We start from the raw sequence: 54,629 nt of genomic DNA on the forward strand, positions 1-54,629 counted from the left end.
CGCTGGGAGTCCGCGTGCGTGCCCAGCACCATGGCCACGCAGTGGTGGCGGGCGTCCCAGTGCTGCTTGCGGACCGCCGCGATCACGGCGTCGGCCTCGGTCTCGGACGCCACCGGCGCGAGGTGGGCGAGGAACCGCGACTTCTTGATCACCAGCTCGTGGTCGACGGGATCGGCGAGGGTGCGGGGCAGAGGGGCGGGCACACCCCCATCCTACACTTGCAAGAACTCTTTCGAAAGAATACTTTCGAGACATGGAGACGCCCTCGACGCCACCTTCGGTGCCCCCGCCCGGGAACGGGAAGCCCGTCCCGCCGTTCCCCGTGCGGAAGATCTCCGACCCCCGGGAGCTGCGCGCCCTCGCCCACCCGGTGCGGTTCGCCATCATCGACCTCCTCGCCGAGGGGCCGCTGACGGCCACGCAGTGCGCCGAACGGTTGGGGGAGACCCCGGCGAACTGCTCGTACCACCTGCGCCAGCTCGAGAAGTACGGGCACGTGTTCCGGGCGGACGGCGGGCACGGCCGCGAACGACCCTGGCGTGCGCGGGACGAGGGCATCACCTGGGACGAGGACGGTCCGGCGGGCGTGGCTGCCCGGGTCGCCCTGGACGAGGCCGTCGACGAGTTCCGGTTCGACGCGTGGCGACGGTTCCGGCGGCGGCGGGCCGCGGAACCCGAGCCGTGGCGGCGAGCGGCGTTGTCCACCGACGTGGTGGCGTGGCTGACCCCCGCGGAGCTGGAGCGGGTCACGCAGGGCCTCTACGACCTCTTCGCGCCGTACGAGGAGCGGGACGCCGACCCGGCCGCGCGTCCGGAGGGTGCCCGCGCCGTCCGTCTCTTCGCCTACGCCTACCCGGGTGGTCCCGGTGCCGGCGAGGCGCACCGGTGACCGCGCCCGGGGTGCGGCCCGGCGCCCTGGTGGCCGCGCGGCGGCGGTTCGTGGCGCTGGCCTTCCTGCGGTGGTTCCCCACCGGGCTGATCGTGCCCGTCATGGTCCTGCTGCTCCAGCAGCGCGGTCTCGACCTCGCCACCGTCGGTCTCCTCGTCGCGCTGTACAGCGTCACCACGCTGGTCCTCGAGCTGCCGACGGGCGGGATGGCGGACGTCGTCGGCCGGCGCCCCGTGCTCGTGGTCTCCTCGGTGCTGTCCGTGGTCGCCTCGGTGCTCTACGCGACGGGCACCTCCCTGCTCGTGCTGGGGACGGCCTCGGTGCTGCTCGGTGTCGCGCGCGCCCTCGACTCCGGACCGTTGCAGGCCTGGTACGTCGACCGCGCGCAGGAGCTCGACGCGCAGGCCGACCTGCGACCCGCGCTCGGACGGGCCGGCGCCGCCGAGTCGCTCGGGCTCGGCGGGGGCGCGCTGGTCGGGGGTGTCCTCGTGGCCGTCTCCCCGTGGCCCACCGCCGGGACGGTGGTGGTCGCCCTGTCGACGCCGTTCCTGGTCGCCGCGGCCGTCGGGCTCGTGCACCTGGTGCTGGTCGTGGCCTGGGTGCGCGAGGTCCGCCCGCCCGGCGCCTGCCGGCCACGCGACCTGGTCGCGGACGTCCCGCGGACGGTCGTCCGTGGGGTCGTGCTGGCTGCGTCCCGTGCACCCCTGCGCCGCATCGCCTCGTTCATGGTGGTGCTCGGGTTCGCGCTGGCGGGGATCGAGCTCCTCGCGCCGGCGGCCGCGGCCGCGCTGCTCGGCGGGGCCTCGAGCGCGGCCGCCCCCTACGCCGCCCTCGTCACGGCGGGGTTCTGCGCCTCCGCGGCGGGGGCGGCGCTGGCCCCCGCCGCGGCGCGCCTCGCGCGGTCGTCGCCCCGGGCGGTCGCGGTGTCGACGGTCCTCGCGGCGGGCGCCCTGGCCGCGGTCGGGATCCCGGTCGGGGGAGCGGCGGCCGCGGCGTTCGTCGCCTTCTACCTGCTGCTCGGCGTCGGCGGGCCGCTGCTCGACGACCTGACGCACCGCGCCGTGTCGTCCCGGGAGCGCGCCACGGCCCTGTCGGTGAACTCGATGGTCCTGCAGGCCGGCGGAGCCGGGGCGGCGCTCGCCCTCGGGGCGCTCGTCACGACGACCTCTCGCGGCCTCGCGTTCGCCGTGGCGGGCGGCGTGCTCGCGCTGGGAGTGCTGGCCCTGGTGCGCTGGCCGTCCGCGGATCGTGGACACGCCGAGACCAGCGGGGATGAAAAAGTGTGCCAAGCGGCAGACTGAACCCATGACTCCGGAGACCACCGACCATCGCTCCCCGACCCGGTACCCGCGGCCGACCGTCTCGCTCGAGGAGGCGGACTGGGTCTGGCGCGAGCTGGCCGTCGAGGCCCTGCGGCCGGAGGCCAAGCCCGAGACGGTGCGGCTCGCGGTCGTCGCGGGCCTGACGCGGAGCACCGGTGCGCGCTACGGCGACCTGCTGCGCGTGCGTGTCGAGGACCTCGACCTGGGGCCCGACGTGCTGGCCGGCCGAGGGCGTGTGGCCGGGACCCGCGTGCCGGGGGAGGGGCGCGTCGTCGTGCGCCACGGGAAGCACCGCACCCCCCGTCGTCACCGCGTGCCGGGCGAGGTCGTCGTGGTGCTCCGGCACTGGGCCGTCGTGCGGACCGAGCTGGCCGCCGAGCTGGAGGGCACCGTACCCCGCGCGCTGCTGCTGACCGTGCACCACACGCACGACAACGGCACCACGGTCTCGAGCGGACTGCCGATCACGAAGCAGGGTCTGGTGCTCTCGTGGAGGAGGTTCGTGCATCGGACGAACGCCCGCCTCGGGGCGACGCGGCCTCCGCTGCCGACCCGTTTCGAGCAGGTGCGGCGCGCCTGGGTGGACGCGGGGATCCCCGATCCCGGCGTCACGCTCCCAGAAAAATAGTGTGCCAAGCACCAACACCCAACGCACCGACCGCGGAAACGGTCACCCAGCCCGGAGGAGCGGGGTCAGCCCCGCCCCGTCGGGAGCCCCAAGACGGGCAGGTGCGGGGTCGAGGAGCTGAGCTCGACGAAGCCCAACCGGTCGTAGAACGCGCGGGCGCCGGTGTTGGCCGGGTCGTAGGAGAGGTGCACGCCGGGGACGCCGCGCGCCGCGAGGGCGTCGCACAGCGTGCGCACCAGCCGTCGGCCCAGGCCACGTCCCTGGGCCTCGGGGACCAGGTCGATGTGCAGGTGCGCCGGGTACGTGCGCAGGTCGGCCGGGTCGAGACCGCGGGTCATCCGCTCGGGGTCCGTGCCGTCCCGCCACAGGGCCTCCTCGGTGTACCCGGGTGCCGCAGCGGTGACGTCGCCGACCTCCGGATGGCGTGCCCGGAACGACGGCGTCCACTCCTGACGCCACCAGTCGACGAACGCCGTGGTGTCCGGTGTCCCGAGGACGTAGCCGATCAGCCGTCCGTCGTCCACGACCAGCGGGTCGGTGGTCCCGTCGGCGTCGCGGTCGACGACCACGAACGCGAGGTCCGGGGCGTGCTCGACGTAGGGGAGGGCGTAGACGTCGGGCATGAGCGAGTCGTCGGAGTAGACGCCCCGGGCGTCACCCCCGCCGGCAGCCGTCCGGACGCAGATCTCGGCCACGGCCGAGCGGTCGGACGATCGGTAGGGACGGATCTCGAGGCTGCTCACGGCGTCCATCGTGGCAGAGCCCACCAGGCCAGGACGACGAGCGCGAGGCCCCCCAGCACCAGCAGGGGCCCAGCGGTCCAGGCGGTGGCGGCCCACGCCACGGCGGCGACCACCGTCGACACGGCGACGATCAGCAGGTCACGACCGACCGTCCGGCGCAGCGCCGCGACCTCGACCAGGGTTCCCCCCGCGACGTGCTCGGCCCACCACCCCAGACGCACCGTCAGGAGGGCCGCCGGGAGGAGCCAGAGGACGGCGGGGTCGAAAGGCGCCGACCGCGAACCGAGCAGGAGGAGCGCGCTGACGACGACCGCGAGATGGGCCGGCACGCGGCCCGGGCGCACCAGCGACCACCCCCCGACCGACCCCGCGCCCACGAGCGCGAGCTCGACGATCACGTCGGTGCGGGCGGCGGCCAGGAGCAGGAGCCCCGTCGCGGCGCACGCCGCGGCGATCCGCAACCAGACGCCGCGCACGGCGGTGCCGTGCTCCACCTGCACGGTGGGCATCGGACGGTCGTGGCGCCGGTGCCGCCAGTCCTGGAGCTCCGCGCGCAGCGTCATACCGCACCCCCGGCGACCTGCGCCCGGTGGACGTGCGCGCTGTGGTGGCGCTCGGACGCCTTGACCAGGGCCTCGAACCTGGCCGCGGCGCGCGTCCGCTCCGTCGCCCGCCACGGCACCACGGGCGTGCCCTCGGCGACCAGCCGGCGGAGCCTGTCCTCCCGCTCCATCGAGGTCACGCGCCAGGCGATCTGCATGTGCGGCTCGGTGACCGGCCGCAGCGCCGGCAGCGTGTCGACCAGCACCACACGGTGCCCCTGCTCGCGCCAGGTGCGCGCCAGCACCACCGGCTCGTCGTCCAGCACGGTCGAGAAGAGGAAGACCACGGCGTCGGCCGGGAGCTGCGGGGGACGCAGACGTCGTGCGGGGCTCCCCAGCGGGCTGGTCATCGCCAGGCCGTGCAGGATCCTGCGCAGGTGCCGGCGTCCGGCCGCGGGCGGCAGCGGTCGACGACGACGTCCCAGGTCCTGCAGCCCCACCCGGTCCCCGGCGTCGACCACGGCGCGGGCGACGGACGCGGCGGCCTGCCGGGCCAGGTCCAACGACGTCGCCTCGTCGACCCGTTGCTCACCCTGGCCGCGCCAGGTGCGCAGGTCGGGACCGACGTCGTCCCGGGAGTCGACCACGAGCATCGTCGTGGCCTCCGCGGTCGCGTACGTGCGGCGTACGGACAGCTCGTCGAGGTCCGGTGACCGCCGGGCGGTCGTGCGCCAGTCGATGCGACGGAGCCGGTCACCCGGGGTGAAGGGGTGGACGTCGCGCAGCTCGTCCCCGGCGCCGAGCCGCCGGGACGTGTGCGGCCCGGTGAGCCCTCGCATCCGCGGGGGCAGCGGCACCCGCCCGAGCGGGACCGCCGTGGGCAGCACGAGACGGGTCGCGCCGGCCGCCCGCACCGGGTCCTCCGCCGTCGTCCCGCCGGGACCGTAGCCGCGCAGGTCCACGACGAACGTCGGCTGCGGCCCGGTGCGCACGGTCGCGGAGCGCAGCACGATCTCTGCCCGGTCTGCCGCGACCACGAGATCCGTCGACTCGTGCCCCGGGGCCGCGGCGCGCAGCACGACGAGCTCGGCGCCGGAGGGAGGGTCGAGACGGACCGTCGCCCGGATCTCACCGGGTGCGGTGGGCTCCTCGGGCGAGACCAACGTCGCCGCGGTGGGTCGATCGGGCGCGTCCCCCCGGGGCGCTCCGGGACGGCCGCTCCAGGTCCCGGACAGCAGCAGCGGCACACCGAGCGCGGCGACGTCGGCGCGCCCGGCGAGGAGCCCCGCACCGAGCACGACGACACCCGCCACGGTCCCGAGGACCGCCGTGGGCGTCCGGCGCCACACCGGCTCGGCCCCGGTCCGTGCCCCTCGTTCCAGCGCGCGGTCGCGGAGGGTCGCCCCGAAGGTCACCGCGCGGCTCCGACGGTCGCCGGACCGGGCACGGAGGCCAGCAGCTCGCGCACGACGTCCTCGGGGCGGGTCGCGGCAGCCCACGCCGTGGGGGTCAGCGTCAGCCGGTGCGCGAGGACCGGGACGGCGACCCGCTTCACGTCCTCCGGCACCGTGTAGTCACGGCCGTCCAGCACCGCCACGGCACGCGCCATGAGCAGCAGGTTCTGCGAACCGCGCGGGGAGGCGCCGACCTCCAGCGCCGGGTGGGCGCGGGTCGCGGCCGTCAGCGCCACGCAGTAGTCGACGACGTCCTCGTCGACAGCGACGGCCTCGACGCCGGCCTGCATGGCCCGGACGGTGTCCGCGTCGACGACGCGACCGACCTCGGCCGCCTCCTGCCGACGGGCCACGCGACGCAGCAGGACGTCGCGCTCCTGCGCGGCACCCGGGTAGCCGACGGCGAGCCGCACCATGAACCGGTCGAGCTGCGCCTCGGGCAGCGGATAGGTGCCCTCGTACTCGACCGGGTTGGACGTCGCCACGACGTGGAACGGCGCCCGCAGCGGCCGGGTCACGCCGTCCACCGACACCTGGCGCTCGGCCATCGCCTCCAGCAGCGCCGACTGCGTCTTGGGGGCCGTCCGGTTGATCTCGTCCGCGAGGAACAGGCCGGTGAAGACCGGGCCCGGCCGGAACACGAACTCGCGCGTCGCCGGGTCGAAGACGCTGGAGCCGGTCACGTCGCTGGGCAGCAGGTCGGGCGTGCACTGCAGACGCGCGAAGTCGAGACCGAGGGCGGTCGCGAGCGAACGCGCCGCGAGGGTCTTGCCGAGCCCGGGCACGTCCTCGAAGAGCACGTGCCCGCCCGCCAGCACCGCCGCGAGCGCCAGCTCGAGGGCGTCGCGCATGCCGACGACGGCGGTACCGATCTCGTCGAGGACGGCGTCGGCGTGGGCGGCGACGGCCGGGACGGGCAGGGCGGCGGGGGTGTCGGTCATCGGGTGGGCCTTCCGGATGGTGGTGCGTCGGTGGTAAGGCGGTCGAGGTCGTCGAGCCAGCGGTGCAGGGTGCGGGCGGTGGGCGGCTCGGGGGAGAGGAGGCCGGCGAGGGTGTCGGCGCCGAGCAGGGCAGCGGCGTCGTCGTACCGGTCGGGGTCGTGCGGGTCGATGCCGCGGGCGCGGAGCCGGTGCGCCGCGAGCTCGCGGACGCGACGCGTGACACGGGGGGAGACGCGGCCGTTGCGGGTGAAGGCGGCCCAGGCGAGGTCGGAGACGTCGCGGCGGGCGCCGTGGCGTTCCTCGGTGGGCGGGGGCGGCCAGTCGGCGTGGTCGCCGTCGTCGAGCGCGGCCCACGCCTGCCGCAGGGCGAGCAGCGCGGCGGGCAGCAGGACGGCGTGCACGGGGTCGAGGGTGTCGCTGAGGGCGAGGAGCAGCGCGGCGGCGACGGCGAGGGCGGTCGGCAGGTACCGGCGGGTCACGGGGTGCGGTCCGCGGTGGGGGCGGTGGCCAGTCGCCGGGCGATGCGGGTCAGGGCGGCGCGGGCGTCGCCGACCTGGGCGTCGGTGGTGGGGTGGTCGGCGAAGCGTGCCTGCTGGTACAGCCTGCGCAGGGTGGTGACCTCGGCGGGCGGTGCGGGGGTGCGCGCGAGGAGGTCCTGGGTGTACTCGGTGGGGGTCTGGGCGGGGTCGCGGGGAGTGCCGTGCTCGGCCGCGGCGTCCTCGAGGGCGACCCAGGCGGCGACGACGGCGTCGTGGGGCGTGCGGGCGTCGTCCAGGCGGCCGAGGGCGCGGGTGACGGCGTCGTCGAGCGCGGGCAGGGGGACGGAGGGCGCCTCGGTGCCGGCCAGCGCGGCGCCGGCCGCGGGCTGGTCGGGGTCCTGGGGGGCGGGCGGGGCGGCCTGGAGCATGGTGAGGACGCGACGGGCGACGAGGGCGAGCAGGAGGAACGCGACGGCGGCGCCGACCAGCAGCAGGACGGTGAGCAGGGAGTCGTCGGGTTCGGTGGTCTGCAGGTCCTCGACCGGCGAGGGCACGGCGCTGGGGGTGGGCCCGTCGGGCAGGTCGAGGCCGCCGAGCCCGGCCAGGGCCGTGGGCATCCGGACCTGCCAGGGGGTGGCGGTGGCGGCGCCGAGGACGACGAGGGTCGCGAGGCCGGTCAGCAGCAGGGGCCGGCCGCCCGGGTGCGGGCGGTTCATGCGACCTGCTGGGCGTGCCGGCCGGCGGCGGCCACGGCGACGAAGGCGGCGGGGTCGTCGTGCAGCCCGCGCCCCATCGTGGACAGCCGGGCCGGGGAGCGGTCGAGCGCGTCGAGCAGGTCGGTGTCCGCGTCGACGTCCACGAGGCGGTGGCGGTCCGCGAGGGTGCGGGCCTGGTCGTGGAGGCGGCGGGTGAGCCCGGCGCCCCAGCCGGGCCGGTCCTCGAGCGTGGCGGTGGGGTGCGGCACGACGACGTCGGCGGGGGCGAGCGCGACCCGGCCGTAGGCGGTCAGCGAGTGGTGCGAGACGCCCAGGTGCCGGTCGCGCGGGTCGGCGCCGGAGACGCGCAGCGAGGCGACGGGGGTGCCGCCCAGCGTGGCCACGGCGTTGAGGGCGTCCCCGGCGGCCACCCCGGAGAACCCCCACCGGGTGCCGGTGCCGAGGTTGCCGGGGCCCTGGGCGACGACGACGAGGTCGGCGCCGACGACGTGACGGGCGGCGAGCAGCCCGGTGTGCACGGTGACGGCCTCGTGGTCGCCGCCGAAGGCCTGTCCGACGGTGATGGTGGCGGCCAGCCATCCGGTGTCGCGCAGCGCGGCGACGGTGCGCGAGAAGGCGGCGGGCAGGGCGCCGCCGTCGGTCATCACGTAGGCGACGCGGGGGGCGGGGCGGCCGGCCTGCTCGGCGGCGTGGCGGGCCCCGGCCACGACCGCCGGCAGCGCGGAGTGCAGGTCGGCGACGACGACGGGTGTGCCGTCGAGGTCGTCGGCGTCGCGCAGCAGCTCGTGGTGGGCCGACTCCTGCTCGTCGACGCCCAGCACGAGGGCCTGCAGCGGGGTGTAGCGGGCCTTGACCAGGTGACCCGGCCCGGGGGCGGGGTCGCCCGGCAGCGCGGCGGCGGCGGTGGGGGCGACCACGAGGGCGTACCCGCCGGTGCCCAGGCCACGGGCCAGGGCCGAGACGTTCAGCGCGACCGGATCGCCGACGGCGGGCGTGCCGACGAGCGTGGTGTAGGCCAGCGCTCGCACCTCGCGCGGCGGCGTCCCGTCGTCGGGACCCGCGGGCAGCGGGTCGTCGAGCCGCACGCGCAGCTCCGCGGCACCGGGCCACGACCGTCCGGTGGCGGTCACGACGCCGGTGCGCCAGGTCACGTGGTCGGCTGCGGTTCGGTGCTGCGTCGGCCCTGTCGTCACCCGCCCGAGCGTACCGGGGGATAGCGTGGTGGCCGATGGCTGGTGAGATTCCGGCGGGCGGGCCGCCGACACGACCCGACGAGCGGCTGCTCAACCTCGTCATCGCGCTGGTGAACACCTCGGCGGCGATGACGAAGCAGCAGGTCCGCGCGGGCGTGCACGGCTACGACGCCGCGGCCTCGACCGAGGCGTTCGAGCGGATGTTCGAGCGGGACAAGGACACGCTGCGTGCGCTCGGGGTGCCGATCGTCACGGTCGAGGGCAGCGGGCACAGCGACGAGGTCGGCTACCGCATCGACAACGAGGCCTACGCCCTGGGCGCGGTCGACCTCACCCCGGCCGAGCTGGGGGTGGTCGCCCTGGCCGCCCAGCTGTGGTCCGACAAGACGCTGCGCACCGACATGTCGCGGGCGATGACCAAGCTCGCCGCCGCCGGCGCCGGCGACGCCGTCGGGGACGCGGTGGCCGGGCTGACACCCCGGGTGCGGGCCGCCGGCGACGCCTACGGCCCGCTGCTGGAGGCGATCTCCGAACGGCGGGTCGTCAGCTTCCGCTACCGCGCCGCCTCCACCGGGCAGGTGCGCACCCGGCAGGTCGAGCCGTGGCGCATCGCCGCCCGCGGCGGCGGCTGGTACCTGGTGGGCCACGACCGCGACCGGGACGCCGAACGCGTCTTCCGGCTCTCGCGCATCGAGGGCCGGGTCCGCCTCGGCGCGACGCCGCACGCCTACGAGCTGCCCGACCGGGTGGACGTCGACGCGGCCCTGGGCGCCCGCGTGCGCCACGACAGCACCGCGCTGCTCGCGGTGGTGCCAGAGCGCGCCACCGCGCTGCGCGCCCGGTCGGCGGACACCGTCCCGGCGGTCGCGCGTCCCGGCACCCCCGCGGCTCCTGCCGGCCGGGACCTGGTCACGGTGCCCTACGGCAGCCTGACGACCTTCGCCGACGAGGTCGCGGGCTACGGCGCGGCCGTGGTGGTCCTCGACCCGCCCGACCTGCGCGCCGAGGTGCTGCGCCGGCTGCGGGCCGCCGCCGCCCTGTCCACGCGCCCGCAGGAGGAGGCCGACCGTGGCTGAACGTGCCGACGACCGGCTGGTGCGCCTGCTGGGCATCGTCGCCTACCTCGACGGCGCCGGCCCGGTCGACGTGGAGGAGCTCGCCCACCGGTTCGGCGTCACCCCGGCCCGGCTGCGCGAGGACATCGACGCCCTGTGGGTCTCCGGAACGCCCGGCTACATGCCCGACGACCTCATCGACTTCGACGCGTTCTCCCTGGAGGAGGGGCTGGTCAGCCTCACCCAGTCCCGCGGCCTGACCCGCCCCCTGCGGCTGGGCACCCGGGAGGCCGTCGCGCTCGTGGCCGCCCTGCGCGCCATGAGCACCACCCCCGCCGTGCAGGCCGACCCGGCCCGGGCGGCCGTGGTCACCGGTGCGCTGGACAAGCTCACCGCCGCCACCGGCGAGGCCGCGAGCGCCGTGGACGTGCGCCTGGGCGGTCCGGAGGACGTGGCGACGCTGGGGGTGCTGTCGCAGGCGCTGGCGGCCGGGCGCCGGGTGCGGCTGCGGTACGTGGACGCGGCGGACGTCACCAGCGAGCGGGACGTGGACCCGTGGCGGCTGCTGACGCAGTCGGGGGCGACCTACCTGGTGGGCTGGTGCCACCGCGCCGGGGGACGGCGCACCTTCCGGGTGGACCGGGTGCTGGGCGCCGAGCTGCTGGACGTGCCGGTGGAGGCGCGCGGGACGGACGCCGACGTGGACGTGGCAGCCCAGGTGGTCGCGGACGCCGCCGGGCGGGCGCGCGAGGCGCGGGTGCGCTGGCGCTCGGCGGCGCGCTGGGTGGCCGAGGAGGTGCCGGTCGAGGAGGTCACGGACCTGGCCGACGGGTCGTTCGAGGTGCGGCTGCGGGTGACGAACCCGGCGTGGCTGCGCCGGCTGCTGCTCACGCACGCGGTGGACGTGCTGGCGGTGGAGCCGCCGCAGGTGGCCGCGGAGGTGGCCGCCGCGGCGCGGGAGGCGCTGGGCGCCTACGACGAGGGCTAGGGTGGCGGGCGTGTGGGGTTGGATCTGGACCGTGCTGGCGCTGGCCGCCGTGGTGTTCCTGGCGTGGCTGGCCTGGCGCGTGGTGCGCACCGGGCTCGCGCTGCTGCGCACCTTCGCGGAGGCGGGCAGCACGTGGGGCGAGGCAGCGGAGCGTGTCGGGGCGGCGGCCGCGGCCGCGCAGGCCGACCCGCCGCGGATCACGGCGACGATGTTCGAGGACCGTGCGGTGCTGCGGGCGCGGCGCGAGCAGCTGCGGCGCGACCGCTGGGAGCGGCGTGACCGGCGACGCGTGGACCAGGCCGCGGTGTGGCGCACCTGGTCCGAGAGCACCTGGCTGGAACGCCGGCAGGCCGAGCGCCGCGCTGACCGGCACCCCTGACCGGGCGCGGCGGGGCGTGCGTGTGTTCCGTCGCACACCGGTGTCGGCCTACACTGGGCTTGCGTGCCGGTCGCGGCACGTCCGAACGTCCTGGGAGTTGAAGTCCGTGGGTATCTTCCGCAACCCGGCTGTGATCATCGCGCTGATCCTGCTGGTCGTGCTGCTGTTCGGGGCCAACCGTCTGCCGGACGTGGCCCGCAGCGTCGGTTCGTCGCTGAAGATCTTCAAGAAGGAGATCAAGGACCTGGGCGAGGACGACGACGACAACGACACCACGACCTCGCGGTCCACCGCGTCGGGCACCACGACGCAGGGCACCGGTGCGCAGGACGGCGCCCCCTCGGCGTCGTCGGCGCAGCCGCCGCAGGGCGAGGCCCCGGCGCAGGGCTCGGGTCGTCCCGACCCGCACCAGTCCTGAGAGCGGGCTGATGGCTCGAACCCCCCGGGATCCCGAGGGGCGGATGCCGCTGCGCGAGCACCTGGTCGAGGCGCGGCGGCGGATCGTGCGCATCGCGATCGGCCTGCTGCTCGGCGCGATCGTCGGCTGGATCCTGTACGACCCGCTGCTGGACGCGCTGATGCGTCCCCTGGAGATGGCGGCGGACCGGCGCGGCGCGCTGATCGGGCTGAACTTCGACGGCGTGGCCACCGCGATCGACATGCGGGTCAAGGTCTCGCTGTTCCTGGCGGTGATCGTCTCCAGCCCCTGGTGGCTGTACCAGGTGTTCGCGTTCATCACCCCGGGCCTGACCCGCTCCGAGCGGCGCTACGTCTTCGGGTTCCTGACCGCGGCGGTGCCGATGTTCCTGGCCGGGGCGCTGCTGGCCTGGTCGGTGCTGCCGTTCGTGGTCGAGGTCCTCAACGACTTCGTGCCCGAGGGCGGGTCGAACCTCATCGGCGCCCAGCTCTACCTCAGCTTCGTGATGCGCCTGATCCTGGCGTGCGGCATCGCGTTCCTGGTGCCGGTGTTCATGGTGGTGCTCAACCTCATGGGCCTCGTGCGCGCGCGCACCTGGCTCGCGGGCTGGCGCTGGGCGATCCTCGTCTCGTTCCTCTTCGCCGCGATCGTCACCCCGACCATGGACGTGCTGAGCATGTTCGGCATCGCGCTGCCCATCGCCGCGCTGTACTTCGTGGCGACCGGGATCTGCTTCGTGCACGACCGCCGCGTCGACCGGCGCCGCGTCGCCCCCGTCGAGTGAGCGCCGCGGCACGCACCGGCGCCCACCACGTCGGGCTGGTGGTCAACCCCACCGCCGGGGCGGGCCGCGGCCGCGTGATCGCCACCGTGGCCACCGACCGGCTGCGGCGGGCGGGTCACCGGGTCAGCGACCTGTCCGGCCCCGACGGGGCGGCGACGGCCGCGCGCCTGGCCGCCCGGCACGACCTCGAGGCCCTGGTGGTGGTCGGCGGCGACGGCATGGTCCACCTGGGCGCGGGCGCGACCGCGGGCACCGGCACCCCGCTCGGGGTGGTGCCGGTGGGGACCGGCAACGACTTCGCCGCCGTGCTCGGGCTGCCCGAGGACCCGCTGGACGCCGTGGACCACGTCGTGGCGGCCCTGGCGCACGGCACCCGCCGCGCCGTGGACGCCGTCGAGGTCACCGGCCCGCACGACCCCCCGCGCTGGGTGGCCGGCGCGGTCTCGGCGGGGCTGGACGCCGCCGTCAGCGCCCGCGCGCTGCGGATGCGGCACCCGCGCGGTCCCGCCCGCTACACGGTGGCCACCCTGGCCGAGCTGGCGCGGTTCCGCGCCTGGGACTACCGCCTGGAGTTCACCGACGTCGTCGACGACGGCGGGCTGGCGCTGGCCGGCGAGCCGGCGCGCGCGACCTGGCAGGGGCGTGCCGCGATGGTCACCGCCGCCAACGTCGACCGCATCGGCGGCGGCATCCGCGTCACCCCGCACGCGCGGGTCGACGACGGGCTGCTCGACGTGCTCGTGGCGCCGATCACCTCCCGGGCGGCCGCGGCGAGCATCTTCCCGTTCATGTACGCCGGCACCCACGTCCGCCGGCGTGACGTGCACGTGCTGCGCGCCCGGGCGGTGACGATCAGCCCCGGCCCGGACGCCGCGCCCGGCACCCTCTGGCCGGTGGCCCACGGTGACGGGGAGGCGCTGTCCGCGCTGCCCCTGACCGCCCGCGCGGTGCCCGGGGCGCTGCAGGTGCTGACCTCGGCCTGAGCCGTAGGCTGACGGCATGACGGCAGTACCCAGCCCCGCCGAACGTTACGCCGCCGCCCGGGCCCGCTCGGCCCGCGCGCGGGCCGAGGCCGGGGAGCTCGGCCGGTTCCGCTCCCTGGTCGACTTCGAGCTCGACGACTTCCAGGCCGAGGCCTGCGCCGCCCTGGAGCGCGGCCGCGGCGTCCTGGTGGCGGCCCCCACCGGCGCCGGCAAGACCGTGGTCGGCGAGTTCGCCGTGCACCTGGCGCTCGCCCGCGGCGGCAAGACTTTCTACACCACGCCCATCAAGGCGCTGAGCAACCAGAAGTACCACGACCTCGTCGACCGGCACGGCGTCGACGCCGTCGGGCTGCTGACCGGCGACACCTCCATCAACGGCGACGCGCCGGTGGTGGTGATGACCACCGAGGTGCTGCGCAACATGCTCTACGCCGGCTCGACCACGCTGGAGGGGCTGGCCTACGTGGTGATGGACGAGGTGCACTACCTCGCCGACCGGTTCCGCGGCCCGGTGTGGGAGGAGGTCATCATCCACCTGCCCGACCACGTCCAGCTCGTCTCGCTGTCGGCGACGGTGTCCAACGCCGAGGAGTTCGGCGACTGGCTCGCCACCGTGCGCGGCGACACCGCCGTGGTGGTCAGCGAGCACCGCCCGGTGCCGCTGTGGCAGCACGTCATCACCGCCCCGGACGAGCCGCGCGGGCACCCGCGCCTGTTCGACCTGTACGCGGGGCACGTCGACCCCACCGACCCCGGCACCAACCCGCCGATCGACCCCGACCTGGCCCGGCTGTTCCGCACGCACGGCCGCGCCGGGTCCGCGCCGGGCGCCCGACGCCGTGGCCGCGGGGACCGCGGCTACCGCGGGCGCGGTGGGCGCGGCGGCGACCAGGGCGTGGTCCCGCAGCGCCGCGTGCCGCGCCGGTACGCCGTGGTCGAGGCCCTCGACGAGGACGCCCTGCTGCCGGCGATCTACTTCATCTTCTCCCGCGCCGGCTGCGAGGGCGCCGTCGAGCAGTGCCTGCGCGCCGGGCTGCGGCTGACCAACGCCGAGGAGGAGGCCGAGATCCGCCGGGTGATCGAGGAGCGCACGGTCACCGTGCCGCCCGAGGACCTGGAGGTGCTGGGCTTCTGGCAGTGGCAGCACGCGCTGGCACGGGGCGTGGCCGCCCACCACGCCGGGCTGCTGCCGGTGTTCAAGGAGACCGTCGAGGAGCTGTTCGCCCGCGGGCTGGTCAAGGTCGTGTTCGCCACCGAGACGCTCGCGCTCGGCATCAACATGCCCGCCCGGTCGGTGGTGCTGGAGAAGCTGGTCAAGTTCGACGGCACCGCGCACCAGCCCATCACGCCGGGGGAGTACACCCAGCTGACCGGACGCGCCGGACGGCGCGGCATCGACGTCGAGGGCCACGCCGTCGTCGTCGACCACGTGGGCCTGGACCCGGTGGCCTTGGCCGGGCTCGCCTCGCGCCGGCTGTACCCGCTGCGCTCCAGCTTCCGCCCGACCTACAACATGGCGGTCAACCTCGTCGGCCAGGTCGGCGCCGAGCGTGCCCGCGAGGTGCTGGAGACCAGCTTCGCGCAGTTCCAGGCCGACCGGGGCGTGGTCGACCTGGCCAAGCAGGCGCAGGCGCACGCCGAGGCGCTGGAGGGCTACCGCGGCGCCGCGCACTGCGAGCACGGCGACGTCGAGGGCTACCTCACGATCCGGCGGGCCATCACCGCCCGGGAGAAGGAGCTGTCCCGCGCCGCCAAGGGGGCGCGCCGCGCCGACGCGATCGACTCGCTGTCGCGGCTGCGGCGCGGCGACGTCGCCGAGGTGCCGTCGGGTCGGCGGCGCGGCTTCGTGGTCGTGCTGGACCCCGGCGGCGACGAGGGCGGCTTCGACGGGCCGCGCCCGACTGTGCTGACCCAGGAGCGGCAGGTCAAGAAGCTCACCGTCGCCGACACCCCCGACGGGGTACGCACCGTGACCCGTGTGCGCATCCCGAAGAGCTTCAACTCCCGCCGGCCCGCCGACCGGCGGGACCTGGCCTCCAGCCTGCGCAACGCGCTGGGGGAGCGGTCCGCCCCCGGTAACGACCCGGCCGGGCGCGAGGCGCGCGAGCGGGGCGGTGACGTCGCCTCCGACCGCGAGCTGCAGCGGCTGCGCGGCGACCTGCGCGCCCACCCGGTCCACGGCTGCCCGGAGCGGGAGGACCACGCCCGCTGGGCGCAGCGCGCCGAGAAGCTCGCCCGCGAGCAGGACGCGCTGGTCCGGCGCATCGAGGGCCGCACCGGGTCCATCGCCCGCACGTTCGACCGGATCTGCGACGTGCTGACCGAGCTGGACTACCTGCACCGCGGCGACGACGGGCTGCAGGTCACCGAGTCCGGACGCCGGCTGGGCCGGCTGTACGCCGAGGACGACCTGCTGCTGGCCGAGTGCTTGCGCCAGGGCGTGTGGGACGAGCTGCGACCCGCCGAGCTGGCCGCCGCCGTGTCGGTGGTGGTGTACGCCGGGCGGCGTGAGGAGGCCCAGACCGGTCTGGCGGGGGTGCCGGGGCGCCGGCTCGCCGACGCCGTGGACGCGACCGCCGCCGTGTGGGCCCGTGTCACCGAGCTGGAGGCCACCCATCGCCTGGAGGTGACCGGCACCCTGGACACCGCGCTGACCGCCCCCGTGCACCAGTGGGCCTCGGGCGCCAGCCTCGACACGGTGCTGCGCGGCACCGACATCGCCGCGGGTGACTTCGTGCGCTGGTGCAAGCAGGTCGTCGACGTGCTCGACCAGCTCGCCGCGGCCGCCGGGCCGCCGCTGCGGGGCCGGGCGCGTGCCGCCCAGGACGCGGTGCTGCGCGGTGTCGTGGCGCACTCCACGGTCTGATCCCGGGCCGCCGGTTCCCCGGGGCACCCCCGCGGTGCCCTAGGCTTTCGGCCGTGACCTCCACCCTGTACCGCAACGGTGTCGTCCACTCGGCCGCGGACCCGTTCGCCGAGGCCCTGCTCGTCGACGACGGGGTGGTGGCCTGGCTCGGCGCCGAGGACACCGCCGCCGGGCTGGCCGCCCGTGCCGACGAGGTCGTCGACCTCGACGGCGCGCTGGTCACGCCCGGGTTCGTCGACGCCCACGTGCACACCCTCGAGACGGGGCTGACCGCGGCGGGCGTCGACCTGTCCCCGGCCGCCGGCGGCCACAGCCTGGCCGCCGCCCTGGACCGGCTGGCGGCCGCCGCCCGCGACCTGGACGCCGCCGACCCCGGCGGGCAGCAGATCCTGCTCGCCCTCGGGTGGGACGAGGGCGCCTGGCCCGAGGGGCGCGCCCCCTGGCTGAGCGAGCTGGACGGCGCCACCGGGGGACGGCCCACGCTCGCGGTGCGCGTCGACGGCCACAGCGCGCTGGCCTCGTCCTCGCTCGCCGCCCGCACCGGCCTGGACCGCACCCCCGACTGGGACGGCACCGGGCTCGTCGGCGGGCAGGCGTACGCGAGCGCCCGCGCCGCCGTGCACGACCTGGACCCCGCGCGACGCGAGACGCTGTACCGCGAGGCGCTGTCGCAGGCCGCCGCGCGCGGCATCGTGGCCGTGCACGAGATGAGCACTCCGCACGTGGACACCCGCGAGGGCCTGACCGCGCTGATGTCGCTCGCCGCCGACCCCGACCAGCGGCTGCCGCACGTGACCGCCTATCGCGCCGAGCTGTGCACCGGTCCCGAGGACGCCCGGGCGCTGCTGGCCGAGCTGCCGTTCCTGACCGGCATCGGCGGGGACCTGACCGTGGACGGCACCCTCGGTTCGCGCACGGCGGCCCTGACCTCGCCCTACACCGACCTGCCGTCGGAGGCCCGCGAGCGCACCGGCCGGCTGTACCTGTCGGCCGACCAGATCGCCACCCACCTGCTGGCCTGCTCGGCCGCCGGGGTCCAGGGCGGCCTGCACGTCGTGGGCGACCGGGCCATGGACGAGCTCGTCGAGGGGCTGGAGGTCGCGGTGGGCCGCGCGGACGCCGCCACGCTGCGCGGCGGGCACCACCGCATCGAGCACGCCCTGTTCGTGGACGCCGCGGCCCTGGCCTCGCTGCTGCTGTACGGCATGGGGCTGTCGATCCAGCCGGCCTACGACTCGACCTGGGGCGGCCCGGACGGCATGTACACCACGCGGCTCGGCGGTCCGCGCGCGGCGAACCTGTCGCCGTTCGCGGACCTGGCCGGGGCGGGGGTGCCGATCGCGTTCGGGTCCGACAGCCCGGTGACGCCGCTGGACCCCTGGCAGGCGGTCCGCGCGGCGATCGGGCACGCGGACCCCTCCCAGCGGGTCAGCGCCCGCTCGGCGTTCCGCGCCCACTCCCGCGGCGGCTGGCGCCTGGCCGGGCTGGACCACACCGGTGCCGGCGAGCTGCGCGTCGGTGCACCGGCGCACCTGGCGGTGTGGCGCACCGGGTCGCTGGCCGTGCAGTCCGCGCCGGGCCGGCTGTCGCAGTGGAACCCCGAGGCGCGTGCCGGCCAGCCGCTGCTGCCGGACCTGTCCGAGGACGCGCCGGCCCCGGAGTGCCTGCGCACCGTGCGGGACGGCGTCGTGCTGCACGACGTGCTCGACGGCTGAGCGGATGAGTACCGTGACCGATCCCGCCCCGTCCCCCGCGTCCGCGAGCGCCTCCGCCGCGCCGGCGTCCTGGACGACGTCGCGGTCGGCGACGCTGCTGCTGGGCGTCGCCGCCGGGGTGGTGCTGTGGACCGCTTTCCCCGACGTGGGGGCCTGGCCGGCGGCGTTCGTGGCGGTGGGCCTGCTGTTCGCGGCCTGGCGCCGCACGGGCCGGCGCGCGGCCGCGTGGAACGCGCTGGTGGGGCTGGTGGCCGGCTGGTCGTTCTGGTTGCCGCACATCTGGTGGGCGAACTTCGCCACGGACACCGTGCCGTGGCTGGCGCTGGCCACCCTGCAGGCGGCGTTCTGGGCGCTGCTGGGGGCGGTGTGGACGTGGGCGCGCCGCTGGCCGGCGCTGGCCCTGCCGGACCCGGGCGCGTCCGCCGCGACCGCGGTGCTGCGCACGCTCGGGCACGCGGCGGCGTTCGCGGTGCTGTTCGTCGGGGTGGAGCAGGCCCGCTCGCAGGTGCCGTTCGGCGGCTTCCCGTGGGGCCGGCTGGCCTGGACGATGGTTGACGCCCCGACCGGACGGGCGGCCTGGCTGGGCGGAACGGTCGCGGTCTCGTTGCTGGTGGCGCTGGTCGGGGTGCTCGGTGCGGTGGCCGCGGGCCGGGTGCTGGCGGCGGTCCGTGCCCGGCGGGCGGGTCGTGCGGTGCGGCCGGCGCTGCTGGGTGCCGGGGCCGGCGTGCTCGGCGCGGTGGTCCTGGCGGTGGCGCCGGCGGCGCTGCCGCTGCCGGCCGGCCCCGTGCCGCCGGAGCCGGTGGCGACCGCGGACCTGGACACGGTCGTGGTGGACGCGGGCACGGCCACCCACGAGGGACCGGGCCCCGTGCTGCGGGCCGGCCCGGTGCAGGGCAACGTGGCCGAACCCGGCCTGGGGTCGTTCGCCAACCGGGCCGAGGTGCTGACCAACCACCTGGACGGCACCGACGCGCTGGCCGGCCGCGACCTCGACCTCGACGTGGTGCTGTGGCCGGAGAACGGATCGGACCTGGACCCGCAGGAGGCGGACGACGTCGCCGCGGCGCTCGACGCGGCCGCCGCGCGGGTGGGCGCCCCGATCCTGGTGGGCGCCCAGGAGTACCCCGAGACCGGCGGCCGGTACAACGTGTCCCTGCTGTGGCAGCCGGGGGCCGGGGTGATCGACCGGTACGCCAAGCAGCACCCGGCCCCGTTCGGGGAGTACATCCCGCTGCGCGGGTTCGTGCGGCTGTTCTCGGCCCAGGTGGACCGGGTCACCAACGACATGCTGGCGGGCACCGAGCCGGCCGTGGTCGACCTGCCGCGCGCGGACGGGCCCACGGTGCCGATGGCCACGGCGATCTGCTTCGAGGTCGCCTACGACGAGATCGTGCGGGACGCGGTGCGGCGCGGTGCGCAGGTGCTGGTGGTGCCGACGAACAACGCCTCGTTCGGGTACACCGCGGAGTCCACCCAGCAGCTGGCCATGACCCGCATGCAGGCGATGACCACGGGTCGCGCGGCGGTGCAGATCTCCACGGTGGGGGTCTCGGGCGTGGTGGCCCCGGACGGCACCCTGGTGGCCCGGACCGGGCTGTTCACCGCCGACCAGCTGGTGGCGGAGCTGCCGCTGCGCACCACCATGACCCCGGCGGTGCGCGCCGGGGAAGGGCCGGGGATCGTCGTGGAGGCCGCGGCCGTGCTGCTCGTGGCCGCCGGCGCGGTCTCGGCGTTCGTCAGCCGCCGTCGCGCGGGAGGAGAGTCGTGAGCACGCTGGTCATCATCCCCACCTACGACGAGCGCGAGTCGCTGCCGGGCACGCTGGAGCGGCTGCGCACCGCGGAGCCGGACGTGGACGTGCTGGTGGTCGACGACGCCTCGCCGGACGGCACCGGGCGGTGGGCCGAGGAGGTCGCGGCCCGGGACCCGCGGGTGCACGTGCTGCACCGCACCGGCAAGGGCGGGCTCGGCGCGGCCTACGTCGCCGGGTTCGGCTGGGGGCTCGAGCGCGGCTACGACGTGCTGTGCGAGATGGACGCCGACGGCTCCCACCGGCCCGAGGAGCTGTCACGGCTGCTGGACCGTGCGGCGGACCCCGACGCCCCCGCTCTGGTGCTCGGCTCGCGCTGGGTGCCCGGGGGCCGGGTGGTGAACTGGCCGTGGCACCGCCAGCTGCTCTCCCGCGGCGGCAACACCTACGTGCAGCTGCTGCTGGGCGTGGCCGTGCGGGACGCCACCGGGGGGTTCCGCGCCTTCCGGGCGGACACGCTGCGGGCGATCGACCTGGCCGCCGTGGAGTCGCACGGCTACTGCTTCCAGGTGGACATGACCTGGCGGGTGCTGCGCGGCGGCGGCACCGTCGCCGAGGTGCCGATCACGTTCGTCGAGCGCACGGTGGGGGAGTCGAAGATGTCGCGGGCGATCGTGGTCGAGGCGCTGACGAAGGTGACCGCGTGGGGGCTGGCGCACCGCGGCCGCCAGCTGCGCCGGCTGCTGCCCGGCGGGCGGCGCCGCCCCTGACCGCGCCCCGGCGCCCGCCCGACCGGCGGTGCCGGGCACGACGAAGGGCGGCCCTCCCGCGGGAGGGCCGCCCTTGATCGTGCGTGCCTGGCCGATCGCCGGGGCGCCGGCTCGGCTCGGGTCAGGCCGAGCGGCGCAGCTTGCCGGCGCGCAGCAGCTCGAGCCGCTCGTCGAGGAGCTCCTCGAGCTCGGAGACGGTGCGGCGCTCGAGCAGCATGTCCCAGTGGGTGCGCTGCGGCTTGGTCGGCTTGGCGTCGGGACGCTCCGCGTCCCGCAGCAGGGCCTCCCCACCGCACTGGCACTCCCAGATCGGGGGAACCTCGGCGTCGGTGGAGAACGGCAGGATGATGGTGTGGCCGTTGGGGCAGTCGTAGTGCGCCTGGAATCGCGGGGCGAAGTCCACGCCCTCGTCGGACTCCATGCTCTTGCTGCCGATGCTCATGCCACGCAGAGAGCGGTCGGGCATGTCGTCCTCCACAGGTCGGGTTTCAGGGGGCCGTGGGATCCAACGCGCCGCCGACGGCGGTTGTTCCGCCCGGGCGTGAAGGTCCGGTGAAGCGTACCGGCTCCTCGGGTTCCGGGTCCGGCGACGGGACCCAATGTGGCGAGGACCGCCCCCGCTCGCAAGTCGAGAGCCTTGTGCGGCACCCTGGTGTGGGTGACGTCACCCGGGCGGGGCGTGCGCCGGGAACAATCGACGGCACCGACGGGTTGGCGCGAGTGCATGCAAACGCATGCAGAGGACCGACAGGAGTGCAACGTGCAGTTCGGCATCTTCTCCGTCTCGGACGTCACGACGGACCCCACCACCGGCCGCACCCCGGACGACACCGAGCGGGTGCGCTCGATGCTGACCATCGCCCGGCACGCCGACGCCGCGGGCCTGGACGTCTTCGCCACCGGCGAGCACCACAACCCGCCGTTCGTGGCCTCGAGCCCCACCACGCTGCTCGGCTACCTGGCCGGCGTCACCGAGAACATCACGCTGTCCACGGCCACCACCCTGATCACCACCAACGACCCGGTGCGCCTGGCCGAGGAGTACGCGATGCTCCAGGTCGTCTCCGACGGCCGCATGGACCTGATGATGGGCCGCGGCAACACCGGTCCCGTCTACCCCTGGTTCGGCCAGGACATCCGCAACGGCATCCCGCTCGCGATCGAGAACTACGCGCTGCTGCGCCGGCTGTGGACCGAGGACGTCGTGGACTGGAGCGGGCAGTTCCGCACCCCGCTGCAGGGCTTCACCTCCACCCCGCGGCCCCTGGACGGGGTGCCGCCGTTCGTGTGGCACGGCTCCATCCGGTCCCCGGAGATCGCCGAGCAGGCCGCCTACTACGGCGACGGGTTCCTGCACAACAACATCTTCTGGCCCATGCACCACACCAAGCAGATGGTGCGGTTCTACCGCCAGCGCTACGAGCACCACGGCCACGGGCGTGCCGACCAGGCGATCGTGGGCCTGGGCGGCCAGGTGTTCGTGCGCAAGAACTCCCAGGACGCGGTGCGCGAGTTCCGCCCCTACTTCGACGTCGCGCCGGTCTACGGCCACGGCCCGAGCCTGGAGGACTTCTCCGCCCAGACGCCGCTGACCGTCGGCTCGCCGCAGCAGGTCATCGACCGCTACGGCGCGTTCGTCGAGGACGTCGGCTACTACCAGCGCCAGATGTTCCTCATCGACCACGCCGGCCTGCCCCTGAAGACCGTCCTGGAGCAGATCGACCTGCTGGCCGAGGAGATCGTGCCCGCGCTGCGCACGATCGTCGAGGCCAAGCGGCCCGCCGAGGACGTGCCGCTGAACCCGCCCACCCACGCCGAACGCGTCGCCGCCGCCCGCACGGCCGGCCGCTCCGGCGCCACGCACGTCGGCGACGGCGGCGACGCCGTGACCGGCACCCGAGCCGAGGAGGTCCTCCGATGAGCACCCGCCGCACCCTCGCGGTCGTCACCGCGGGCCTGTCCCAGCCGTCCTCGACCCGGCTGCTCGCCGACCGGCTGGCCGGCGCCGCCGCCGACGAGCTGCGCGCCGCCGGGCACGAGGTCGACGTCGAGGTCGTCGAGCTGCGCGAGCACGCGCACGCCATCGTCGACGCGATGCTGACCCGGTTCCCCGCCGGCGACCTCGCCGACGCCCTGGACACCGTCACGAACGCCGACGGCCTGGTCCTGGTCAGCCCGCTGTTCACCACGACCTACTCGGGGCTGTTCAAGTCGTTCCTCGACATCGTCGACCCCGACGCCCTGACCGGGACGCCGGTGCTGCTCGGGGCGACCGGCGGCACCGCGCGGCACTCCCTGGCGCTGGACTACTCGATGCGTCCGCTGCTGACCTACCTGCGCGCCCAGGTGGTGCCCACCGCGGTCTTCGCGGCCACCGACGACTGGGCCGGCCAGGACGACGACGGCGCCCTGCCGCGCCGCATCGCGCGGGCGGGCCGCGAGCTCGCCGAGGCCGTGGGCGCCCGCCCGGCCGCGGGCCCGCAGGACGACCCGTTCGGCGACACCCCCGACTTCGCCGAGCTGCTCGGCGGCTCCTGACCGGTCCGCCGTCCGGGCGGACGCGCAGGTCCGGGTACGCTCGGGCCCATGCGCGTCCTGGTCTCCGGCGGAGCCGGCTACATCGGTTCCCACACGGTCCTGTCCCTGCTGGCCTCCGGCCACGACGTCGTCGTGGTCGACGACTTCTCCAACGCCAAGCCGAGCGTCATCGGCCGGCTGGAGGCCCTGTCCGGCCGGCACGTGCCGGTGCACGCGATCGACCTGACCGACGCCGAGAAGACCGAGCGGCTGTTCGCCCACGAGACCTTCGACGCGGTCGTGCACTTCGCCGGGTTCAAGGCGGTGGGGGAGTCCGTGGCCAAGCCGCTGGCGTACTACCGCAACAACATCGACTCCACGCTGTCGCTGCTGGAGGCGATGCGCCGCCACGACGTGCACCGGCTGGTGTTCTCCTCCTCGGCGACCGTCTACGGCGAGCACGCCCCGGTGCCGTACGTCGAGGACTACGAGCACCTGTCCTCCTCCTCGCCGTACGGGCAGACGAAGGTCATGATCGAGCGCATCATGACCGACGTCGCCGCCGCCACCGACGGGCTGCGGGTGGCGCTGCTGCGCTACTTCAACCCCGTCGGCGCCCACCCGTCGGGCCAGATCGGCGAGGACCCGCAGGGCATCCCGAACAACCTCATGCCGTTCATCGCCCAGGTGGCGGTGGGCCGCCGCGAGCGCCTGACGGTGTTCGGCGACGACTACCCGACCGCGGACGGCACCTGCGAGCGCGACTACCTGCACGTCGAGGACCTCGCCGCCGGGCACGTGGCCGCCCTGGAGCACCTCGACGCGATGGCCGAGCCGGTGCGCGCGTTCAACCTCGGCACCGGCACCGGCACCTCGGTGCTGCAGATGCTGCACGCGTTCGAGCGCGCCGTCGGGCACGAGCTGCCCTACGAGATCGGCCCGCGCCGCGCCGGGGACCTGCCGGCCTTCTGGGCGGACCCGACCCGGGCGCACACCGAGCTGGGCTGGCGCGCCCACAAGACGATCGACGACATGTGTGCCGACACGTGGCGCTGGCAGCAGGCCAACCCGCAGGGCTTCCCGGACTCCTGAGCGGCCACGACGTCGGCGCGCGGGCTCACCGGTCGGGCAGCGTGACCGTCACGGTCCGCCCCCCGAAGCCGTGGACCTGGTCGCGGCCCTCGACGACGACGGACTCGACCTCGACCGGGATCCGCACCCCGCGCTGGGTACGGGTGAACGGCTGCTCGTCGGCGTGGTCGTGGGCCAGCGTGTGCACGGCGAGCTCGGTGCCGTCGGGGGTCAGGACCCGCCAGCCGTCGGCGTACCGCTCGGGGGTGTCGTACGGCGAGCTCATCGTGACCTCGAGGTCGCAGGTCTCCCCGGCGCAGTCGGCCACCACCTCCAGCACGTCCGGGTGGCGCTGAACGTCCGCCGTCGTCGCCGAGGGCGGGGCGCCGTCGCCGTTGTCCGGTCCGGCCGGCTGGCACCCGGCCAGCACGACGCCGGCCAGGACGAGCGCCGCCGCAGCACGCGAACGCCCGCGCCCGGCGGTGCCGGGCGCGGGCGCGGATCCGCGGCGGGGCCCGCTCACAGCACCCCGGCGACCTCGCGATGGTCCAGGCCGTGCGCCTGGGCGACGCCCGCGTGGGTGACGTGGCCGTCGTGGGTGTTCAGCCCGCGAGCCAGCGCGGCGTCGGCGCGCAGCGCCTCGCGCCAGCCGGCGTCGGCGAGCGCCACCGCGTAGGGCAGGGTGACGTTGGTCAGGGCGTAGGTGGAGGTGCGCGGCACGGCGCCGGGCATGTTGGCCACGCAGTAGAACACCGTGTCGTGCACGGGGTAGGTGGGCTGGTCGTGGGTGGTGGGCCGCGAGTCGGCGAAGCAGCCGCCCTGGTCGATGGCGATGTCGACGAGCACGGCGCCAGGGCGCATCTGGGCCACAAGCTCGTTGGGCACCAGGACGGGCGCCTTGGCTCCGGGCAGCAGGACGGCGCCGATGACCAGGTCCGCCTCGAGCACGGCCTGGCGCAGGCTGAGCCGGTTGGAGGTCAGCGTCTGCACGCGGCCGGCGAACTCGCGGTCCGCGGCGCGCAGCACGTCGACGTTGGTGTCCAGCAGGGTGACGTGGGCGCCCATGCCCACGGCGATGCGGGCGGCGTTCATCCCCGAGGTGCCGGCGCCGATGATGACGACCTGCGCGGCCGGCACACCGGGCACGCCGCCGAGCAGCACCCCGCGGCCGCCGGCGGCGTTCTGCAGCGTGGCCGCCCCGACCTGGGTGGCCAGCCGGCCCGCGACCTCGGACATCGGGGCCAGCAGCGGCAGGTAGCCGTCGGCGTGCTGGACGGTCTCGTAGGCCACGGAGGTGACCCGACGGGCGAGCAGCTCCTCGGTGAGCGCCTTGTCGGCGGCCAGGTGCAGGTAGGTGAACAGCAGCTGGTCCTCGCGCAGCAGCTCGTACTCCGAGGCCACGGGCTCCTTGACCTTCATCACCATCTCGCCGGCCGCCCAGGTCGCGGCGGCGCCGTCGACGATGCGGGCGCCCTCCTCGGCGTACTGGGCGTCGGTGATCCCGGCGCCGAGCCCGGCACCGGCCTGGACGTGCACGGTGTGTCCGCGCGTGACCAGCTCGTGCACGCCGGCCGGGGTGATGGCGACGCGGTCTTCGTGGTTCTTGACTTCCTTCGGGACGGCGACGTCCATCGGGGCCCTCTCGGTCGGCTCGGATCGCGAGCACGGACGCGCCGACCGGATGTGACGGCGCTCACCTCCAGTGTGACGCCTGAATTCGGTGTGTGCGGTCAGATCGGCGGTTTCTTCGGTACCGTCGATGGATGGCATCGAGTTCTTCGTCTACGCGAGCCTCGCGCACATCCCGTTCGCAGGATGTTCGGTCCCGGGCCGAGGCCGCACCCGGCCTGGAGCGGCGCGCCCGCGCCGCGGTGCGCCTGGACGCCGTCGACCACCGGCTGCTGGCGGCGCTGGCCGAGGACGCCCGCGTGCCGAACAACGCCCTGGCCGCCCAGGTCGGCATCGCGCCGTCGACCTGTCTGACCCGGGTACGGCGCCTGCGGGACGAGGGCGTCATCCGCGGGTTCCACGCCGACGTCGACCCCGCGCTGGCGGGCCGGCCCCTGCAGGCGGTCATCGCCGTGCGCATGCAGGGCCCGGCGCGCTCGCACCTGCCGGCGTTCGCCCGCGAGCTCGCGCGGCTGCCGGGCGTGCTGGACGTCTACCTGCTCGGCGGCGCACACGACTTCTTCGTGCACGTCACCGCCCCGGACACGGACGTGCTCAACGAGTTCGTCATCGAGAACCTCTCGGCCAACCCGGGCGTGGCGCTGACCGAGACGAACCTGATCTTCCAGCACACACGCGGCGGCTGGTACTGAGCCACCAGTCCGCGGCGGCTCAGGAGGCCGGTCCCTCGGTCCGCACAGCCTCGCTCGCGGCCGACGCCGTGCGCAGTCCGGCGAGCTCCCCCTCGGCCCGGGCGCGGGCCGCGGCCTGCTCCGCGCCGTCGCGCGCGGCCTCCTCCGCGCGCGAGCGGGCCGCGGCCAGCTCGTCGCGCAGCCGGGCGGCCTCGCCCTCGAGGCGGTCACCCGCGGAGCGGGTCGTGGACAGCTCGGCGGCCAGGCGGGCGCGCTCGTCCTCGCCGCGCCGGTGCTCGGCACGCACGGACTCCAGGGCGGAGCGGGCCTCGGCCAGCGTCTCCTGCACCCCGGCGAGCGCGGCGCGCGCCTCGGCGCGCTGCTCCGCCTCGGCCGCGCGCGCCGCGACGGCGGCGGCCAGCTCGTCGCGCACCCGGGCGGTCTCCTCGCGCGCCCGCTCCGCCTGGGCGCGCAGCTCCTCGGCCTGACCTGCGGCGTGCCGGGCCGCTGCCTCTGCCTGCTCGCGCGCCAGGGCGGACTCGTCCAGGAGGTTGCGCAGCCGCCGCGCCTCCGTCCGCAACTCGTCGAGGTCGGCGCGCGCCGCGTCCCGCTCCGCGGTCGCGGTGTCGGCGGCTCGGGCGAGCCGGTCGGCGTCCTCGCGCGCCGAGGCCGCACGCTCCTGCAGCGTCGCGGCCTCTTCGGCGTGCTCGTCGCGCGCCCGGCGCACCGCCTCGCCCCACAGACCGGAGACCCCCCGCTCGACCAGCAGCTCGACCGACCGCGGCAGCTCCGGCAGCCGGGCCGCGTCGGCGGCGGCGTCCGCCTGGTGGGCCCGCCAGGCGCGCAGGTGGGTGGTGGCCGTCGCGTTCGAGCACCCCGCCTTCTCCCGCACGGTGCTGACCGTGACGGGTTCGTCGTCGGCCAGCAACGCGTCGGCCGCGGCGAACACCCGCTCGCGCGCGGTGCGGGGGACCGGGGAAGCCTCCGGGGTCTCCTCCGCCGGGCGGTCGTCGTCCTCAGCGGGGGTGTGGTGAGACCTGTCCGGAGTAGTCGTCGTCATCTTGCAATCCTACTGATACTCCTCCTAATTAACCACCGACACCCGCTTTTCTAAAGCGGGTGCGCAAGAATGCGCGAGCTTGCCGCAGAGAGAGCGTTTGCCCAGGTCAGCGTGCTGCGCGGGCGGTCAGGTCGACCACCCCAAAAGGTGCATCTGCACCATCGGTGAGCACATCGTGAGCGGTGTCTGCCGGGTCGTGCGCGGCGAACTGCGCGGACATCGACTCGCCGAGGCGGTCGAGGTCGTCCTCGAAGAGGCCGGCGTAGGTGCGCAGCGTCAGGACGGGGGACTCGTGGCCGAGCATGCGCTGGACGGCCTTGACGCTCGCGCCGCTGGCGATGGCCAGGGAGGCGGCGGTGTGCCGGAGGTCGTGCAGGGTCAGCGGGGCGAAGTCCTCGGCGCCGGCGCGCAGGGTGACGCGGGCCACGGCCTCCAGGCGCCGGGTGCGCGCGATCTTCTGCCCGCGGGTCAGGCCGTCGCGGCGGGTGCGGTCGGCATCGACCAGCACCGTCCAGGTGGCGGCGTCCACGACGCCGGTGACCGGCAGCTCGTGATCGGCCTGGACCCGGCGCACGGCGGTCAGGGTGGTGGTGTCGTAGATCCCCGTGACGGGCAGGTCGAGCAGCTCCTGCAGGGTGCTCACCGCGGTGCCGGCGGCGCGCACGGCCGGGCGGAAGGCGTGCCGGTCGAAGGACTCGCGGCGCAGCGGGCCGCCGTCGCGCGCCGTGAACAGCAGCGCCGTGCCCGCGCGGCCGCCGAGCCGCTCGGCGAGCTCGGGCTCCAGCACGCGGGGGACCGGCACCTCGCGGCGGGCGTGGGTCTTGGTGCTGCCGAGCAGCAGGGTGCCGTCGTCGAGGCGGGTGTAGGCGCGTTCGATGGTGACGCGTCGGCGCAGCAGGTCCACGTCCCCGGTGCGCAGGGCCGAGACCTCGCCCCAGCGCAGCCCGGTGAGCCCGGCCAGCAGCACCAGCGTGCGCGCCGGGGCGGAGGCGGTCGCGTCGGCCGCGCGGCGCAGCTGTTCGTGGGACAGGTACCGGTGCGGCTTGGTCTTGGGTGCGCGCGGCAGGGACGGCACGCGCCCGGACGGGGTGCGGGCCGGGTTGGCCGTCAGCCGGCGGGCGTCCACCGCGGCGTCCAGCAGCGCCACGAGCAGTCGCACCGCGTCGCGGCGCCGGGCGGGGGAGGCCGGCTCGGCGGATCCGCGGGGCCGCATCTCGACCGCCCACCGGGCGACGTCGTCGTGCGTCACCCGGCGCAGCGGCTCCTCGCCGAAGGCGGGGGCGACCAGGGTCCGGAACCGTTCGCGCTCGGACTCCAGGGTGCGCGGGGCGCGGTCGGCGCGCGCGGCCTGCCACGCCTCGAACCACGCGGCCACCGTGAGCGTGCCGGACCGGGGGTCCACCCAGTCCCCGCGCTTGCCGGCCTCCTCGGCCCGGCGCGCCTCGGCCAGCGCGTCGCGCCGGGCCCGGAACGCCCGGGTGCTGCGCAGGCGGCCGTCGATGCGGAAACGCCCCACGTACGACGTCGTGCCGCCGGCTCCCGTGCGCTTCTCGGTGTAGGCCATGCAGGGAGACTACTGGCCCGGCGCGCGCTGTGACCTGCAACGACGCCGCACGCGAGTCAGGGAGTGCCGTCGGACAGCGATGCCGCCACCTCGAGGCTGCGCGCCATCTCCTCCTCGGGGTCCGCCGGCCCGGTGCCCTCGATGCTCACCCTGGTCAGCACGCCCTCGTCGCAGCGGGTCGCCTGCACCGTGTGCCGGCCGGCAGCGTCCTCGACGAAGGTCGCGATGACGCCCGCGTCCGGGTCGACGCGGCGCGGAAGGTCGTCGGCGAGGCCGCCGTACGCCTGCAGGACGAGCCCGTACAGGCCGCAGGACGCGCCGCGGTCGAGCGGATCACCGGCCTGGACGCGGGAGCGGAGGTCCTCCAGCGTCGCCCGGTCGGCCGCGTCGTACACGTCGCTGGACCGGATCGCCGCGAAGAGATCGGGCACCGCCGCCATCCAGTCGCCCACCCACGAGCGGCTGACGACGACAGCCTCGCCACCGGCGGTGGTCCACCGGCACCCCGGCCACGGGAGATCGGCGGCCCGCCCCTCGCCGAGGTCGTCGCCGATGAGGTCGCTCACGCGCGGGCGATCGGCGGAGCACGGGTCGGGCAGGCCGTCGGTGAGCAGCGGGGTGACGGGTACCGCGCCGGAGGCGTCGTCCACGGCTGGGGTCGTGCATGCCGTCAGCGCGACCGCGCTCAGGCAGAGCAGGACGAGGGAACGCGCGAGGGGTGACATCGGACGTAGCAGACCATTCATGCCATGCCCGGCGCAAGGGATGCGGTCAGGCCGGCCCGCCTCGGTGTTTGCGGCAGGGCGCGGGTCAGCGACTGCCCTCAGGAGGCGGCACAGACAAGGCGAACGTCATGAAAACACTGTTCGGGTCCGGCACGTAGGCGGCGAACGGCTCGCACTCGACGAACCCGTGCCGGGTGTAGATGCGCCGGGCCGGGGCGAAGAAGTCCTCGGCGCCGGTCTCCAGGCTCACGCGGGTGTACCCGCGCTCGGCGGCCAGGGTCATCAGCTCGCCCAGCAGGCGGGTGGCGACCCCGAGCCCGCGCGCCCCGCGGGCGGTGCGCATCGACTTGATCTCCCCGTGTCCGTCCGGGCCCGGGTCGAGCTCGCTGAGCGCCCCGCAGCCGAGCAGCTGCCCGGTCTCGTCGCTGCGCGCGGTCAGGAACGTCACGGCCGGGCCCGCGAGCGCCACGGGGTCGAGGGCGTGCACGGACTCCGGCGGGGAGGTGGCGTGCATCTCGGCCAGGTGCTCCTCGAGCAGGGCGCGCACGTCCGCGCGGGTGGGGGAGTCGACGGCGATGTTCACGCAGGCCATCATCCCTGGCGCGTGTTGCGCGGGTGTGACGCCGGCGCGGGGAGTCTCAGGGAGCGTGCACGGTGGGGTCGTCGCGCAGCACGTCCAGCAGCAGCGGCTCGATGGCGTCGGGGTTCTCCAGGGTGGGCAGGTGCCCGGCCCAGTCCAGGGCGAGCAGCTCGGCGCCCGGGATGGACTCGACCAGGCGCGCGGCCACGGCCCGGAAGTGGTCCATGTCGTGGCCGCCGGTGACCACGAGGGTGGGCACGTGGATGCGGTGCAGGTCGACGTCGACGGGTCGCGGGGTGCCGGCGGCGGCGCCGCGGGCGTGGGCGTCGGTCTCGGCGGCGAGCTGGATGTCGAAGGCGCGGTGCTGCATGCGTGCCAGCGCGGCCCGGGTCGCCTCGTCGGCGTCGGGCCCCAGCCAGGTGTCGACGTTGAGCGCCACGGCGGCGTCCAGGTCCCCGGCGTCCAGCAGCGTCTCCTCGTGGGCGATGAAGTCGCGCAGGGCGGCACTCGGCGGCAGGTCGGGGTAGGCGGGGGAGATGAGCACGAGCTCGCGCACGCGGTCGGGGTGGCGGCTCGCGAGCTCGAGGGCCACGCGCGCGCCGAGGCTGTTGCCGACCACCACGGCGTCCTCGATGCCGCAGGCGTCCATGACCTCGGCCACGTCGTCGGCGTCGACGTAGTCCTCGGCGGGCAGCGGGGTCTCGCCGAAGCCGCGCAGGTCGGGCCGCAGGACGCGGAAGACCTGGCTCAGACCCGTCATGACGGGGTCCCACATGTGCCGGTCGGCGACCCCGGCGTGCAGCAGGAGGGCGTGCGGACCGGTGCCGGTGACGTCGTGGGCGAGCAGCATGACCCCACGCTAGGAGGGGTGGGGGCGGATCGCACCCGGGAATGCCGCGCCGGTCCATCGGTTGTCATGGACATGAAGCACATCGGTTTCCTGTCCTTCGGCCACTGGACCGACCACCCGTCCTCGGCCACCCGCAGCGCGGCGGACGTGCTCGCGCAGTCGATCGAGCTGGCCGAGGCGGCCGAGGAGCTGGGTGCCGACGGCGCCTACTTCCGGGTGCACCACTTCGCCCGCCAGCTGGCCAGCCCGTTCCCGCTGCTGGCGGCCGTGGGGGCGCGCACGCGCCGCATCGAGATCGGCACGGGGGTGATCGACATGCGCTACGAGAACCCCGCGTACATGACCGAGGACGCCGGGGCGGCGGACCTCATCGCCGGCGGGCGGCTGCAGCTGGGGATCTCGCGCGGCAGCCCGGAGCAGGTCGTCGAGGGCTACCGGCACTTCGACCACGTCCCGGCGCCGGGGGAGTCGGACGCGGACATGGCCCGCCGGCACACCGCCCGGTTCCTGGAGCTGCTGTCCGGCGAGGGGTTCGCCGAGCCGAACCCGCGCCCGATGTTCCCCAACCCGCCGGGCCTGCTGCGCCTGGAGCCGCACGCGCCGGGCCTGCGCGAGCGCATCTGGTGGGGTGCGGGCTCGCGGGCGACGGCCGAGTGGGCGGCGGCCCAGGGCATGCACCTCATGAGCTCGACGCTGCTGACCGAGGACACGGGCGTGCCGTTCCACGAGCTGCAGGCCGAGCAGATCCGGCGGTTCCGCGACGCCTGGGCCGCGGCCGGGCACGCGCACGCCCCGCGGGTGTCGGTGTCCCGGTCGGTCTTCCCGATCACCGACGACCGCGACCGCGCCTACTTCGGCCTGGAGACGCGCTCCACCGACCAGGTGGGCATGCTCGAGGGCGGCCGGGCGCGGTTCGGCAAGACCTACGCCGGGGAGGTCGACCAGGTCGTGGCGGACCTCGCCGGGGACACGGCGGTCGCGGCCGCGGACACCCTGCTGCTGACGGTGCCCAACCAGCTCGGGGTGGACTACAACGCCCACGTCATCGAGAACGTGGTGCGGCACGTGGCCCCGCAGCTCGGCTGGCGCTGAGCCTCAGCAGGCGGCCGCCGGCGCGGCGGCCGCGGCGTCGGCGAGCGCCGCGTCGATGAGCCGGTGGCCGCGGGCCTCCAGGGCGCGCGCCCCGGCCCGGTAGGCCCGCACGGCGGTGCGGACCGCCTCGCGCAGCCGCGCCCGGCGCCAGGTCGGGCCGTGGAAGGGGTCGGCGCCGTAGCCCTCGACGACGGCGGCGCGCAGGTCGGCCCGACCGGTGAGCTCCCGGGCGTCCAGGCGGGCCAGCTCGGCCACCGGCGGGCGCCACCCGTACCGCCCGAAGCCGACCACGCGCAGTTGTCCGGCGTCGTCGAGCAGCCAGCGGCGGGGCACGAAGTCGCCGTGGGTGGGCACCACGCGCACCGGCGGGTGCTCGTGCGCGGCGATCGCGCGGCGCAGCGCGGCCACCGCGGCGGGCGCGATGCGGTGGTCGTCGTCGAGCAGGGCGAGCGTGCGGGCGTCCTGGGCGGCCTCCCAGTCGCCGTCCACGCGCGACCCGGTCGCGTGCAGCCGGGCCAGCAGCATCCCGGCCTGCCGGTAGGTCTCGGGCCGCTCCGCGGCGGGGTGGTCCTCGGCGGGGCGGCCCGGCAGCCAGCCGAGCGCGAGCAGGCGCTGCTCGCGGTCGGCGCCGAGCAGGCGGGGGAAGCGGTCCTGGCCGGTCAGGTCGTCCAGGACCTCGGTGTGCGCGGCCAGCTCGCGCCCGAAGCGCCCGTCCACGTCGCGGTAGCGCCTGACCGCCGCCAGGGTGCCGTCGGCGGCCCGCACCTGCCACACGCCGGTGCCGGTCGACCCCCGGGAGTGGACGGCCACGACGCGGACGGGTCCGAGCCAGCCGGCCACGACGTCGCGGACGGCGGGGTCGGGTCCCTGCGGCTCGCACGTCATCGGGGCACGATATCGACCCGCGGGACGGGGGTGCGCCCCGGGGGCCCGGGCGCGCCATACTGTGGCCCCGACCCGTCCTCGACCCGGCGGCACCGTGGCCGTCGCGGAAGGAAGCACCGTGGCCCTGCCCAGCCCCAGCTACACCATCACCCTGCGCGTGCAGGTCCCGGCCTCCCAGCGGGCCTCGAGCACCGTGGTCGCCGCCGTGGCGGACACCGGGGCGGCGGTGACCGGCGTCGACGTCGCCCACTCCACGGCGCACGGCCTGGTCGTGGACCTGACCTGCGACACCGTCGACGCCGAGCACGGCGACCGGATCGCGGCGCGGCTCGAGGAGCTCGAGGGCGTGCACGTGCTCAAGTGGTCGGACTCGACGTTCCTGCTGCACCTGGGCGGCAAGATCGAGGTGGCGGTCAAGTCCCCGATCACCACCCGGCGCGACCTGTCGCGCGCCTACACCCCGGGGGTGGCGCGGGTGTGCACCGCCATCGCCGACAACCCCGAGGACGCGCGCCGGCTGACGATCAAGCGCAACACCGTCGCGGTGGTCACCGACGGCACGGCGGTGCTCGGCCTGGGCGACATCGGCCCGGCGGCGGCGCTGCCGGTGATGGAGGGCAAGGCGGCGCTGTTCAAGCAGTTCGGCGGGGTGGACGCCTGGCCCGTGTGCCTGGACACCACCGACACCGACGAGATCGTCGCGATCGTCAAGGCGCTCGCCCCGGTGTACGGCGGGGTGAACCTCGAGGACATCGCCGCCCCGCGCTGCTTCGAGATCGAGGCCCGGCTGCGCGCCGAGCTGGACATCCCCGTCTTCCACGACGACCAGCACGGCACCGCGATCGTGGTGCTGGCCGCCCTGGTCAACGCCCTGAAGGTGGTGGACAAGCACATCTCCCAGGTGCGCGTGGTCGTCTCCGGGGTGGGCGCGGCCGGCAACGCCATCATCCGGCTGCTGCGCGCCCAGGGCGCCCGGCACATCGTCGCCTTCGGGCGCACCGGGGCGCTGCACCCCGGCGAGGAGCACGGCGACCCGCACCGCGCCTGGATCGCCGAGCACACCAACCCCGAGGGGTTCACCGGCTCCCTGCGCGACGGGCTGGCCGGGGCCGACGTGTTCATCGGCGTCTCCGCCGGGGACATCCTCACCGGCGCCGACATCGCCCGCATGGCCGACGACGCGATCGTGTTCGCGCTGGCCAACCCCACCCCCGAGGTCGACCCGGTGGAAGCCTCCGAGCACGCCACCGTGGTGGCCACCGGCCGCTCTGACCACCCCAACCAGATCAACAACGTGCTGGCCTTCCCCGGGCTGTTCCGCGGCCTGCTGGACTCCGGCGCCACCGAGATCACCGACGAGCTGATGCGCGTGGCCGCGCTGGCGATCGCCGGGGTGGTGGCCGACGACGAGCTCAACAGCGCCTTCGTCATCCCCGGGGTGTTCGACCACCGGGTGGCCGAGTCCGTGGCCGAGGCGGTGCGCACCGTCGCGGCCGGCGGGCGGCGGGTCAGGACGTCGTGGCGAGGGCCTGCTGCCAGGTGACCAGGTCGGCGACCTTGCCGGACAGATGCCCGGCGGTGGCGCCGTCGGCCACGAGCGCGTCGGCCAGGGCCGTGGCCGGGCGCAGCGTGCGCACCGCGGCGTCGTGCTCGCCGGCCTCGGCCTGCGCCCGCGCGGTGGCGAGCCGCTGCTCGAGCTGGTCCACGGCGACCCGGTCGCGCGCGGTGGCGGCGGGCAGGTCGGCCACCAGGGCGTCGACCTCGCCGAAGGTGACGCAGTCGCCGCCGCCGCTGACCGTCCCGGCCGTCCACCGGATGCCGCGCAGCACCGAGGTCAGGAACGTCGGGTCCGACCACGACTCGTCGACGTGCCCGGCGCCCTGGTGCCAGGAGCGGCCGCCCTCGAAGTTCTGGCACCACGCGATGGGGTGGTCGTCGCCCATCGTGCCGCCGTCGTAGGTGTCCTCGTCCAGGGTCATGAGCACCTGGACCTCGCCGCGCGGGTTGAGCGTGTAGTTGTACCACTCGTCCCAGCGCTCCCAGGTGGCGGGCACGTCCGTCATCGAGGGGTGGGCCGGGTTCTCCACGCGCATGGTGGCGGTCTGCTGGCGCGGGTGCCCGGCGAACCGTGCCCCGCCGCCGATGAGCCGGGTGAACCAGCTCGAGGTGTGCATGGTGTCGGTCGCGGCGTGCAGCCCGACCACGCCGCCACCGGCGTGGACGTAGCCCTGCAGGGCGGCGAGCTCGGTCTCGTCCAGCAGCCGGGGCTGGTCGGGGTCGAGGCTGTTGGTGTTGTCCACCGGGGAGACGAACACGATCGAGTCGTAGCGGGCCAGGTCCGCGGCGGTCGTGAACGGCGTGCTGTCCATCGTCAGGTCCGGCTGGCCGGGCGAGCCGGGCCCCCACCAGCCCCCGGAGTCGTTGGGCGGGTCCCACACGTCGACCTCGTAGCCGTGCTCGGCACCGAGGTCGATCAGGGCGTGGGTGGTCTCGTCGATGTGCGAGTGCCGGAACCCGAGGGTCTTGCCGACGACGAGGATCTCCTCCAGCCCGGGCGCGGCGGCCGCGGCCGGGGCGGTGGCCGCCGAGCACAGCCCGACGGCGACGGCGGACGTGGCCAGCACGGAGACGATGCGGCGAGGACGGGTCGAGGTGGTCATGGCGCTCCCTTGCGCGGACGACATTGTGTACGTCCGCTCAACTTATACGCCGGAGCACCACTTGTCAGCACCAGGCAGGCAAAAGAATGACACTGATCAGCAGAAGTGCGGCACCGCCCGGCACCCCGGGGCGGGCGCGGCTAGCGTGGACGCATGGCCGCCCCCGACCCGCCGCGCCCCTGGCTGCTGTTCGCGATCACGCCGCCGCGGCGCTCGACCGAGCCCGCCGAGGCCCAGCGCATCGCCGACCGCACCTGCGCCCGGCTGCGCGGGCTCGATCTGGACGCCCTGGTCATCTACGACATCGACGACGAGTCCGACCGCACCAGCGCCGAGCGGCCGTTCCCGTACCTGCCCACCCTGGACCCCGGTGACTTCCACGCCCGGCACCTGCAGGCCTGGGACCGGCCGGTGATCGTCTACCGCAGCGCCGGCAAGCACGACCCGGCGGCGCTCGGGGACTGGTTCGCCGCCCAGGACCCGCAGCGGGTGCGCACGGTGCTGGTGGGGGCCTCCTCCTCGGACGCCGCCGTGCGCACCACGCTGTCCCAGGCCCAGCGGCTGCGCCGCGAGCACGCCCCGGACCTGCCGCTGGGCGGGGTGGCGATCCCCGAGCGGCACGCCTCGCGCGGGGACGAGCACGAGCGCATGCGCGCCAAGCAGGCCGCCGGCGTGAGCTTCTTCGTCACCCAGGTCGTCTACGACGTGGGCGCCGCCAAGTCGATGGTCTCGGACTACCACTACGCCTGCGGGGACGCGGGCCAGCCGACGGTGCCGGTGGTGTTCACGCTGTCGGTGTGCGGGTCCGCGCGGACCCTGGCGTTCCTGGAGTGGCTGGGCGTGCACGTGCCGGGCTGGATGCGCAACGACCTGCGGCACACCGACGACCCGCTGGGCACCAGCTACGACCAGTGCGTCGCCATCGCCGAGGACCTGGCCCAGTTCTGCACGCGGCACCGCATCCCGTACGGCTTCAACGTCGAGTCGGTCTCGATCCGGCGCGCGGAGATCGAGGCGTCCGTGCGCCTGGCGGCCCACCTGCGCGCCCGCCTCGACGCCGACGCGCGCGGCCGGGTCGGTGGCGACGGCACCGACCGGCCGGTTCAGGCGGCCGCGGCCAGCGCGTCCAGCACCCCGGGCCAGCCGCGGTCGTAGCCCGCGCGGGCCGCGGCGCCGTCGGGCCGGGCCTGCCAGCCGGTGTGCACCAGCCGCACGCGGGTGCCGCCCGGGCCGGCCGCGGCGAAGGTGACCCGCACGAGGGTCGCGGTGTCGGGCTCCGCGCCGGGGTGCCAGGTGAACTCCAGCACCTCGGGCTCGACGGCCTCGGTGATCGTGCCCCACACGGCGGTGGCCCCGTCCGGGCCGGTCTCGACCAGGCGGCCGTCGGTCACGGCCACGGCGCCCTCGGCCCCGAAGACGCTGTGCGTGCCCAGCGGCCACCAGGTGCCGAGGTCGTCGACGAACAGGCGGTAGGCCCGCGCCGGGGGACAGGGGACGAGGACCTCGCACTCGACGGGTGCGAGGCTCGGGTCGACGCTCATGGCTGACTCCTGTGCTCGGTGTGCTCGACGTGGTCGGCGAACGCCTCCAGCACCCCGCCCCACTGCGCGGCCAGCCAGGCGCGCACGGCGTCCGGACCGGCGGGGGCCAGGGAGTACAGGTGGCGGGTGCCGACCGCGGTGTGCCGCACCAGGCCGGCGTCGGCCAGCACCCGCAGGTGCTTGCTCACCGCGGGGCGCCCGACGGGCAGCGCGGCGGCCAGGGCGCCGACCGGGAGGGGTCCGTGCCGCAGGCGCTCGACGATCTGCCGCCGGGTCGGGTCGCCGAGGGCGTCGAGCGCGCTGTGGGGATCAACAATGTTGCTCATCAGTAACCGTTACTCTACAGCAACCGATGCGCGCAGGCCAGGGATGACGCACGCCACACCGCCGGCGGCGGTGAGGTCCGACCTCAAGGCGTAGCATGGTATTACCACACGGACCCAGGAGGTCACCATGAGCATGAAGGCAGCCGTCGTCACCGCGTTCCGCGCCCCGCTGGAGGTCACCGACGTCGACCTCCCGCAGCCCGGTCCCGGCCAGGCGCTGGTGAAGGTGCTCTACTCGGGCGTGTGCCACACCGACCTGCACGCCGCGCACGGCGACTGGCCGGTCAAGCCCGCCCCGCCGTTCGTGCCCGGCCACGAGGGCGTGGGAGAGGTCGTGGCCGTGGCCGAGGACGTCACCCGCCTCGCCGTCGGCGACACCGTGGGCAACGCCTGGCTGTGGAGCGCGTGCGGCCAGTGCGAGTTCTGCCAGACCGGGCGCGAGACCCTCTGCCCGGACCAGACCAACGGCGGCTACAGCGTGGACGGATCCTTCGGGCAGTACATGCTCGTCGACGCCCGCTACGCCCCGATCATCCCCGCCGGCGTCGACCTGGCCGCCGCCGCCCCCATCCTGTGCGCCGGGGTGACCGTCTACAAGGGCCTCAAGCAGTCCGAGGTGCGCCCCGGGCAGTGGGTGCTGATCTCCGGCATCGGGGGACTGGGCCACCTCGCCGTGCAGTACGCCCGCGCCATGGGCATGCGCGTGCTGGCCGTCGACGTCGCCGACGACAAGCTCGCCCTGGCCCGTCGGCACGGCGCCGAGGCCACCGTCAACGCCGCCACCGCCGACGACCCGGCCGCCCGCATCGTCGACATCACCGGCGGGGGAGCGCACGGCGGCCTGGTCACCGCGGTGGCCGGCAAGGCCTTCGGCCAGGCCGTCGGCGGGCTGCGCCGCGGCGGCACCGTGGCGCTGGTGGGCCTGCCGCCGGAGGAGTTCGGCCTGGACATCTTCTCCACCGTCCTGTTCGGCCTGACCGTGCGCGGCTCCATCGTCGGCACCCGCGCCGACATGGCCGAGGCGCTGGACTTCTTCGCCCGCGGCCAGGTCGAGCCCACCTACACGGTGCGGCCCCTCGGCGAGGTCAACGACATCTTCGACGAGATGCTCGCCGGCGCCATCGACGGCCGCGTCGTGATGGACATGCGCGCCTGAGGACCGCCCAGCCCGCCGGGCGCACCTCCCCTCCCGCGCCCGGCGACCCCGACGGCCGGACCGCCTTCCCCCTGAGGCGGCCCGGCCGTCGTCCTCGGCGCACCGGCGACGTGGCACCATGGCACGCGCACGGCGACCCCGTGCCCCGCCCGCCGCACCGGACCCACGAGGACCCGACCCGCCGATGACCGCCACACCGCCCGCCCCCGCCGACCAGCCCGTCGCCCCCGCCGGGGTCAAGCACTCCCCGGTCGAGGACGCCCTCGGCATCCTGACCGGCACCTTCGTGGTCTCCCTCGGGCTGTTCCTGCTCCGCTCGGTCTCGGCGGTCACCGGCGGCACCGCCGGGCTGTCGCTGCTGGTCAGCTACGTCGCCCCGGTGCCCTTCGGCGTGCTGTTCGCCGCCGTGAACCTGCCGTTCTTCCTGCTGGCCATCCGCAAGAAGGGCTGGGACTTCACCCTGCGCACCGGCCTGTCCATCGCGCTGGTCGCCGGCCTGTCCCAGCTGCACCCGCTCGTGTTCGGGACCCTCGACCTGCCCCCGCTGTACGCGGTGCTGGCCGGCAACATCCTGTGCGGGGTCGGCCTGCTCATCCTGTTCCGGCACCGCTCCAGCCTCGGCGGCTTCATGATCGCCGCCCTCATCGCCCAGGACCGCCTCGGCTGGCGCGCCGGGTACGTCCTGATGGTGCTGGACACCGCCGTGGTGCTGTCCGCGTTCGCGGCCGTGCCCGCCACCACGGTGCTGCTGTCCGCGCTCGGGGCGGTGCTGCTGAACTTCCTGGTGGCGCTCAACCACCGGCCCGGGCGCTACACCGGCTACTGAGCCGCCCGTGCCGCGCACGCCCGCCCCGGCGGTGGCACCATCGGGGCCATGGCCCGCAGCGCCCACGACCAGCACCTGCACGACCTGGTGCTGCTGCGCCGCGTGCGCGACCGCATCGACCGCGAGCACGCCCGGCCTCTGGACGTGACGGCGCTCGCGGCCGGCGTCGGCATGTCCGCCGGGCACCTGAGCCGCCGGTTCGCCGAGACCTTCGGCGAACCGCCGTACCGGTACCTGATGACCCGCCGGGTGGAGCGGGCCATGGCGCTGCTGCGCCGCGGCGACCTGAGCGTCACCGAGGTGTGCTTCGCCGTCGGCGCGTCCTCGCTGGGCACGTTCACCACGCGGTTCACCGAGCTGGTGGGGATGCCGCCGGGGGAGTACCGGCGTCGGGCCCGCACCGCCGGAGCGGCCGAGCTGCCGTCCTGCGTGACCAAGCAGGTGCGCCGACCGATCAGGAATCGAGAAGCGTCGCCCCCCGGTGATGCCTAGCGTGGTCGGCATGGACATCGCCATTCACACCACGTTCCTGCCGCACACCGACCCCGAGGCGTCGCTGGCGTTCTACCGCGACCTGCTCGGCTTCGAGCTCGTCCAGGACGTCGGCTCGGGGGACATGCGCTGGCTGACGCTCATGTCGCCGACCCAGCGCGGCGTGCGCCTGGTCCTGGCCCCGCCGGCCGCCGACCCGGGCATCACCGACGACGAGCGCCGCACCATCGCCGAGCTGATGGCCAAGGGCGCCTACCAGTCGATCATCCTGGCCACCACCGACCTGGACGCGACCTTCGCCCGGGTCGCCGGCGCCGCGGCCGAGGTCGTGTCCGAGCCGGCCGAGCAGCCGTGGGGCGTGCGCGACTGCGCGTTCCGCGACCCGGCGGGCAACATGGTGCGCATCGACGAGGTCGGGCCGGCGCGATGACCACCACGACCCCGCGCCCGGCGGCCGCCGCCGCGGAGCACCCGGCCGACCGCCACGACCGCATCCGGGTGGTCGGCGCGCGGGAGAACAACCTGCGCGAGGTGTCCGTCGAGCTGCCCAAGCGCCGCCTGACCGTGTTCACCGGCGTGTCCGGGTCCGGCAAGAGCTCGCTGGTGTTCGCCACGATCGCTGCCGAGTCGCGCCGCCTCATCGACGAGACCTACCCGACGTTCCTGCAGGGGTTCATGGCGTCCCTGCCCCGCCCCGACGTCGACGAGCTCGAGGGCGTCACCACGGCGATCGTCGTGGACCAGGAGCGCCTGGGCGCCAACGCCCGCTCCACCGTGGGCACGGTCACCGACGCCCACGCCATGCTGCGCCACCTGTTCAGCCGCGCCGGGGACCCGTACGTCGGCCCGCCCGCCGCGTTCAGCTTCAACGTGCCCACCTCGCGCGCCTCCGGGGTGATGCGCACCGAGGCCGCCGGCGGGGGCACCACGACCAAGATCGTGCGCGAGGCCGTCTACCTCGGCGGCATGTGCCCCGAGTGCGAGGGCCGCGGCACCGTCTCCGACCTCGACCTGTCCGTCATCGTCGACGAGTCGCGGTCGCTGAACGACGGCGCGATCCTCGTGCCCGGCTACAAGGCCGACGGCTGGATGGTGCGCGGGTTCTCCGAGTCCGGGTTCCTCGACGGCGACAAGCCGATCAAGGACTACACCGCCACCGAGCGCCACGACTTCCTGTACCGGGACAAGGGCAAGATCAAGGCCCTGGGCATGAACATGACCTACCAGGGCCTGATCCCCAAGCTGCGCGAGTCGATCTTCTCCAAGGACCCCGACGCCCTGCAGCCGCACGTGCGCCGCTTCGTCGAACGTGCCGCCGTGTTCGCGCCCTGCCCCGCCTGCGAGGGGAGCCGCCTGAACGACGCCGCCCGCTCGGCCACCGTGCACGGCAGGAACATCGCCGAGGTCGCCCGGATGCAGATCACCGACGCCGCCGACTGGGTGCGCGGGGTCGACGACCCGGGCGTCGCGCCGCTGGTGGCCAACCTGGCGCGCCTGTTCGACGCCTTCGTCGCGATCGGCCTGGGCTACCTCTCCCTGGACCGACCCGCGGGCACGCTGTCCGGGGGAGAGGCGCAACGGGTCAAGATGATCCGCCACCTCGGCTCCGCCCTGACCGACGTCACCTACGTGTTCGACGAGCCCACCATCGGCCTGCACCCGCACGACATCGCCCGCATGAACACCCTGCTCGAGGACCTGCGGGACAAGGGCAACACCGTGCTCGTGGTCGAGCACAAGCCCGAGACCATCGCGATCGCCGACCACGTGGTCGACCTCGGCCCCGGCGCCGGCAGCGACGGCGGCACGATCACCTACGAGGGCGACGTGGCCGGGCTGCGCGCCGCCGACACCCTCACCGGCCGCCACCTCGACGACCGTGCCCGCCTCAAGGACACCGTGCGCGAACCCACCGGGACGCTGGAGATCCGCGGGGCGAGGCAGAACAACCTGCGCGCCGTCGACGTCGACGTCCCCACCGGGGTGCTCACCGTGGTCACCGGCGTGGCCGGGTCCGGCAAGAGCTCGCTGATCCACGGCAACCTCGCCGGGCGCGAGGGCGTCGTCGTCGTCGACCAGGGCGCCATCAAGGGCTCGCGCCGGTCCAACCCCGCCACCTACACCGGGCTGCTCGACCCGGTGCGCAAGGCCTTCGCGAAGGCGAACGGCGTCAAGCCCGCCCTGTTCAGCGCCAACTCCGAGGGCGCCTGCCCCACCTGCCAGGGCAACGGCCGCATCTACACCGAGCTCGGCTTCATGGAGACCGTCGAGACCGTCTGCGAGGAGTGCGGCGGCCGCCGGTTCCAGGCCGCCGTCCTGGAGTACACCCTGGGCGGCAAGAACATCGCCGACGTCCTGGACCTCTCCGTGGCGCAGGCCCACGACTTCTTCGGCACCACCGACTCCCAGGTCCCCGCGGCCCGCACGATCCTGGGACACCTGCACGACGTCGGGCTCGGCTACCTGCGCCTCGGCCAGCCGCTGAACACCCTGTCCGGGGGCGAGCGCCAGCGCCTGAGGCTCGCGATGCGCATGGGCGACGACGGCGGCGTGCTCGTGCTGGACGAACCCACCACCGGCCTGCACCTGGCGGACGTCGCCCACCTGTTGGCCCTGCTGGACCGCCTCGTCGACGCCGGCAGGACCGTCGTGGTCATCGAGCACCACCAGGCCGTCATGGCGCACGCCGACCGCATCATCGACCTCGGCCCCGGCGCCGGGCACGACGGCGGCACCGTGGTCTTCGAGGGCACCCCCGCCGACCTCGTCGCCACCCGTGCCACGCTGACCGGGAAGCACCTGGCCGACTACGTGGGAGCATGACGCATGCCCGCCCCCGGACCCGCGCTCACCGTCCGCCCCCCGGTCCCCGCCGACGCCCCCGCCATGGCCCGCGTGCACGTGCGCTGCTGGCAGCAGACCTACCGCGGACTCATGCCCGACCACGTGCTCGACGACCCCGGCTTCGTGCCCGCCCGCCAGCGGCTGTGGGACCAGGTGCTGACCGCCCCGGAGTACCGCGGCCACCGCACCGCCGTCGCCACCGCCGACGGCCAGGTCGTCGGCGTCGCGATGACCGGCACCCCCCGCGACGACGACGCCGCCTGGACCCGGGAGCTGTACGTGCTCTACCTCGACGCCACCCACCACGGCTCCGGCGCCGGCACCGACCTGCTGCACGCCGTCCTCGCCCCCGACGAGGCCGCCGCGCTGTGGGTCGCCGACCCCAACCCCCGCGCCCAGGCGTTCTACCGCAAGCACGGCTTCACCCCCGACGGGGCCGACACCATCGACGACGACGGCGTCACCGAGATCCGCCTGACCCGCACCCCGACCTGACGCCGTGACCTGGGAGACCCGCTACCCGCGCCCCCCGCGCACGACCCTCGACGCCCTGGCCACCGCGGCGCTCGCGGCCGCCGACGAACCCGCCGGCACCGAGATCACCTGGGTCGAGCACGGCTCGGCCACCGTCGTCGCGCTCACCGACCGGGTCGCGGTCCGCATCGCCCGGCAGCGCCAGGCCGGGGGAGAGGTGCTGCGGGCCCGACGCCTCGTGGACGCGCTGCCCGACCTGCCGTTCGCCGTGCCACGGTCCCTCGGCGAGGCCGTCGAGGTCGACGGCTACACCGCCGTCGCCACCCGGCGCCTCCACGGCAGCACGGCACCGACCACCACGCCGGACCCGGGCGTGCTGCGCGAGCTGCTGGACGCCGTGCACGCCGTCGACACCACGCCCGTCACCGAGCACCTGGCACCACGACGAACCTTCTGCGGGGGAGAGGCCTGGGAGCAGACCCTGCGCGAGCGCGTCGTGCCCCTGCTGGACGCCGACCTGCGCGCCGACGCCCAGCACCGGATCGCCGCCCTCGCCGCCCTCGAGGACGCCCCCCGCACCCTCAACCACGGCGACCTCGGGGCGAGCAACGTCCTGTGGTCGGGCGACCGCGTCAGCGGAGTGATCGACTGGGACCTCACCGCCCGGGAGGACCCCGCCGAGGACGTCGCCACCGTCGCGACCTCGTTCGGCCTGTGGCCGCACGTCGAGGCGCTCGCGGACCCCGGCACCGTGCGCCGGGCCGACGCGTTCCGCGGGACGATCCCGCTGCAGATCGTCGCGTTCGCGGTCCTCGCTGCCCGTCCGGACGACGAGGTCGCCCGGACGGTGGCCCGCGCGCAGCACGCGCTGCGTCGGACCGCCGCGGGTCAGGTGCGCTGAACGGGGACCGACCGGGTCTCCGGACGCTCCGCCGGCAGGGGGAGACGCACCTCGAGCACACCGTCGCGGTAGGTGGCGGCCACGTCTGCGACGTCCGCGCCCTGCGGCAGCCGGATGCGGCGTTCGAAGCTGCCGTACCGGAACTCGCTGCGGAACTCGTCGCCCTCCTGGCGGGTGCGCTCCTCGCGGTGCGCCGAGATCCTCAGCACGCCGTTGTCGACGGTGACCTCGACGTCCTCGTCCGGGTCGATGCCCGGGATCTCCGCGCGGACCACGAGGTCGCCGTCCTCACGGAACTCCTCGACCCGCAGCGGGAACCCGCTCACCGGGGACGTGTCGCGGGGCGACGTCCCCTCGCCGAACGGCCAGTCCCACCGTGCGGGCCACAGCGCACCGAGGTCCCGGGTCATGTCCTCCCAGGTGCGGCGTACCGTGGCGGCCGCCGGGTTGTCCGACGCCGGCGTGACGGCGCCCGTGCTGTCGTCCTTGGTCATGGTGATGCCCTCTCTCGCTAGCAGGTGGTGTCGCCGCGCAGGACGACGTCGGAGCCGCCGTCGACGAAGACGACCTGTCCGCACAGGTGCGAGTTCTCCTCGTCGACGAGCCAGGCCAGCAGTCGTGCCGGGACCTCGGGGTCCATGTAGCCGTTCAACGGCATGGGGACCGCCTGCGCCATCGCGTCACGCTGCTCCGGCGTCGCGATGAGGTCGGCGACCATCGGCGTCCGCACGATCCCCGGGGCGATGGCGTTCAGCGGGATGCCGGCGCCGGCCCACTCGGGCGTCGCGGCGTGCCGCCGGACCCACCGGCACAGCGCCTTCTTGGCGCTCGGGTAGAGCATGCCGCCCCGCCCGGACGTCACGAGATGCTCGGCCCGTTCCAGCGCCGCGGGTTCGTCGCCGGCGAGGCACCGCTCGACGAGCTCGTCGTCCGCGCCGAGCAGCACCGCCATCGAGGCGGTGGCGGCGGCGCGCGGCGCCGTGGAACCCGTCAGCAGGTCGCGCAGCCCGTCCAGCGTCGCCACGGCACCGAAGAAGTCGACCGCCACGGTCGCCGGGGACTCGTGGGCCAGGCCCGCGTTGGCGACGACGGCGTCGAGGCGTCCGTCGCCCAGCTCGCGGACGCGTTCGACCAGCCGCGCCCGACCGTCCGTGGTCGACAGGTCGGCGACGACGTCCGCGTCGTGCACGTCCACCCCGATCACCCGGTCCCCGCGCGACCGCAGCAGGTCTCTGGTCGCGCGCCCGATCCCGGACGCGGACCCCGTGACGACGACGGTACGCATGTGGCTCTCCCCGGTCCCGTGGCCGCCGGGCGCCTCCTCGTGGAGGCGCCCCGACGGACACCGTCCACGCTAGGAGTGCGGCGCGGGCGGCGGTACCCGCGTTCGTCCCTCCCGGCCGGGACCTTGGTCCGGGATCCGACCTTTCGCCGTCGCGGCCGCCGGGGGAGAGGTGCGGGTGCAACGACCGCGCGGGCCGGACCGTGACCGGTCCGACCCGCGCGACGTTCGTTCAGCGCGCCTGCTACATCGCAGGCTTCATGCCGTTGTTCTGCGAGGAGCTCTTCGCCCGCGACTGCAGGACGAAGAGACCCTCGTCGCTGCTGGTCACGACGACCTTCCCGTCACCGAAGTAGGGGTAGTTGCCCCAGGTGCCGAAGAAGTCGGTGCGGTCGTCCGAGGGGAAGACGTCGAAGAAGCCGCGCGACGTCACCCGGCCCTGCTCGGCCTTCCAGGCGTCGTAGATCCACAGGCCCGAGGTGTAGTTCGACTGGTACAGCAGCCCGTCCTTGACGAACATGTTGTGGTCGATCGAGGTGTTGCCGTCGCTGTGCATGCCGATGAGCTCGGCGTCGTCCAGGTCGGTGAAGTCCCAGATGTAGGTGGTGCGCTCGCCGACGGTTCCCGCCAGCTCGTCGATCTCGTCGCCGAGGAAGAAGAACCGGTGGTCCTCGCTGAGCCAGCCCTGGTGGGTGTAGGCCGCGGCGTCGTAGGGCAGGCGGGACAGCACGACGGGGTTGTCGATGTCTGTGACGTCGTACAGCGTCACGGTGTCCTCGTTGGACCCGACGCAGATCTCGCGGCCCTGGTAGTCCACGTCCGGGCCGTGGTAGACCACGCACTGGATGTCGTGGCTGTATCCGTCCTCGTTCATGCAGCCGACCAGGGTGGGGGAGGTCGGGTCGCCGTTGAGGTCGTAGACGATCGCGCCACCGCTGCCGCTGTAGACCGCCGGGTACCCGGCCGGCGGGTCGACGGCGCACTCGTTCTTCACCGAGTAGACCGCGCCGACCACGTAGAGCCGGCCCGTGTCGGTGTTGATCGAGACGTTGTGGCTCTGCGTGAAGTCGGTGATCCGCGGTTCCTCGACGACCTCCATCTCGCCGGTCGCACCACGGAACTGGGTCAGGTCGACGATCTGGACGCCGTTGCCCTCGAGGTAGCCCGTGGCACGGTCGTAGGTGCTGATGTCGAACGACTCGGTGACGATGTAGGCGGTGTCCTCGAACACCCGCACGTCACCCCAGATGTTCCCGGAGTCGTCCGGGTTCACGGCTCCCAGCGTGCCGAGCAGGACCGGGTTCTCCCCGTCGGTCACGTCGACGAACGCGGTGCCCTCGAAGGTGCCGACGATGGCCACCTGCATGCCGGTCTCGTCGTCCTCCCAGCCCCAGATGTCGTTGAGGTGGGTCGCGCCGAGGTCCTGCAACGGGGTGAACGAGGCGAGGTCGACCTTCTGGCAGGGGAAGAGGTCGGCCGCCATGCCGTCCTCGCACCGTTCGCCCGACATCGCCTCCATGGGCACCCCGCCGGGGCTGACGTCGCCGACGACGCCGTTGTCGAAGTAGCGCTCCTTGAGCGGCTTGCTGTCTCCGGTGAAGTCGTGGCCCGGGTGCGCCCCGGCCACCGAAGCCCCTCCGACGAGGAGCCCTCCGACGAGCGCGGCCGCCGCGGCCCCGCTGATGATCCGTTTGCCTGGCATTCTGCTACCTCCGACGACGTCATCGTGCTGGACGGACTGCAGAACCTGAATATCAGGTGAAGGCTTCCTGCGCATCAATCTCATGTAAATTGAGCGTCAATTGGGAGAATTCACAGAATTTCTGTCCGGATCCCGGGGGAGAGGACGCCGTGTCATGAAAAGTTCTCCGCCGGTGCCGGCAGGGGCACGTGTCACCGCCGCCGGGCCGGCCGCGGCCGGGAGCCGGTCACGGCGCCGTGTACCAGAAGCAGGACCGGCGTTCGTCGTCCCAGTCCATGGTGGACGCACCGGTGCGCCGCCAGCCGATCCGTTCGTAGAACCCGATCGCGGCGATGTTGTGCTCCATGACCTGCAGCACGACGTCGTCGGACCGCAGCCGCGCCGCGGTGACGGCACGGTCGAGCAGCGCACCCGCCAGACCACGGCCTCGTGCCGCCGGAGCGACGAAGAAGCGCACGATCTCGCACGGACCGTGGCCGTGGACGGCGACGTGGCCGACCGGGCGCCCGGCCACGAGCGCCACGAAGGCGGGCCCGTCGTGCGCGGTGAGCCAGCCGGCGCGGACGCTGGCGGGGCGCACCGGGTACCGGTCGAGCCGGTGGGTCTCGGCGAGCCGGTCGACGAGCTCGGGCAGGTCGGCGTCCCGACGTGGTCGGAGGGTCACGCGCACCAGGCTAGCCAGCACGAGGCGCGGATCTCGGGGCCTCGCAGCAGCCGTCCGTCCGATCCGGTAACGGGCCGATAATGTACATTATGTCATTTCGCGTGGCATAGCGGCCCGCCCGGGTGCCCGCTCCGCCTCCCCCGAGCCGGACCCTGGTCGGTGGGCTCACCGCTCGCTACAGTCGAGCCATGCCGCACCAGGACCCCGGCTCGACGACGATCAAGGCCCTGACCACGGACACCTGGCCGCTGTTCGCCGCGCTCGTGGAGCGCCACCACGGGATCTTCGGCGGCTGCTGGTGCGTCAACTTCCATCCCGACCGGGAAGACCGCGGCCCGGGATACGACGGCAACCGGGTGTTCAAGAAGCGCCTCGTCGACGAAGGCATCGCCCACGCTGCGCTCGTGGTCCGCGACGGCGACGATGGCGAGGAAGCGATCGCCTGGGCGGAGTACGGGACGCCGGCGGAGCTGCCCCACATCCACCACCTCAAGCAGTACCTCGCCGAGCAGGACCTCGAGCCGGACTACCGGATCACCTGCATCTTCGTCGACAAGCGGTTCCGCCGGCACGGCCTGGTGACCGTCGCGCTGCACGGCGCCCTTGAGCTGATCGCGCGGGACGGCGGAGGCATCGTCGAAGGCTATCCCCCCATCCCTGGCGAGCGCCGCCTGTCGCCCTCGTTCCTCTACAACGGCACGAGGGCCGTCTACGAGCGTGCCGGCTTCGACTTCATCCGGCCCAAGGGCATGAAGAACACGGTGATGCGCCGCAGCGTGGCGCCGTCGAGCTGACCCGCTCAGGAGGCGATCTTCAGGCCGGCGACGCAGCCGACGATCCCCAGGATCAGCAGGACGCGCACGACGGTGACCGGCTCGGCGCCGGTGAACATCGCGTAGCCGGCGGTCAGCGTGGCGCCGATGCCGACCCAGACGGCGTAGGCCGTGCCGACCGGCAGCTCACGCAGCGCGAACGCCAGGCCCGCCATGCTGGCGGTCAGCGAGACGGCGAAGACGATCGACGGCACCAGGCGCGAGAAACCCTCGGAGCGTTCCAGCGCGGTCGCCCACACGGCCTCCAGCACACCGGAGACCACCAGCAGGATCCAGGACATGACCACCACTCCCCGATGCCGTCTTGTCGCGCTCCGGGTACGGCACCCCTCGTCCGGGAGTCCTGGTCACGGACTCTGCGCCGCACGCTAGCAGCGGGCGTCACGCCCGGACACCCCGCGGGCCACCGGCCCGGTGACGTCGGGCACCACCGGGCCGTCCGCGCTACCCTGAAACGGACATGAAGCCCAAACCATTGTGTATAGGGCAACACAGTGGTCTGGGCTGAGATGCGCGACCCTCGCGCCGACCGTCCTGACGTCGAACCCCTCACCCGGCTCCGGAGCGCAGATCCTCCAGGGTGAACACGTCGACCGGGAGGCTCCCCGGCGTCCTGCCCCGCCGCTGCGGCGGGAGCGCCTGCCCGTCACGCCGCTCCTCCTCCGCCGCACGCGCCGCGTCCAGCACCGGCCACGTCACCGCCCCGTCCGCGGACACCTCCCCCAGCAGGCTCCAGTCCAGGCTGACGGCCCAACCGGAGCGCTCGGTGAAAACCGGGCGGTTCAGGAACAGCGCGACACGGTCGACGGCGACGAGCTCGTCGGCCACGTCGGCGAGCTCGCGCTGGTCGAAGAATCCGACCAGCAGCACCTGCGCGGTGAACCTCCCGACCACCACCGCGTCGGCGACGTCCACCGGCGTCGGCCCGCCGTACGGGTCTCGGTACCCCACCCCGGGCATCGCGCCCCGCACCGAGTCCGGCCACGGTTGGACGTCGCCCACGTCGACACGGTCGACCAACCCCTCGGCGTACGGGACCGGCCCGGGGTGCCCGGACGGCGACAGGGTGACGGCGAGGGCCACCACAGCCACGAGAAGAATGATCTACCGCGCTTTCACGGACATGACGCGCATCAGGGGCATCCAAGCACGTCCGCCCCGCGCGGGATACCCGCGCCGGTGTCGGAGCCCGGCACTAGTCTCACGGGGTCGTCGCAGGTCACGCAGCGAAAGGATCCTCTGCAGCCGTGGTCGCCCCACCCCGCCCCGAACGGGTCACCGTCGCCGACGCCGGCGACCGCTACCTCGCCGCCGTCCGTGTGGAGACGGTGCGGGGCGTGCTCTCCGCCGCCACCGAACGCTCCTACCGTCGCGACGTGCGCGAGCTCGTCGAGCTGCTCGGCCCGGACCGGGTCCTCGACGACGTCACCGGAGAGGACGTCGACGACGCCCTGGTGCGCTACCAGGCCGGCCCCGACGGCCGGTACACCGACCCCGCCCGCAAGACCGGCCCCGGCCGCTCCACCGCCACCGTCAACCGGTTCCGCCAGTCCGTGACCCGCTTCTTCTCCCACGCCACCCGGCAGTGCTGGGTCCAGGCCGACCCGATGCAGTGGGCCGCTCCACCGGCCAAGGTCCGCGAACGCCTGCGCGTCCAGCGCACCGCCCTGTCCGCGTCCGCCGCCCAGGCCCTGCTCGGCACCGTCCGCCAGGACGCCACCACCACCGCAGCGCCGACGCGGGCCGACCAGGCGCTCGCGGACCGTGACCGGCTCGTCGTGGCGCTGCTGATCGTGCTCGGCCCCCGCGTCTCGGAGCTGGTGCGCGCCGACGTCGCGGACTTCGTGCGCGAACCCGACCAGACGAGCTGGCGCATCCTCGGCAAGGGCGGCAGCACCCGCAAAGTCGCGCTCAGCCCGCCGCTGGCCGATGCCCTGGAGACCTACCTGGGCACCCTGCGCCCCCGGCTGGCCGCCCGCCGCCCCGACGACGCCGACGCCCAGGGCGCCCTGCTGCTGTCCTGGCGCGGCCGACGGCTCGACACCCAGGCGGTGCGGGCCCTGCTGGCGCGCGCCGTGGCCCGGATGCCCGAGCCGTACCGGCGACCCACGACCCCGCACGCTCTGCGCCACACCACCGCGACGCTCCTCGTGGCCGACGGGTGGGACGTCAAGGTCGTCGCCGAGCTGCTCGGCCACTCCTCGATCGCGACCACCGACGTCTACCTCGACCGCATCGACGGCGAGCTCGCCGCCGCCCTGCGCACCCACCCCCTGGCGACGTCGTTGCAGGGCACACCGCCGACCGCGGCGAGCGGCTCGCCGCGCAGATCGCCGGAGTCGTCGCTACGGTGACCCTGTGCCCGATGGTTCCTTCCGTTCCACGCTCCCCATCGACGTCCACGTCGACTGGCGCAGGGTCCTGCGCCTGGCCGGCCGTGCCGCGGCCGTCGCCGCCGCGATCCCGCTGACCGCGGGCGCGGCCGTGATGACGATCGACAAGATCCGCGGTCAACGCCATCCGCTGGACGCCAAGTTCCCCACCGCGGAACCGACGACGACGGACGTCGAGGGGTCGCACGCCACGCTGTACACCTACGGCGCCGACCTGTACGACGCGATGCTCGAGGCCATCGAGTCGGCCGAGCACACGGTCCTGCTGGAGTCCTACATCTGGAAGGGCGACCGGATCGGCGAACGGTTCAAGCAGGCCATCGCCGATGCGTGCGAACGCGGCGTGGAGGTCTACGTCATCTACGACGGCTTCGCGAACCTCGTGGTGCCGCCGGCCTTCTTCGTGTTCCCGCCGCAGGTGCACGTGCTGCGCTTCCCGGTCGTGCGGGCCGGGCTGCTCACGCTCAACCTCCGCAAGTCCGGGCGGGACCACCGCAAGATCCTCGTCGTGGACGACCGGGTCGGGTTCGTCGGCGGCTACAACATCGGTGACCTGTACGCCACCCAGTGGCGCGACACCCACGTGCGCATCGACGGCCCGGCCGTGTGGGAGCTGCGCAACGCCTTCGTCGACTTCTGGAACCGGTGGCGCGGCCCGAAGCACCCCGTGCTGCAGGACGTCGGCGCCGAGCACTGGCAGCCCGCCCTGCGCGCCGCCCGCAACGCCCCCAGCGACCTCGTGTTCCCCATCCGGGGCATCTACCTCGACGCCATCGACCGCGCCACCAGCCACATCTACATCACCCAGGCCTACTTCATCCCGGACCGCGACATCCTGCGCGCGCTGCTCGCCGCCGCCGCCCGCGGCGTCGACGTGCGCGTGCTGGTGCCCGAACGGTCCAACCACGCGCTCGCGGACTGGCTGGCCCGGGGCCGCTACACCAAGCTGCTGCGCGGCGGCGTGCGGATCATGCTCTACCAGGGCGCCATGGTGCACGCCAAGACGGCCACGATCGACGGACGCTGGGCCACGGTCGGCACGGCCAACATCGACCGGCTGAGCCTCACGGGCAACTACGAGATCAACCTCGACATCGTCGACCGGGGCCTGGCGAGCCGGCTCGAGGACATCTTCCGGATGGACGAGTCCAACGCGCGCGAGCTGACCTACGAGGAGTGGTTGGGCCGTTCCTTCGTCAACAAGGTCGCCGAGCGCGCCCTGGAGCCGCTCGAGCCCCTGCTCTGAGCCGCACCGCTCGCCCCGGCCGGACCCCTGCCGGCGGTCCCGCCGGCCGACGGCCTCAGCCCGCGGTGCGGGCCCGGCGTCGGGCGGCGAGCTCGTCGTCGGCGTGCACGCCGTCCGGGTCGTGGTCCTCGAGGGACTCCGTCGGCATCTGGGACAGGGTGCCCTCGATCTCGCGCCACACGCGGCCGACCGCGATGCCGAACACGCCCTGACCGCCCTGGACGAGGTCGACGACCTCGTCGGGCGAGGTGCACTCGTAGACGGACGCGCCGTCGCTCATCAGGGTGATCTGCGCGAGATCCTCCACCCCGCGCTCCCGCAGGTGCGTCACCGCGCTGCGGATCTGCTGCAGGGAGACGCCGGTGTCGAGCAGCCGCTTGACGATCTTGAGCACGAGCACGTCGCGGAAGCTGTAGAGACGGTGCGTGCCGGACCCGGTGGCGGCACGGATCGACGGCTCCACCAGACCCGTGCGGGCCCAGTAGTCCAGCTGCCGGTAGGTGATCCCGACGACGCGGCACGCCGTCGTCCCCCGGTACCCGGTCCCGGCGTCCTGCTCCGTGAGGTTCTCGCCGAACAGGAGGCCCTGGGCGCCCGCCGGGGTGACACCGACCGAGGCGCTGGCCTCGCTGCTGCTGTCCACTGTGCCTCCTGAGTTGTCGCTTCCACGCTATGGCGGCCCCGGGGGGTCGTCAACGACGTCGCCTTCGCGGGACGTGGCGTGTCGCGGGGCGGTGCCGAGCCGCGACGTGCGGTCGCGGCTGACGGGTGCTGTCGAGGATACGCGCGAACCCCCACCGTCGAGGTGAGGGTCAAGGGGGCGTGTCGGGGCTGCCGCCGTCCTCGACGTCGTCGCCCGGCTCGGGGTTCGTGAAGTCCTCCGGGTTCACGTGGTCGAGGAAGTCGCGGAACTTCTCCACCTCGCGCTGCTGGGCGAGGTCGACGATCTCGACGCCGGCCGCGGCGACCACCTCGGCCGAGCACAGCACGGGGCTGCCGGTGCGCACGGCCAGGGCGATCGCGTCCGAGGCCCGCGAGTCCAGGCGGGTGCCGTTGGACAGCACCAGCTCGGCGAAGAAGATGCCGCCGTCCAGGGCGACGATCTCCACCTGATCGAGCTCGACCCCCACGGCGGTGAGCAGGTCGCGCAGCAGGTCGTGCGTCATGGGGCGCGGCGTGGCGACCCCTGCCTGCGCCATGGCGATGGCGGACGCCTCGCGGGCACCGATGACGATCGGGACGGCGAGCTCCGCGGAGGTGTCCAGCAGCAGCACGACGATCTCCTGATCGTTCTGCTGCTGACGCACCCCGAGCACCTCGACGGGCACCATGGGCGCCTCGGCGCCCTCGTCTCTTCCCACCTTGTCCACGGTACGACGACGTGGGCCCACCCGCGCGTGCCGGGGCGGCTAGACGGTGCCGTCGGTACCCTGGCGGATCCAGGTGGTGTGCAGCCGGGCCAGCAGGTCGCCCAGCTCGGCGGCGAGCTCCCCGGCGACCGTGCCGCCGTTGCCGTTCTGGTGGCTGCGGTACGGGGCCACCGCCTGGTCGACGAGCGCCACGTGGCGGGCGGCGGAGGAACGCAGCGGACGCAGGTGCCGCGGCTCGATGCCGTGCTCGGTCAGGCGCTGCACGATGCGCACCACCTCGGCGGCCGACCCGTCCAGGGTGTCGCCGCTGGGCTGCAGCACCCCGGCCGTGACCAGGGACTCGACGAACTCGACGCTCGTGCCCGTCGTGCCGGCGAGCGACTCCACGGTCCAGCGTCGCCGCGAGTCCTCGCCCGGGCCGTCCGGTGCCGGGCGTGGCGAGGGACCGGGTGCGGGCTCCCCCGCGTCCATCGCGGCCAGGCGCTCCTTGATGACCTTCAGCGGCAGGTAGGAGTCCCGCTGCTCCGACAGCACGAACCGCAGCCGCTCGACGTCCGCGGGGCTGTACTGGCGGTAGCCCGCCGGGGTCCGCACCGGGGTGATCAGGCCCTGGTCCTCCAGGAACCGCAGCTTGGAGTGGGACACGTGCGGGAAGTCCCC

59 protein-coding genes and 1 riboswitch (2 of these 60 cut by a window edge) are annotated in these 54,629 nt (G+C 74.7%); of the genes, 30 read left to right on the forward strand and 29 right to left on the reverse strand.

Annotated features, from left to right (window positions below; translation table 11 throughout):
• A protein-coding gene (locus HLI28_RS01730; RefSeq protein ID WP_171245766.1) for an IMPACT family protein crosses the window boundary here: on the reverse strand, window positions 1-203 show its beginning. It extends 463 nt beyond the left edge of the window; 203 of the gene's 666 nt are visible here — the first part of the coding sequence; it begins with the start codon at window positions 201-203; the stop codon falls past the left edge of the window.
• A 50-nt stretch (window positions 204-253) separates the two neighbouring features.
• Between HLI28_RS01730 and HLI28_RS15230 the strand changes: the two genes are divergently transcribed.
• From HLI28_RS15230 to HLI28_RS01745, 3 genes are read left to right on the forward strand one after another with little or no spacing between them, the layout of a single operon-like run.
• Window positions 254-889, forward strand: a complete 636-nt coding sequence (locus HLI28_RS15230) for an ArsR/SmtB family transcription factor (protein ID WP_216077231.1) — start codon at window positions 254-256, stop codon at window positions 887-889.
• Window positions 886-2,190 carry an MFS transporter gene (locus HLI28_RS01740; protein ID WP_171245767.1) on the forward strand — a complete coding sequence of 435 codons (1,305 nt, stop codon included), beginning with the start codon at window positions 886-888 and terminating at the stop codon, window positions 2,188-2,190. Before HLI28_RS15230 ends, HLI28_RS01740 begins: the two co-directional genes overlap by 4 nt.
• Window positions 2,191-2,194: 4 nt before the next feature.
• The gene (locus HLI28_RS01745; RefSeq protein ID WP_171245768.1) at window positions 2,195-2,839 is read left to right on the forward strand and encodes a hypothetical protein; all 645 of its coding nucleotides are present in this window, start codon (window positions 2,195-2,197) and stop codon (window positions 2,837-2,839) included.
• 65 nt (window positions 2,840-2,904) lie between these two features.
• On the opposite strand, the gene HLI28_RS01750 is transcribed toward HLI28_RS01745, so the two are convergent.
• The 7 genes from HLI28_RS01750 to HLI28_RS01780 are packed head-to-tail and all read right to left on the reverse strand — an operon-like array spanning window position 2,905 to window position 8,907.
• Complete coding sequence (locus HLI28_RS01750; protein WP_171245769.1) at window positions 2,905-3,591, reverse strand: GNAT family N-acetyltransferase; 687 nt, start codon at window positions 3,589-3,591, stop codon at window positions 2,905-2,907.
• Entirely contained in the window at window positions 3,579-4,145 is a 567-nt protein-coding gene (locus HLI28_RS01755) for a hypothetical protein (protein WP_171245770.1), read from the reverse strand. Before HLI28_RS01755 ends, HLI28_RS01750 begins: the two co-directional genes overlap by 13 nt.
• The gene (locus tag HLI28_RS01760; protein ID WP_343035558.1) at window positions 4,142-5,539 is read right to left on the reverse strand and encodes a DUF58 domain-containing protein; all 1,398 of its coding nucleotides are present in this window, start codon (window positions 5,537-5,539) and stop codon (window positions 4,142-4,144) included. Before HLI28_RS01760 ends, HLI28_RS01755 begins: the two co-directional genes overlap by 4 nt.
• A complete protein-coding gene (locus HLI28_RS01765; RefSeq protein ID WP_171245771.1) occupies window positions 5,536-6,519 on the reverse strand; it encodes an AAA family ATPase in 984 nt (327 codons plus the stop codon). Before HLI28_RS01765 ends, HLI28_RS01760 begins: the two co-directional genes overlap by 4 nt.
• Window positions 6,516-6,998, reverse strand: a complete 483-nt coding sequence (locus HLI28_RS01770) for a hypothetical protein (protein WP_171245772.1) — start codon at window positions 6,996-6,998, stop codon at window positions 6,516-6,518. The genes HLI28_RS01765 and HLI28_RS01770 overlap by 4 nt, the downstream gene beginning before the upstream one ends.
• Complete coding sequence (locus tag HLI28_RS01775; RefSeq protein ID WP_171245773.1) at window positions 6,995-7,714, reverse strand: DUF4129 domain-containing protein; 720 nt, start codon at window positions 7,712-7,714, stop codon at window positions 6,995-6,997. Before HLI28_RS01775 ends, HLI28_RS01770 begins: the two co-directional genes overlap by 4 nt.
• Complete coding sequence (locus HLI28_RS01780) at window positions 7,711-8,907, reverse strand: DUF3866 family protein (RefSeq protein ID WP_343035559.1); 1,197 nt, start codon at window positions 8,905-8,907, stop codon at window positions 7,711-7,713. Before HLI28_RS01780 ends, HLI28_RS01775 begins: the two co-directional genes overlap by 4 nt.
• A gap of 35 nt (window positions 8,908-8,942) precedes the next feature.
• On the opposite strand from HLI28_RS01780, the gene HLI28_RS01785 reads away from it, so the two are divergent.
• The 10 genes from HLI28_RS01785 to HLI28_RS01830 all read left to right on the forward strand — a co-directional run bounded on the left by HLI28_RS01785 (window position 8,943) and on the right by HLI28_RS01830 (window position 20,615).
• Window positions 8,943-9,983 (forward strand): helix-turn-helix transcriptional regulator, encoded by a 1,041-nt coding sequence (locus HLI28_RS01785; protein ID WP_171245774.1) that lies wholly within the window; start codon window positions 8,943-8,945, stop codon window positions 9,981-9,983.
• Window positions 9,976-10,950 carry a helix-turn-helix transcriptional regulator gene (locus tag HLI28_RS01790; RefSeq protein WP_171245775.1) on the forward strand — a complete coding sequence of 325 codons (975 nt, stop codon included), beginning with the start codon at window positions 9,976-9,978 and terminating at the stop codon, window positions 10,948-10,950. The genes HLI28_RS01785 and HLI28_RS01790 overlap by 8 nt, the downstream gene beginning before the upstream one ends.
• A 10-nt stretch (window positions 10,951-10,960) precedes the next feature.
• Window positions 10,961-11,329 carry a hypothetical protein gene (locus tag HLI28_RS01795; protein ID WP_171245776.1) on the forward strand — a complete coding sequence of 123 codons (369 nt, stop codon included), beginning with the start codon at window positions 10,961-10,963 and terminating at the stop codon, window positions 11,327-11,329.
• Window positions 11,330-11,435: 106 nt separating this feature from the next.
• Complete coding sequence (locus tag HLI28_RS01800; RefSeq protein WP_171245777.1) at window positions 11,436-11,747, forward strand: twin-arginine translocase TatA/TatE family subunit; 312 nt, start codon at window positions 11,436-11,438, stop codon at window positions 11,745-11,747.
• Window positions 11,748-11,757: 10 nt separating this feature from the next.
• Window positions 11,758-12,531, forward strand: a complete 774-nt coding sequence (tatC, locus tag HLI28_RS01805) for a twin-arginine translocase subunit TatC (RefSeq protein ID WP_343035560.1) — start codon at window positions 11,758-11,760, stop codon at window positions 12,529-12,531.
• The gene (locus HLI28_RS01810) at window positions 12,528-13,514 is read left to right on the forward strand and encodes a diacylglycerol kinase family protein (RefSeq protein WP_171245778.1); all 987 of its coding nucleotides are present in this window, start codon (window positions 12,528-12,530) and stop codon (window positions 13,512-13,514) included. The genes tatC and HLI28_RS01810 overlap by 4 nt, the downstream gene beginning before the upstream one ends.
• A gap of 16 nt (window positions 13,515-13,530) precedes the next feature.
• Window positions 13,531-16,380: a DEAD/DEAH box helicase gene (locus HLI28_RS01815; protein WP_171245779.1), complete on the forward strand. Its 2,850-nt coding sequence runs from the start codon at window positions 13,531-13,533 to the stop codon at window positions 16,378-16,380.
• 53 nt (window positions 16,381-16,433) lie between these two features.
• On the forward strand, window positions 16,434-18,095 hold the full coding sequence (locus HLI28_RS01820) for an amidohydrolase family protein (protein ID WP_171245780.1): 1,662 nt from the start codon (window positions 16,434-16,436) through the stop codon (window positions 18,093-18,095).
• Window positions 18,096-18,099: 4 nt separating this feature from the next.
• The gene (gene lnt, locus HLI28_RS01825; protein WP_171245781.1) at window positions 18,100-19,863 is read left to right on the forward strand and encodes an apolipoprotein N-acyltransferase; all 1,764 of its coding nucleotides are present in this window, start codon (window positions 18,100-18,102) and stop codon (window positions 19,861-19,863) included.
• A complete protein-coding gene (locus tag HLI28_RS01830) occupies window positions 19,860-20,615 on the forward strand; it encodes a glycosyltransferase (protein ID WP_171245782.1) in 756 nt (251 codons plus the stop codon). The genes lnt and HLI28_RS01830 overlap by 4 nt, the downstream gene beginning before the upstream one ends.
• A 121-nt stretch (window positions 20,616-20,736) precedes the next feature.
• Here HLI28_RS01830 and HLI28_RS01835 read toward each other — a convergent pair whose 3' ends face one another.
• Window positions 20,737-21,081 carry an RNA polymerase-binding protein RbpA gene (locus HLI28_RS01835; protein ID WP_171245783.1) on the reverse strand — a complete coding sequence of 115 codons (345 nt, stop codon included), beginning with the start codon at window positions 21,079-21,081 and terminating at the stop codon, window positions 20,737-20,739.
• A 294-nt stretch (window positions 21,082-21,375) separates the two neighbouring features.
• On the opposite strand from HLI28_RS01835, the gene HLI28_RS01840 reads away from it, so the two are divergent.
• The 3 genes from HLI28_RS01840 to galE are packed head-to-tail and all read left to right on the forward strand — an operon-like array spanning window position 21,376 to window position 24,224.
• On the forward strand, window positions 21,376-22,536 hold the full coding sequence (locus HLI28_RS01840; RefSeq protein WP_171245784.1) for an LLM class flavin-dependent oxidoreductase: 1,161 nt from the start codon (window positions 21,376-21,378) through the stop codon (window positions 22,534-22,536).
• A complete protein-coding gene (locus HLI28_RS01845; RefSeq protein WP_171245785.1) occupies window positions 22,533-23,153 on the forward strand; it encodes an FMN reductase in 621 nt (206 codons plus the stop codon). The genes HLI28_RS01840 and HLI28_RS01845 overlap by 4 nt, the downstream gene beginning before the upstream one ends.
• Window positions 23,154-23,201: 48 nt before the next feature.
• Entirely contained in the window at window positions 23,202-24,224 is a 1,023-nt protein-coding gene (gene galE, locus HLI28_RS01850; protein ID WP_171245786.1) for a UDP-glucose 4-epimerase GalE, read from the forward strand.
• Window positions 24,225-24,249: 25 nt separating this feature from the next.
• Here the strand turns inward: galE and HLI28_RS01855 are convergent, their stop codons facing one another.
• Window positions 24,250-24,726 carry a hypothetical protein gene (locus tag HLI28_RS01855; RefSeq protein WP_171245787.1) on the reverse strand — a complete coding sequence of 159 codons (477 nt, stop codon included), beginning with the start codon at window positions 24,724-24,726 and terminating at the stop codon, window positions 24,250-24,252.
• Window positions 24,723-25,835: an alanine dehydrogenase gene (gene ald / locus HLI28_RS01860; RefSeq protein WP_171245788.1), complete on the reverse strand. Its 1,113-nt coding sequence runs from the start codon at window positions 25,833-25,835 to the stop codon at window positions 24,723-24,725. Before ald ends, HLI28_RS01855 begins: the two co-directional genes overlap by 4 nt.
• Window positions 25,836-25,966: 131 nt before the next feature.
• Between ald and HLI28_RS01865 the strand changes: the two genes are divergently transcribed.
• Entirely contained in the window at window positions 25,967-26,524 is a 558-nt protein-coding gene (locus tag HLI28_RS01865) for an Lrp/AsnC family transcriptional regulator (protein WP_171245789.1), read from the forward strand.
• A gap of 19 nt (window positions 26,525-26,543) precedes the next feature.
• Here HLI28_RS01865 and HLI28_RS01870 read toward each other — a convergent pair whose 3' ends face one another.
• The 5 genes from HLI28_RS01870 to HLI28_RS01890 all read right to left on the reverse strand — a co-directional run bounded on the left by HLI28_RS01870 (window position 26,544) and on the right by HLI28_RS01890 (window position 31,282).
• On the reverse strand, window positions 26,544-27,563 hold the full coding sequence (locus tag HLI28_RS01870; RefSeq protein WP_171245790.1) for a DNA-binding protein: 1,020 nt from the start codon (window positions 27,561-27,563) through the stop codon (window positions 26,544-26,546).
• A 106-nt stretch (window positions 27,564-27,669) separates the two neighbouring features.
• Window positions 27,670-29,127: a tyrosine-type recombinase/integrase gene (locus HLI28_RS01875; RefSeq protein WP_171245791.1), complete on the reverse strand. Its 1,458-nt coding sequence runs from the start codon at window positions 29,125-29,127 to the stop codon at window positions 27,670-27,672.
• Window positions 29,128-29,183: 56 nt separating this feature from the next.
• Window positions 29,184-29,852 carry a hypothetical protein gene (locus HLI28_RS01880; RefSeq protein ID WP_171245792.1) on the reverse strand — a complete coding sequence of 223 codons (669 nt, stop codon included), beginning with the start codon at window positions 29,850-29,852 and terminating at the stop codon, window positions 29,184-29,186.
• Between the two features lie 85 nt (window positions 29,853-29,937).
• Window positions 29,938-30,444, reverse strand: a complete 507-nt coding sequence (locus HLI28_RS01885) for a GNAT family N-acetyltransferase (protein ID WP_171245793.1) — start codon at window positions 30,442-30,444, stop codon at window positions 29,938-29,940.
• Window positions 30,445-30,490: 46 nt separating this feature from the next.
• Window positions 30,491-31,282 carry an alpha/beta fold hydrolase gene (locus HLI28_RS01890; RefSeq protein WP_171245794.1) on the reverse strand — a complete coding sequence of 264 codons (792 nt, stop codon included), beginning with the start codon at window positions 31,280-31,282 and terminating at the stop codon, window positions 30,491-30,493.
• Between the two features lie 72 nt (window positions 31,283-31,354).
• Here HLI28_RS01890 and HLI28_RS01895 point away from each other — a divergent pair, with 72 nt between their 5' ends.
• Entirely contained in the window at window positions 31,355-32,374 is a 1,020-nt protein-coding gene (locus tag HLI28_RS01895; RefSeq protein ID WP_171245955.1) for an LLM class flavin-dependent oxidoreductase, read from the forward strand.
• A 3-nt stretch (window positions 32,375-32,377) separates the two neighbouring features.
• Here the strand turns inward: HLI28_RS01895 and HLI28_RS01900 are convergent, their stop codons facing one another.
• Window positions 32,378-33,259 carry an aminoglycoside phosphotransferase/kinase family protein gene (locus HLI28_RS01900; RefSeq protein WP_171245795.1) on the reverse strand — a complete coding sequence of 294 codons (882 nt, stop codon included), beginning with the start codon at window positions 33,257-33,259 and terminating at the stop codon, window positions 32,378-32,380.
• A 118-nt stretch (window positions 33,260-33,377) separates the two neighbouring features.
• On the opposite strand from HLI28_RS01900, the gene HLI28_RS01905 reads away from it, so the two are divergent.
• Window positions 33,378-34,802 carry a malic enzyme-like NAD(P)-binding protein gene (locus tag HLI28_RS01905; RefSeq protein ID WP_171245796.1) on the forward strand — a complete coding sequence of 475 codons (1,425 nt, stop codon included), beginning with the start codon at window positions 33,378-33,380 and terminating at the stop codon, window positions 34,800-34,802.
• Here the strand turns inward: HLI28_RS01905 and HLI28_RS01910 are convergent.
• Window positions 34,768-35,919 (reverse strand): ThuA domain-containing protein, encoded by a 1,152-nt coding sequence (locus HLI28_RS01910; RefSeq protein ID WP_171245797.1) that lies wholly within the window; start codon window positions 35,917-35,919, stop codon window positions 34,768-34,770. The genes HLI28_RS01905 and HLI28_RS01910 overlap by 35 nt on opposite strands.
• A 153-nt stretch (window positions 35,920-36,072) precedes the next feature.
• Between HLI28_RS01910 and HLI28_RS01915 the strand changes: the two genes are divergently transcribed.
• Window positions 36,073-37,074, forward strand: a complete 1,002-nt coding sequence (locus tag HLI28_RS01915) for a methylenetetrahydrofolate reductase (RefSeq protein WP_171245798.1) — start codon at window positions 36,073-36,075, stop codon at window positions 37,072-37,074.
• Here the strand turns inward: HLI28_RS01915 and HLI28_RS01920 are convergent.
• Window positions 37,023-37,460 carry an SRPBCC domain-containing protein gene (locus HLI28_RS01920; protein ID WP_171245799.1) on the reverse strand — a complete coding sequence of 146 codons (438 nt, stop codon included), beginning with the start codon at window positions 37,458-37,460 and terminating at the stop codon, window positions 37,023-37,025. The two genes, HLI28_RS01915 and HLI28_RS01920, sit on opposite strands and share 52 nt — an antisense overlap.
• Entirely contained in the window at window positions 37,457-37,786 is a 330-nt protein-coding gene (locus HLI28_RS01925) for an ArsR/SmtB family transcription factor (protein WP_171245800.1), read from the reverse strand. Before HLI28_RS01925 ends, HLI28_RS01920 begins: the two co-directional genes overlap by 4 nt.
• 127 nt (window positions 37,787-37,913) lie before the next feature.
• Between HLI28_RS01925 and adhP the strand changes: the two genes are divergently transcribed.
• From adhP to HLI28_RS01960, 7 genes are all read left to right on the forward strand, one after another.
• Entirely contained in the window at window positions 37,914-38,942 is a 1,029-nt protein-coding gene (adhP, locus tag HLI28_RS01930) for an alcohol dehydrogenase AdhP (RefSeq protein WP_216077234.1), read from the forward strand.
• Between the two features lie 184 nt (window positions 38,943-39,126).
• Window positions 39,127-39,768, forward strand: coding sequence for a YitT family protein (locus HLI28_RS01935; RefSeq protein WP_171245801.1), 642 nt, complete (start codon window positions 39,127-39,129; stop codon window positions 39,766-39,768).
• A 48-nt stretch (window positions 39,769-39,816) separates the two neighbouring features.
• Window positions 39,817-40,260 carry a helix-turn-helix transcriptional regulator gene (locus tag HLI28_RS01940; protein WP_171245802.1) on the forward strand — a complete coding sequence of 148 codons (444 nt, stop codon included), beginning with the start codon at window positions 39,817-39,819 and terminating at the stop codon, window positions 40,258-40,260.
• A gap of 10 nt (window positions 40,261-40,270) precedes the next feature.
• Window positions 40,271-40,690 (forward strand): VOC family protein, encoded by a 420-nt coding sequence (locus HLI28_RS01945; protein WP_171245803.1) that lies wholly within the window; start codon window positions 40,271-40,273, stop codon window positions 40,688-40,690.
• Window positions 40,687-43,083 carry an ATP-binding cassette domain-containing protein gene (locus tag HLI28_RS01950; protein ID WP_171245804.1) on the forward strand — a complete coding sequence of 799 codons (2,397 nt, stop codon included), beginning with the start codon at window positions 40,687-40,689 and terminating at the stop codon, window positions 43,081-43,083. Before HLI28_RS01945 ends, HLI28_RS01950 begins: the two co-directional genes overlap by 4 nt.
• Before the next feature lie 3 nt (window positions 43,084-43,086).
• On the forward strand, window positions 43,087-43,599 hold the full coding sequence (locus HLI28_RS01955) for a GNAT family N-acetyltransferase (RefSeq protein WP_216077235.1): 513 nt from the start codon (window positions 43,087-43,089) through the stop codon (window positions 43,597-43,599).
• A gap of 4 nt (window positions 43,600-43,603) precedes the next feature.
• On the forward strand, window positions 43,604-44,479 hold the full coding sequence (locus tag HLI28_RS01960) for a phosphotransferase (RefSeq protein WP_171245805.1): 876 nt from the start codon (window positions 43,604-43,606) through the stop codon (window positions 44,477-44,479).
• Here the strand turns inward: HLI28_RS01960 and HLI28_RS01965 are convergent.
• The 4 genes from HLI28_RS01965 to HLI28_RS01980 form a co-directional block, all read right to left on the reverse strand.
• Window positions 44,467-44,973, reverse strand: a complete 507-nt coding sequence (locus HLI28_RS01965) for an Hsp20/alpha crystallin family protein (protein WP_246246260.1) — start codon at window positions 44,971-44,973, stop codon at window positions 44,467-44,469. The genes HLI28_RS01960 and HLI28_RS01965 overlap by 13 nt on opposite strands.
• Before the next feature lie 17 nt (window positions 44,974-44,990).
• Window positions 44,991-45,764: an SDR family oxidoreductase gene (locus HLI28_RS01970; protein ID WP_171245806.1), complete on the reverse strand. Its 774-nt coding sequence runs from the start codon at window positions 45,762-45,764 to the stop codon at window positions 44,991-44,993.
• A gap of 241 nt (window positions 45,765-46,005) precedes the next feature.
• A complete protein-coding gene (locus HLI28_RS01975) occupies window positions 46,006-47,463 on the reverse strand; it encodes a choice-of-anchor B family protein (protein WP_171245807.1) in 1,458 nt (485 codons plus the stop codon).
• 226 nt (window positions 47,464-47,689) lie between these two features.
• Window positions 47,690-48,127: a GNAT family N-acetyltransferase gene (locus HLI28_RS01980; RefSeq protein WP_171245808.1), complete on the reverse strand. Its 438-nt coding sequence runs from the start codon at window positions 48,125-48,127 to the stop codon at window positions 47,690-47,692.
• 188 nt (window positions 48,128-48,315) lie between these two features.
• On the opposite strand from HLI28_RS01980, the gene HLI28_RS01985 reads away from it, so the two are divergent.
• A complete protein-coding gene (locus tag HLI28_RS01985; RefSeq protein WP_171245809.1) occupies window positions 48,316-48,921 on the forward strand; it encodes a GNAT family N-acetyltransferase in 606 nt (201 codons plus the stop codon).
• Window positions 48,922-48,926: 5 nt separating this feature from the next.
• On the opposite strand, the gene HLI28_RS01990 is transcribed toward HLI28_RS01985, so the two are convergent.
• Entirely contained in the window at window positions 48,927-49,241 is a 315-nt protein-coding gene (locus tag HLI28_RS01990) for a DMT family transporter (protein ID WP_171245810.1), read from the reverse strand.
• A 12-nt stretch (window positions 49,242-49,253) separates the two neighbouring features.
• Window positions 49,254-49,320: riboswitch (guanidine-III (ykkC-III) riboswitch) on the reverse strand.
• 189 nt (window positions 49,321-49,509) lie between these two features.
• Window positions 49,510-50,052, reverse strand: a complete 543-nt coding sequence (locus tag HLI28_RS01995) for a hypothetical protein (protein ID WP_171245811.1) — start codon at window positions 50,050-50,052, stop codon at window positions 49,510-49,512.
• Between the two features lie 155 nt (window positions 50,053-50,207).
• Here HLI28_RS01995 and HLI28_RS02000 point away from each other — a divergent pair, with 155 nt between their 5' ends.
• Window positions 50,208-51,314 carry a tyrosine-type recombinase/integrase gene (locus HLI28_RS02000; RefSeq protein WP_171245812.1) on the forward strand — a complete coding sequence of 369 codons (1,107 nt, stop codon included), beginning with the start codon at window positions 50,208-50,210 and terminating at the stop codon, window positions 51,312-51,314.
• A gap of 4 nt (window positions 51,315-51,318) precedes the next feature.
• Window positions 51,319-52,599, forward strand: a complete 1,281-nt coding sequence (locus tag HLI28_RS02005) for a phospholipase D-like domain-containing protein (protein WP_343035564.1) — start codon at window positions 51,319-51,321, stop codon at window positions 52,597-52,599.
• Between the two features lie 55 nt (window positions 52,600-52,654).
• Here HLI28_RS02005 and HLI28_RS02010 read toward each other — a convergent pair whose 3' ends face one another.
• The 3 genes from HLI28_RS02010 to ftsR all read right to left on the reverse strand — a co-directional run.
• Entirely contained in the window at window positions 52,655-53,242 is a 588-nt protein-coding gene (locus tag HLI28_RS02010; RefSeq protein ID WP_171245813.1) for a MerR family transcriptional regulator, read from the reverse strand.
• Between the two features lie 169 nt (window positions 53,243-53,411).
• A complete protein-coding gene (locus HLI28_RS02015) occupies window positions 53,412-53,930 on the reverse strand; it encodes a bifunctional nuclease family protein (RefSeq protein ID WP_171245960.1) in 519 nt (172 codons plus the stop codon).
• Between the two features lie 78 nt (window positions 53,931-54,008).
• Window positions 54,009-54,629 carry the 3' portion of a transcriptional regulator FtsR gene (gene ftsR / locus HLI28_RS02020; protein WP_343035566.1) on the reverse strand. 117 nt of this gene lie beyond the right edge of the window, so 621 of the gene's 738 nt are visible here — the last part of the coding sequence; the start codon falls outside the window, past its right edge; the stop codon is at window positions 54,009-54,011.

It is taken from the genome of Isoptericola sediminis, assembly GCF_013085345.1.
Taxonomy (GTDB): Bacteria; Actinomycetota; Actinomycetes; order Actinomycetales; family Cellulomonadaceae; genus Isoptericola; species Isoptericola sediminis.

Bases quoted from the DNA above. Each gene is read 5' to 3' on its own strand.
- HLI28_RS15230 (WP_216077231.1), top strand. From the start codon at position 254: ATGGAGACGCCCTCGACGCCACCTTCGGTGCCCCCGCCCGGGAACGGG.
- HLI28_RS01745 (WP_171245768.1), top strand. From the start codon at position 2,195: ATGACTCCGGAGACCACCGACCATCGCTCCCCGACCCGGTACCCGCGG.
- HLI28_RS01750 (WP_171245769.1), bottom strand. From the start codon at position 3,591: ATGGACGCCGTGAGCAGCCTCGAGATCCGTCCCTACCGATCGTCCGAC.
- HLI28_RS01755 (WP_171245770.1), bottom strand. From the start codon at position 4,145: ATGACGCTGCGCGCGGAGCTCCAGGACTGGCGGCACCGGCGCCACGAC.
- HLI28_RS01765 (WP_171245771.1), bottom strand. From the start codon at position 6,519: ATGACCGACACCCCCGCCGCCCTGCCCGTCCCGGCCGTCGCCGCCCAC.
- HLI28_RS01775 (WP_171245773.1), bottom strand. From the start codon at position 7,714: ATGAACCGCCCGCACCCGGGCGGCCGGCCCCTGCTGCTGACCGGCCTC.
- HLI28_RS01785 (WP_171245774.1), top strand. From the start codon at position 8,943: ATGGCTGGTGAGATTCCGGCGGGCGGGCCGCCGACACGACCCGACGAG.
- tatC (WP_343035560.1), top strand. From the start codon at position 11,758: ATGGCTCGAACCCCCCGGGATCCCGAGGGGCGGATGCCGCTGCGCGAG.
- HLI28_RS01815 (WP_171245779.1), top strand. From the start codon at position 13,531: ATGACGGCAGTACCCAGCCCCGCCGAACGTTACGCCGCCGCCCGGGCC.
- lnt (WP_171245781.1), top strand. From the start codon at position 18,100: ATGAGTACCGTGACCGATCCCGCCCCGTCCCCCGCGTCCGCGAGCGCC.
- HLI28_RS01835 (WP_171245783.1), bottom strand. From the start codon at position 21,081: ATGCCCGACCGCTCTCTGCGTGGCATGAGCATCGGCAGCAAGAGCATG.
- HLI28_RS01845 (WP_171245785.1), top strand. From the start codon at position 22,533: ATGAGCACCCGCCGCACCCTCGCGGTCGTCACCGCGGGCCTGTCCCAG.
- galE (WP_171245786.1), top strand. From the start codon at position 23,202: ATGCGCGTCCTGGTCTCCGGCGGAGCCGGCTACATCGGTTCCCACACG.
- ald (WP_171245788.1), bottom strand. From the start codon at position 25,835: ATGGACGTCGCCGTCCCGAAGGAAGTCAAGAACCACGAAGACCGCGTC.
- HLI28_RS01865 (WP_171245789.1), top strand. From the start codon at position 25,967: ATGGCATCGAGTTCTTCGTCTACGCGAGCCTCGCGCACATCCCGTTCG.
- HLI28_RS01870 (WP_171245790.1), bottom strand. From the start codon at position 27,563: ATGACGACGACTACTCCGGACAGGTCTCACCACACCCCCGCTGAGGAC.
- HLI28_RS01875 (WP_171245791.1), bottom strand. From the start codon at position 29,127: ATGGCCTACACCGAGAAGCGCACGGGAGCCGGCGGCACGACGTCGTAC.
- HLI28_RS01880 (WP_171245792.1), bottom strand. From the start codon at position 29,852: ATGTCACCCCTCGCGCGTTCCCTCGTCCTGCTCTGCCTGAGCGCGGTC.
- HLI28_RS01885 (WP_171245793.1), bottom strand. From the start codon at position 30,444: ATGGCCTGCGTGAACATCGCCGTCGACTCCCCCACCCGCGCGGACGTG.
- HLI28_RS01890 (WP_171245794.1), bottom strand. From the start codon at position 31,282: ATGCTGCTCGCCCACGACGTCACCGGCACCGGTCCGCACGCCCTCCTG.
- HLI28_RS01895 (WP_171245955.1), top strand. From the start codon at position 31,355: ATGAAGCACATCGGTTTCCTGTCCTTCGGCCACTGGACCGACCACCCG.
- HLI28_RS01900 (WP_171245795.1), bottom strand. From the start codon at position 33,259: ATGACGTGCGAGCCGCAGGGACCCGACCCCGCCGTCCGCGACGTCGTG.
- HLI28_RS01910 (WP_171245797.1), bottom strand. From the start codon at position 35,919: ATGACCACCTCGACCCGTCCTCGCCGCATCGTCTCCGTGCTGGCCACG.
- HLI28_RS01915 (WP_171245798.1), top strand. From the start codon at position 36,073: ATGGCCGCCCCCGACCCGCCGCGCCCCTGGCTGCTGTTCGCGATCACG.
- HLI28_RS01920 (WP_171245799.1), bottom strand. From the start codon at position 37,460: ATGAGCGTCGACCCGAGCCTCGCACCCGTCGAGTGCGAGGTCCTCGTC.
- HLI28_RS01925 (WP_171245800.1), bottom strand. From the start codon at position 37,786: ATGAGCAACATTGTTGATCCCCACAGCGCGCTCGACGCCCTCGGCGAC.
- adhP (WP_216077234.1), top strand. From the start codon at position 37,914: ATGAGCATGAAGGCAGCCGTCGTCACCGCGTTCCGCGCCCCGCTGGAG.
- HLI28_RS01935 (WP_171245801.1), top strand. From the start codon at position 39,127: ATGACCGCCACACCGCCCGCCCCCGCCGACCAGCCCGTCGCCCCCGCC.
- HLI28_RS01940 (WP_171245802.1), top strand. From the start codon at position 39,817: ATGGCCCGCAGCGCCCACGACCAGCACCTGCACGACCTGGTGCTGCTG.
- HLI28_RS01945 (WP_171245803.1), top strand. From the start codon at position 40,271: ATGGACATCGCCATTCACACCACGTTCCTGCCGCACACCGACCCCGAG.
- HLI28_RS01950 (WP_171245804.1), top strand. From the start codon at position 40,687: ATGACCACCACGACCCCGCGCCCGGCGGCCGCCGCCGCGGAGCACCCG.
- HLI28_RS01955 (WP_216077235.1), top strand. From the start codon at position 43,087: ATGCCCGCCCCCGGACCCGCGCTCACCGTCCGCCCCCCGGTCCCCGCC.
- HLI28_RS01965 (WP_246246260.1), bottom strand. From the start codon at position 44,973: ATGACCAAGGACGACAGCACGGGCGCCGTCACGCCGGCGTCGGACAAC.
- HLI28_RS01970 (WP_171245806.1), bottom strand. From the start codon at position 45,764: ATGCGTACCGTCGTCGTCACGGGGTCCGCGTCCGGGATCGGGCGCGCG.
- HLI28_RS01975 (WP_171245807.1), bottom strand. From the start codon at position 47,463: ATGCCAGGCAAACGGATCATCAGCGGGGCCGCGGCGGCCGCGCTCGTC.
- HLI28_RS01985 (WP_171245809.1), top strand. From the start codon at position 48,316: ATGCCGCACCAGGACCCCGGCTCGACGACGATCAAGGCCCTGACCACG.
- HLI28_RS01990 (WP_171245810.1), bottom strand. From the start codon at position 49,241: ATGTCCTGGATCCTGCTGGTGGTCTCCGGTGTGCTGGAGGCCGTGTGG.
- HLI28_RS02015 (WP_171245960.1), bottom strand. From the start codon at position 53,930: ATGGTGCCCGTCGAGGTGCTCGGGGTGCGTCAGCAGCAGAACGATCAG.